The organism is Thauera carbonicopians (assembly GCF_025699485.1).
Classification (GTDB): Bacteria; Pseudomonadota; Gammaproteobacteria; order Burkholderiales; family Rhodocyclaceae; genus Thauera.
Genome location: NZ_JANUXN010000005.1, coordinates 57,672 through 115,342, shown reverse-complemented (window position 1 = coordinate 115,342; position 57,671 = coordinate 57,672). Strand labels below are relative to the sequence as shown.

43 protein-coding genes (1 of these 43 only partly in view) are annotated in these 57,671 nt (G+C 64.1%); 14 read left to right on the top strand and 29 right to left on the bottom strand.

The window, feature by feature from the left end; translation table 11 throughout:
• Window positions 1-45: 45 nt before the first annotated feature.
• Together NX068_RS09615 and NX068_RS09610 are read right to left on the bottom strand one after the other, a co-directional pair.
• Window positions 46-2,028: a DUF3857 domain-containing protein gene (locus NX068_RS09615; protein ID WP_263461054.1), complete on the bottom strand. Its 1,983-nt coding sequence runs from the start codon at window positions 2,026-2,028 to the stop codon at window positions 46-48.
• Between the two features lie 165 nt (window positions 2,029-2,193).
• Window positions 2,194-2,325: a hypothetical protein gene (locus NX068_RS09610; protein WP_263461053.1), complete on the bottom strand. Its 132-nt coding sequence runs from the start codon at window positions 2,323-2,325 to the stop codon at window positions 2,194-2,196.
• Between NX068_RS09610 and can the strand changes: the two genes are divergently transcribed.
• From can to NX068_RS09580, 6 genes are all read left to right on the top strand, one after another.
• Complete coding sequence (gene can, locus NX068_RS09605) at window positions 2,324-2,971, top strand: carbonate dehydratase (RefSeq protein ID WP_263461052.1); 648 nt, start codon at window positions 2,324-2,326, stop codon at window positions 2,969-2,971. The genes NX068_RS09610 and can overlap by 2 nt on opposite strands.
• Window positions 2,972-2,983: 12 nt before the next feature.
• Entirely contained in the window at window positions 2,984-3,877 is an 894-nt protein-coding gene (locus NX068_RS09600) for an ROK family protein (RefSeq protein WP_263461051.1), read from the top strand.
• 262 nt (window positions 3,878-4,139) lie between these two features.
• On the top strand, window positions 4,140-5,462 hold the full coding sequence (locus NX068_RS09595) for an MdtA/MuxA family multidrug efflux RND transporter periplasmic adaptor subunit (RefSeq protein ID WP_263461050.1): 1,323 nt from the start codon (window positions 4,140-4,142) through the stop codon (window positions 5,460-5,462).
• A 14-nt stretch (window positions 5,463-5,476) separates the two neighbouring features.
• Window positions 5,477-8,602: an efflux RND transporter permease subunit gene (locus NX068_RS09590; protein WP_263461049.1), complete on the top strand. Its 3,126-nt coding sequence runs from the start codon at window positions 5,477-5,479 to the stop codon at window positions 8,600-8,602.
• The gene (locus NX068_RS09585) at window positions 8,599-11,688 is read left to right on the top strand and encodes an efflux RND transporter permease subunit (protein ID WP_263461048.1); all 3,090 of its coding nucleotides are present in this window, start codon (window positions 8,599-8,601) and stop codon (window positions 11,686-11,688) included. The genes NX068_RS09590 and NX068_RS09585 overlap by 4 nt, the downstream gene beginning before the upstream one ends.
• A gap of 136 nt (window positions 11,689-11,824) precedes the next feature.
• Complete coding sequence (locus tag NX068_RS09580) at window positions 11,825-13,210, top strand: efflux transporter outer membrane subunit (protein ID WP_263461047.1); 1,386 nt, start codon at window positions 11,825-11,827, stop codon at window positions 13,208-13,210.
• A gap of 27 nt (window positions 13,211-13,237) precedes the next feature.
• Here NX068_RS09580 and NX068_RS09575 read toward each other — a convergent pair whose 3' ends face one another.
• From NX068_RS09575 to NX068_RS09525, 11 genes are all read right to left on the bottom strand, one after another.
• On the bottom strand, window positions 13,238-13,519 hold the full coding sequence (locus NX068_RS09575; protein ID WP_263461046.1) for an EF-hand domain-containing protein: 282 nt from the start codon (window positions 13,517-13,519) through the stop codon (window positions 13,238-13,240).
• 105 nt (window positions 13,520-13,624) lie between these two features.
• Window positions 13,625-15,802: a primosomal protein N' gene (locus NX068_RS09570; protein WP_263461045.1), complete on the bottom strand. Its 2,178-nt coding sequence runs from the start codon at window positions 15,800-15,802 to the stop codon at window positions 13,625-13,627.
• A gap of 407 nt (window positions 15,803-16,209) precedes the next feature.
• Entirely contained in the window at window positions 16,210-17,280 is a 1,071-nt protein-coding gene (gene hemE / locus NX068_RS09565; protein WP_263461044.1) for a uroporphyrinogen decarboxylase, read from the bottom strand.
• A 98-nt stretch (window positions 17,281-17,378) separates the two neighbouring features.
• Window positions 17,379-18,836: a TrkH family potassium uptake protein gene (locus NX068_RS09560; RefSeq protein WP_263461043.1), complete on the bottom strand. Its 1,458-nt coding sequence runs from the start codon at window positions 18,834-18,836 to the stop codon at window positions 17,379-17,381.
• A gap of 14 nt (window positions 18,837-18,850) precedes the next feature.
• The gene (gene trkA, locus NX068_RS09555) at window positions 18,851-20,254 is read right to left on the bottom strand and encodes a Trk system potassium transporter TrkA (RefSeq protein ID WP_263461042.1); all 1,404 of its coding nucleotides are present in this window, start codon (window positions 20,252-20,254) and stop codon (window positions 18,851-18,853) included.
• Between the two features lie 92 nt (window positions 20,255-20,346).
• Window positions 20,347-21,594: a sigma-54-dependent transcriptional regulator gene (locus tag NX068_RS09550; protein WP_263461041.1), complete on the bottom strand. Its 1,248-nt coding sequence runs from the start codon at window positions 21,592-21,594 to the stop codon at window positions 20,347-20,349.
• A 5-nt stretch (window positions 21,595-21,599) separates the two neighbouring features.
• Complete coding sequence (locus NX068_RS09545; RefSeq protein ID WP_263461040.1) at window positions 21,600-23,720, bottom strand: sensor histidine kinase; 2,121 nt, start codon at window positions 23,718-23,720, stop codon at window positions 21,600-21,602.
• Window positions 23,717-24,331 (bottom strand): DUF4390 domain-containing protein, encoded by a 615-nt coding sequence (locus NX068_RS09540; RefSeq protein WP_263461039.1) that lies wholly within the window; start codon window positions 24,329-24,331, stop codon window positions 23,717-23,719. Before NX068_RS09540 ends, NX068_RS09545 begins: the two co-directional genes overlap by 4 nt.
• Complete coding sequence (rsmB, locus tag NX068_RS09535) at window positions 24,282-25,532, bottom strand: 16S rRNA (cytosine(967)-C(5))-methyltransferase RsmB (protein ID WP_263461123.1); 1,251 nt, start codon at window positions 25,530-25,532, stop codon at window positions 24,282-24,284. Before rsmB ends, NX068_RS09540 begins: the two co-directional genes overlap by 50 nt.
• Before the next feature lie 186 nt (window positions 25,533-25,718).
• The gene (speE, locus tag NX068_RS09530; RefSeq protein WP_263461038.1) at window positions 25,719-26,603 is read right to left on the bottom strand and encodes a polyamine aminopropyltransferase; all 885 of its coding nucleotides are present in this window, start codon (window positions 26,601-26,603) and stop codon (window positions 25,719-25,721) included.
• Window positions 26,604-26,734: 131 nt separating this feature from the next.
• A complete protein-coding gene (locus tag NX068_RS09525) occupies window positions 26,735-27,505 on the bottom strand; it encodes a TSUP family transporter (protein ID WP_263461122.1) in 771 nt (256 codons plus the stop codon).
• A 623-nt stretch (window positions 27,506-28,128) separates the two neighbouring features.
• Here NX068_RS09525 and NX068_RS09520 point away from each other — a divergent pair.
• Window positions 28,129-29,226: a carboxynorspermidine decarboxylase gene (locus NX068_RS09520; RefSeq protein ID WP_263461037.1), complete on the top strand. Its 1,098-nt coding sequence runs from the start codon at window positions 28,129-28,131 to the stop codon at window positions 29,224-29,226.
• A gap of 36 nt (window positions 29,227-29,262) precedes the next feature.
• Entirely contained in the window at window positions 29,263-30,522 is a 1,260-nt protein-coding gene (locus NX068_RS09515; protein ID WP_263461036.1) for a saccharopine dehydrogenase family protein, read from the top strand.
• A gap of 77 nt (window positions 30,523-30,599) precedes the next feature.
• Here NX068_RS09515 and NX068_RS09510 read toward each other — a convergent pair whose 3' ends face one another.
• On the bottom strand, window positions 30,600-31,706 hold the full coding sequence (locus NX068_RS09510) for a Fic family protein (RefSeq protein ID WP_263461035.1): 1,107 nt from the start codon (window positions 31,704-31,706) through the stop codon (window positions 30,600-30,602).
• A gap of 535 nt (window positions 31,707-32,241) precedes the next feature.
• Between NX068_RS09510 and NX068_RS09505 the strand changes: the two genes are divergently transcribed.
• Together NX068_RS09505 and NX068_RS09500 are read left to right on the top strand one after the other, a co-directional pair.
• Window positions 32,242-33,441, top strand: a complete 1,200-nt coding sequence (locus tag NX068_RS09505) for an STY4528 family pathogenicity island replication protein (protein WP_263461034.1) — start codon at window positions 32,242-32,244, stop codon at window positions 33,439-33,441.
• A gap of 542 nt (window positions 33,442-33,983) precedes the next feature.
• A complete protein-coding gene (locus NX068_RS09500) occupies window positions 33,984-34,847 on the top strand; it encodes a phage integrase N-terminal domain-containing protein (protein ID WP_263461033.1) in 864 nt (287 codons plus the stop codon).
• 123 nt (window positions 34,848-34,970) lie between these two features.
• Here the strand turns inward: NX068_RS09500 and NX068_RS09495 are convergent, their stop codons facing one another.
• The 15 genes from NX068_RS09495 to rpmH form a co-directional block, all read right to left on the bottom strand.
• Window positions 34,971-36,647, bottom strand: coding sequence for an RNA-binding domain-containing protein (locus NX068_RS09495; RefSeq protein WP_263461032.1), 1,677 nt, complete (start codon window positions 36,645-36,647; stop codon window positions 34,971-34,973).
• A 23-nt stretch (window positions 36,648-36,670) separates the two neighbouring features.
• Window positions 36,671-39,823 carry a type I restriction endonuclease subunit R gene (locus NX068_RS09490; protein WP_263461031.1) on the bottom strand — a complete coding sequence of 1,051 codons (3,153 nt, stop codon included), beginning with the start codon at window positions 39,821-39,823 and terminating at the stop codon, window positions 36,671-36,673.
• Entirely contained in the window at window positions 39,820-39,942 is a 123-nt protein-coding gene (locus NX068_RS09485; RefSeq protein ID WP_263461030.1) for a hypothetical protein, read from the bottom strand. The genes NX068_RS09490 and NX068_RS09485 overlap by 4 nt, the downstream gene beginning before the upstream one ends.
• Window positions 39,942-40,904, bottom strand: a complete 963-nt coding sequence (gene kwaB / locus NX068_RS09480) for an anti-phage protein KwaB (RefSeq protein ID WP_263461029.1) — start codon at window positions 40,902-40,904, stop codon at window positions 39,942-39,944. The genes NX068_RS09485 and kwaB overlap by 1 nt, the downstream gene beginning before the upstream one ends.
• 2 nt (window positions 40,905-40,906) lie before the next feature.
• Window positions 40,907-41,488 carry an anti-phage protein KwaA gene (gene kwaA / locus NX068_RS09475; protein ID WP_263461028.1) on the bottom strand — a complete coding sequence of 194 codons (582 nt, stop codon included), beginning with the start codon at window positions 41,486-41,488 and terminating at the stop codon, window positions 40,907-40,909.
• Window positions 41,485-42,867: a restriction endonuclease subunit S gene (locus tag NX068_RS09470; protein WP_263461027.1), complete on the bottom strand. Its 1,383-nt coding sequence runs from the start codon at window positions 42,865-42,867 to the stop codon at window positions 41,485-41,487. Before NX068_RS09470 ends, kwaA begins: the two co-directional genes overlap by 4 nt.
• Window positions 42,857-44,875, bottom strand: coding sequence for a class I SAM-dependent DNA methyltransferase (locus NX068_RS09465; RefSeq protein WP_263461026.1), 2,019 nt, complete (start codon window positions 44,873-44,875; stop codon window positions 42,857-42,859). Before NX068_RS09465 ends, NX068_RS09470 begins: the two co-directional genes overlap by 11 nt.
• 17 nt (window positions 44,876-44,892) lie before the next feature.
• On the bottom strand, window positions 44,893-45,906 hold the full coding sequence (locus NX068_RS09460) for a restriction endonuclease (protein ID WP_263461025.1): 1,014 nt from the start codon (window positions 45,904-45,906) through the stop codon (window positions 44,893-44,895).
• Between the two features lie 5 nt (window positions 45,907-45,911).
• Window positions 45,912-46,229, bottom strand: a complete 318-nt coding sequence (locus NX068_RS09455; protein WP_263461024.1) for an HVO_A0114 family putative DNA-binding protein — start codon at window positions 46,227-46,229, stop codon at window positions 45,912-45,914.
• 167 nt (window positions 46,230-46,396) lie between these two features.
• The gene (locus NX068_RS09450; RefSeq protein WP_263461023.1) at window positions 46,397-47,587 is read right to left on the bottom strand and encodes a tyrosine-type recombinase/integrase; all 1,191 of its coding nucleotides are present in this window, start codon (window positions 47,585-47,587) and stop codon (window positions 46,397-46,399) included.
• A 184-nt stretch (window positions 47,588-47,771) separates the two neighbouring features.
• The gene (gene mnmE / locus NX068_RS09445) at window positions 47,772-49,133 is read right to left on the bottom strand and encodes a tRNA uridine-5-carboxymethylaminomethyl(34) synthesis GTPase MnmE (protein WP_263461022.1); all 1,362 of its coding nucleotides are present in this window, start codon (window positions 49,131-49,133) and stop codon (window positions 47,772-47,774) included.
• Window positions 49,105-50,757, bottom strand: coding sequence for a membrane protein insertase YidC (gene yidC, locus NX068_RS09440; protein WP_263461021.1), 1,653 nt, complete (start codon window positions 50,755-50,757; stop codon window positions 49,105-49,107). Before yidC ends, mnmE begins: the two co-directional genes overlap by 29 nt.
• 20 nt (window positions 50,758-50,777) lie before the next feature.
• Window positions 50,778-50,987: a membrane protein insertion efficiency factor YidD gene (gene yidD / locus NX068_RS09435; protein WP_004350463.1), complete on the bottom strand. Its 210-nt coding sequence runs from the start codon at window positions 50,985-50,987 to the stop codon at window positions 50,778-50,780.
• Window positions 50,984-51,346, bottom strand: a complete 363-nt coding sequence (rnpA, locus tag NX068_RS09430) for a ribonuclease P protein component (protein ID WP_088178839.1) — start codon at window positions 51,344-51,346, stop codon at window positions 50,984-50,986. Before rnpA ends, yidD begins: the two co-directional genes overlap by 4 nt.
• A 1-nt stretch (window position 51,347) precedes the next feature.
• Complete coding sequence (gene rpmH, locus NX068_RS09425; protein WP_002926183.1) at window positions 51,348-51,482, bottom strand: 50S ribosomal protein L34; 135 nt, start codon at window positions 51,480-51,482, stop codon at window positions 51,348-51,350.
• A gap of 292 nt (window positions 51,483-51,774) precedes the next feature.
• Between rpmH and dnaA the strand changes: the two genes are divergently transcribed.
• The 4 genes from dnaA to NX068_RS09405 form a co-directional block, all read left to right on the top strand.
• A complete protein-coding gene (dnaA, locus tag NX068_RS09420) occupies window positions 51,775-53,247 on the top strand; it encodes a chromosomal replication initiator protein DnaA (RefSeq protein ID WP_263461020.1) in 1,473 nt (490 codons plus the stop codon).
• 47 nt (window positions 53,248-53,294) lie between these two features.
• Complete coding sequence (gene dnaN / locus NX068_RS09415; protein WP_263461019.1) at window positions 53,295-54,404, top strand: DNA polymerase III subunit beta; 1,110 nt, start codon at window positions 53,295-53,297, stop codon at window positions 54,402-54,404.
• A 174-nt stretch (window positions 54,405-54,578) separates the two neighbouring features.
• Window positions 54,579-57,074 carry a DNA topoisomerase (ATP-hydrolyzing) subunit B gene (gene gyrB / locus NX068_RS09410; RefSeq protein ID WP_263461018.1) on the top strand — a complete coding sequence of 832 codons (2,496 nt, stop codon included), beginning with the start codon at window positions 54,579-54,581 and terminating at the stop codon, window positions 57,072-57,074.
• 41 nt (window positions 57,075-57,115) lie between these two features.
• Window positions 57,116-57,671: the 5' portion of an Abi family protein gene (locus NX068_RS09405; protein ID WP_263461017.1), read on the top strand. It continues 407 nt past the right edge of the window; only the first 556 of its 963 coding nucleotides appear in the window; the start codon lies at window positions 57,116-57,118; the stop codon falls past the right edge of the window.

Genomic DNA, 57,671 nt, shown 5'->3' with positions numbered 1-57,671 from the left:
GAAAAGCTGAATGCGTACCCCACGCGGCCGTGATCCGGCCGCGTCTCAACGCGGCGTATAGCTCAACAGCGTGTCGTATTCGAGTGCGATTTCACGCAGCAGAACCTGCAGGGCGGCATTGCTGGATGGCGGGCAGCTTCTGCTGGCGGGGGCCACCACCAGCTTGCGCTGGATGACGACTTCGTTGCCTTCCAGCCTGTAGTCGGACGTGAAGGTGTAAGGCAGCGCCGCATCTTCCGACACCAGGCTGCGCCCGGGCGGCAGTGCGCCAGGCCGCACCGTGTCCGGCCAGGCGATGCGCTGCTCTTCCTCCATCGTCACTGCCAGACAGTCGAATGGCGCGCGGCGGGGGATGTCCATGACCGATCTGCCGAACATCTCGATGCCGTGGAAACGCACCCCGCGCTTCACCGGCAACACTCCCGGTGTGCTCAGGTCGAGCCCGCGGGTCAGCGTGTAGCTCAGCCCGGCCTCCAGCGGCTCGCCCGGCGCTAGGTTCGTCGGCCGCCGAAGCAGTGCCTGTCCATGTTCGTCTGCACTGACGAGCATCGATCTCGCGATCTGGGCGTCGGTCAGCGGCTTCGTCCGGGCCATCGTCTCCCTGAAGGATAGCGCCATGTTCCCCCTGACCTGCACCGTGGTATCGCCCTGCAGTTGCCCTGCGCTGTCGAGCACCATTCGCTGCAGGACACGGCTGCCGGAATCCTGCGCTGATACGACCGGCGTTTGCACCACTCTGCCATCGGCAACGAGCAGTGCAGGTTTGCCGGCGAACCGCGGCGACAGGCTGCCGAAATCGACAAACGGTGAGGTCGAATCGAGATACAGATCCAGCGCCGGCACATGAAGCATCACATGATCGAACGACTGAAGCGTCGGATATCGCGGCAACCAGTAGTTGCCACCGGCATCGAGCAGCACCAGCGAACTGTCGATGCCCCTGGCCTTCAGCAACGCGGCCAGCAGCACGGCGCGGTCCTTGCTGTCGCCGTGGCGGAGTGACAGTACGCTACCCGCCGGATTCGGCACCCATGCGCCATGGCCGAGGGGAACGGCGACGTAGCGGATGTTGCCCACCACCCATTCGTACAAAGCCCGCACCTGCTCGCGCGGCGTCTTCAGGTCGGCGCTCAGTGCGTCGGCCAGCGCCTGGATTGCGGGTGTCACCTCGTCGCGGCCGACGATCATGTCGCGGTAGGCTGCGGCGAAGGCGGCATGGTCCGGGAAGGTGCTGATCGCGACGCGCGGGCTGTAATCCACTGCTCCGACACTGCCCAACTCACGCGGCCATGGCTCACGCACTTGCATATGTGCAGTCCACGTCACCATCTCGCCATCGACTTCGCGTGTCATCTCGATGCCATGTGCATCGATATGCAAGGGCATGTCGACCGGCAGTCGGTAGCGGACACGCAGATCCTCCACGCCGACATGCGGCGAACGCCATGTCAGCGCTGTGAACTGGCCGGGAAACACAGGTTTGAGCCGCTGCATGCGCACGGTCGCAATCGCACGGCTGCCGGGCTGCAGATCGGGAAACACCAGCGTCTTGCGCTGGCGATTGCTGAACAACTGCGCCGGAAGAGAAGAATAAGACGGCTTCATCTCCACCACGTCCGGCTGCAGCACGATTTCACTGCCATCGGGCTGCGCCACCCGGGCGTCGATGAATTCCGCCTCCTCGATGCCCTGCTGGAACACCAGGTGGGCCTTGCCTTCGCGCTCGATGCCCTGGGCATTCTCGAGCCGCTTGATGATCTCGGCCGTGCGAGTGAAAGAGCCGTCGCGCGCAATCTCATAGTCAACGTAAATGCGCTCGAAGACGACGCCTTCCGAATAAGGCTTGCCGTGAGAGTCCGTGCGTGCCGCTTCAGCGCCGCTGGGCTCCTGCCCGGCCATATCGGGTTTGCTCGCGCAACCGGAAAGCACCAGAACCAACAGCGCTGCAGCGGCGCCAATGACAAGGCGCCCCCGGCGCAAATGCAAGGACGGGGAAAAACTCACGAAGGTTCGTGCCTGCCGGCTCATGCAATGGTTTCCTGGCGAAAAAAGGTCTCGAAAACCTGCCAGGTAATGGGCAGGACGACAGTCATGGACAGCCTCGGACTGGAAGCGGGGCATGCCACCCAGCCATCCATAAACAATACTAATTGTTATTATCGGTTGCGATTATCATCAAGTGCTCCCGCATAGTCAATACAGATATGCCGTTTGCCTTGAGTCGCTCGATGCCGGCTTCAAGCCGGCTTCCGGCAGTTGTTCCGCCCCCGGGCTGTCCGTCACAATCACGCCTGTCGCGCGGACGCGCGTTTCCAGGATTTCCATGTCTCACTCCATCGAACACCTCTTCGCCAACAACAAGGCCTGGTCCGAGCGCATGCAGGCGGAGGACCCGGAGTTCTTCTCCCGCCTCGTCGCCCAGCAGTCGCCCGAGTACCTGTGGATCGGCTGTTCCGACAGCCGCGTGCCGGCGAACCAGATCATCGGCCTGGCGCCGGGCGAGGTCTTCGTCCATCGCAACGTCGCCAACGTCGTCGTCCACACCGATCTCAACGCACTGTCGGTGATCCACTACGCGGTCGAGATGCTGCGCGTGAAGCACATCCTGGTGGTCGGCCACTACGGCTGCGGCGGCGTCAAGGCTGCGCTCAACGACAACCGCACCGGTCTCACCGACAACTGGCTGCGCCACGTGCAGGACGTGCGCGACCGCCACACCGAGCGCCTGGCGCAGATCGACGACGCCGATGCCCGGCTCGACCGGCTGTGCGAACTCAATGCCATCCACCAGGTGGTCAATGTGTGCCAGACCTCGGTGCTGCGCGAAGCCTGGCAGCGCGGCCAGAACGTGACCGTGCACGCATGGTGCTACAGCCTGGACAACGGCCTGGTGAACAACCTCGGCCTCAGCGCCAACAGCCGCGACGAAGCGCTGGAGCTGTATCGCAGCGCGGTCGAACGGCTGGCCTGAGCGCCGCGCGCCATGCGCATCGGCATCGATCTGGGCGGCACCAAGATCGAGCTCGTCGCCCTCGACGAGCGCGGCAGCGAACGCTTTCGCCGCCGCGTGCCGACGCCGCAGGGCGACTATCCCGCCACACTGCAGACCATCGCCGATCTGGTCAGTGAAGCCGAGGCGCACGTCGGCCTGCGCGCCACGGTGGGCATCGGCACGCCGGGTTCGGCCTCGCCGCGCAGCGGCCGCATGCGCAACGCCAATTCCACCTGCCTGAACGGCCAGGCGCTGCAGCAGGACCTCGAAGCCCTGCTCGGCCGTCCGGTACGCATCGCCAACGATGCCAACTGCCTGGCGATGTCCGAGGCCGCCGATGGCGCCGGCGCTGGTGCGGAAGTGGTGTTCGCGGTGATCCTCGGTACCGGCGTGGGCGGCGGCATCGTCGTCCGCGGCGGGCTGCTGAATGGTGTGAATGGCGTCGCCGGCGAATGGGGGCACAACCCGCTGCCGCTGCCCACGACCGACGAACTGCCGCTACCCGCCTGCTATTGCGGCCGCCGCGGCTGCATCGAGACCTGGCTGTCCGGCCCCGGCATGGCCGCCGACCATGCCCGGCACCACGGCAGCAGACTCGATGCAGCCGCGATCGTGGCCGCGGCGAATCATGACCCGGACTGCGACGCCACCTTGCGGCGCTACGAACAGCGCCTGGCGCGTGCGCTGGCCGGGGTGATCAACCTGCTCGATCCGGACGTGATCGTGCTCGGCGGCGGCTTGTCACGCATCGAACGCCTGTATACGAATGTCCCCGCGCTGTGGGTCCCCTATGTCTTTTCCGACTGCATCGCCACACGGCTGGTGCCGGCCAGGCACGGCGACGCCTCGGGCGTGCGCGGCGCGGCATGGTTGTGGCCGGCCTGAAGCTGCTTCTACGGACAATCGTGCAAGCGCCGCAATCATCCAAATGAACGCTTGACCGCTCTGAACACGGAAAAAACCAAACATCTCCGGGGAATCTAAGCGGCAACATCACGTCAAAGCCCCCGTTCAGCTTGAGAGGACTCGCTGCGCCTTTTATACTTGAGAACGAATCTCACTTAAATCTCCTTTTCAATTTCATTTCAGGCAATTCCGGCGTTTCGCTCCGGGAACGCCGCCGCGCAGCACGCGCTTTCCCGAACCCATGCCTTCCACTTCGTCATCGAAGGGGCGATCACGCCTCTTGCTGCTGGCCGCAGTCGTTGCGGCGGCCGCGGCCACCTGGTACTTCCTGCGCCCCGCGGCGCAAACATCTGCACCCTCCGGGCCGCCACGACCGATGATGGGCTGGGGTGGCCCGGTGCCGGTCAAGACCGTGCCAGCCGAACGCGGAGAGCTGGATGTGCGCTTGCGTGCGATCGGCACGGTCACGCCGCTGGCCAGCGTCACGGTGCGCAGCCGCGTGGATGGCGAGTTGATCAGGCTGGCCTTCAACGAAGGCGACCGGGTGCGCAAGGGAGCATTGCTGGCCGAGATCGACCCCGCGCCCTACCGCGTCGGCCTCGCCCAGGCCGAAGGCCAGTTGCAGCAGAACCAGGCCCAGCTCAAGAACGCCGAAACCGAACTCGCCCGCTACCGCCTGCTGTTCAAGCAGGACTCGATCGCCCGCCAGCAGGTCGAAGCCCAGGAAGCGATGGTCAATCAATTGCGCGGCACGCTGAAGTCCAACCAGGCCCAGGTCGACGACGCCCGCCTGAAGCTCGGCTGGACCCGCATCGAGGCGCCGATCGAAGGCCGCGTCGGCCTGCGCCGGGTCGATGCCGGCAACCTGATTTCCAGCGGCGACAGCGAGGGCATCGTCAGCATCGTCCAGACCCGCCCGATCGCGGTGATGTTCACCGTGCCCGAGCGCGACCTGGCGACGCTGCGCGAGGAAATGGCGCGCGGCCATGCGCTGGAGGTGGAAGCCTGGGACCGCGACGACCGCAAGCCGGTCGCCAGCGGCGTGCTGCGCACTTTCGACAACCAGATCGACACCACCACCGGCACGGTGCGGCTGAAAGCCGAGTTCGCCAATACCGACGATGCCTTGTTCCCGAACCAGTTCGTCAATGTCCGCCTCGCGGTGCGCAGCATCAAGGATGCGGTGACGATCCCCGCCGATTCGGTGCAGTTCGGCTCCAGGGGCAGCTACGTCTACGTCATCAACGAGGGCAAGGCCAGCATCCGTCCGGTGACGCTGGGCGCCTCGGACGGTATCAAGGTGGTGGTGGAAGACGGCCTCGAAGGCGGCGAGCAGGTCGTGCTCGAAGGGCTGGACCGCCTGCGCGAAGGCAGCAACGTGATCCTGGCCGACAGTGACGGCAGCATGGAGGGTGGTGCACGAGCGCCCGGCGCGTCGGGAGCCGGTGGTCCGGCTGCGGGCACGAGACCAGCGAGCGCACCCGCTGCTGGCGTTGGAGTCCCCGGGACGCCGGCCGCAGGCGCACCGGCCGTTAGCTCCGGCGGCCCGCGCCCGGGCGGCTGAACGACGCTCCAGCGATGAACATCTCCCGCCCCTTCATCGAGCGGCCGGTGGCGACCACGCTGCTGATGCTCGCGCTCGTCATCTCCGGCCTGCTGTCCTGGCGGCTGCTGCCGGTGGCGGCGCTGCCCCAGGTCGATTACCCGATCATCCAGGTGTTCACCTTCCACCCGGGCGCCAGTCCCGAGGTGACGGCCCGCACCATCACCGCGCCGCTGGAACGCCGCCTGGGGCAGATCCCGGGGCTCAAGCAGATGAGTTCGACCAGCTCCGGCGGCGCCTCGGCGATCACCCTGCAGTTCGGCCTCAGCGTCGATCTGGGCGTGGCCGAGCAGGAAGTGCAGGCGGCGATCAACACCGCCGCCAACCTGCTGCCCAGCGACCTGCCGACGCCGCCGATCTACCGCAAGGTCAATCCCGCCGACGCGCCGATCGTGACGCTGGCCGTGTCCTCGGCGGCGCTGCCGCTGCCCGAAGTGTACGATATGGTCGACACCCGCATGGCGCAGAAGCTGGCGCAATTGCCGGGCGTCGGCATGGTCAGCCTGGCCGGCGGCCAGCGTCCGGCGCTGCGAGTGCAGGTCAATCCGCAGGCGCTCGCCGCCCACGGCCTGAGCATGGAGGACATCCGGACCACGCTGGTGGCGGCCAACTCCACCCAGCCCAAGGGCAGCCTGGACGGCCCGCACCGCTTCGTCATGGTCGAAGCCAACGACCAGATCAAGTCGGTCGAGGAATACCGCAACCTGATCGTCACCTGGTCGAACGGCGCACCGCTACGCCTGGGCGACATCGCCACCATCGAACAGGGTGCGGAAGACCGCTTCCTCGCCGCCTGGGCCGGATACTGCCAGGCCAGCGATGCAGACGGCGCCTGCGCCGAACCGGTCGATGCACCGGCGGTGCTGGTCAACATCCAGCGCCAGCCGGGCGCCAACGTCATCGAAGTGGCCGACCGCGTGCGCGAACTGCTGCCCCAGCTCACCGCGACGCTGCCGGCGGCGGTCGATGTGGCGATGCTGACCGACCGCACGCTGTCCATCCGCGCCTCGGTGCGCGACGTGCAGAAGGAGCTGGTGTTCGCCGTCGGCCTGGTGGTGCTGGTGACCTTCATGTTCCTGCGCCGCGGGAGCGCGACGCTGATCCCCAGCGTGGCGGTGCCGCTGTCGCTGGTGGGCACCTTCGGCGTGATGTATCTCGCCGGCTTCTCGGTGAACAACCTCAGCCTGATGGCGCTGACCATCGCCACCGGCTTCGTCGTCGACGACGCCATCGTGATGCTGGAGAACATCGCCCGCCACCGCGAGGCCGGCGCCTCGCCGATGCAGGCCGCGCTGAAGGGCGCCGCCGAAATCGGCTTCACGCTGGTGTCGCTGACGATCTCGCTGATCGCGGTGCTGATCCCGCTGCTGTTCATGGGCGACGTCGTCGGCCGGCTGTTCCACGAGTTCGCCGTGACCCTGGCGGTGGCGATCATGATCTCGCTGGTGGTGTCGCTGACGCTGACGCCGATGATGAGCGCGCGCATGCTCGGCGACACGGCAGGACATGAGGAAGGCGGCAATGGCTTCCTCGACCGCGTCATCGACCGCTACGCGGTATGGCTCGACTGGGTGCTGCACCACCAGACCGCCACCTTGCTGGTCACGCTCGGCACGCTGGCGCTGACCGCGCTGCTCTACGTCACCGTGCCCAAGGGCTTCTTCCCGGTGCAGGACAGCGGCGTGATCCAGGTCGTCACCGAGGCGCCGCAGACCGTGTCCTTCAGCGCCATGGCCGAACGCCAGCAGGCGCTGGCGCGGGTGGCGATGACCGATCCGCAGGTGCAGAGCCTGTCCTCCTTCATCGGCGTCGACGGCAGCAACACCACGCTCAACAGCGGGCGCATGCTGATCAACCTGCACCCGCACGGCGAACGCGACGGCGTGGCGGAGATCATGCAGCGGCTGGCGGAGCGCTTCGCCGCAGTCGAAGGCATCGAAGCCTGGATGCAGCCGGTGCAGGAGCTGTCGATCGAGGACCGCATCAGCCGTACCCAGTACCAGTTCACGCTATCCACGCCGGACGAGGACGAACTGGCGGCCTGGGTCGACGCCATGGTGACGGCACTGCGCCAGCGCCCGGAACTGGCCGACGTCGCTTCCGACCTGCAGCGCGGCGGCGTGCAGGCACGGGTCGAGATCGACCGCGACGCCGCGACCCGGCTGGGCGTCAGCGCCGCGCAGGTGATCGGCGCGCTGCACACCGCCTACGGCCAGCGCCAGATCGCCACGCTGTTCACCCACGCCAACCAGTACCGCATCGTGCTCGAAGTCGATCCGCGCCATGCGGTCGGCCCCGAGGCGCTGGAACGCACCTACATCCCGACCGCTGGCGGGCCGGTGCCGCTGTCGACGGTGGCGCGGATCTCGCTGCGGCCGGCGGTGCTGGCAATCTCGCACCAGGGCCAGTTCCCGGCAGCAACGCTGTCCTTCAACCTGGCGCCGGGCGCCTCGCTCGGCGAAGCGGTGGCGGCGATCGAGGCCGTACGCGACGAGATCGACCTGCCGATGGCGGTGGAAATGCGCTTCCAGGGCGCGGCCGAGGCCTTCCGCGCCTCGCTCGGCAATACCTTGTGGCTGATCCTGGCCGCGGTGGTGACGATGTACATCGTGCTCGGCGTGCTGTACGAAAGCACCATCCACCCGATCACCATCCTGTCCACGCTGCCTTCGGCGACCGTCGGCGCGCTCGCCGCGCTGCACCTGTCGGGCCGGCCGCTCGACCTGGTGGCGGTGATCGGCATCGTGCTGCTGATCGGCCTGGTGAAGAAGAACGGCATCATGATGGTGGACTTCGCCCTCGATGCGCAGCGCAAGCTCGGCATGGCGCCGCCCGATGCCATCCGCCGCGCCGCGCTGCTGCGCTTCCGCCCGATCCTGATGACCACGCTGGCAGCGCTGGTCGGCGCGCTGCCGCTGATGCTGGCCGGCGGCTCGGGTGCCGAGCTGCGCCAGCCGCTGGGCATCGTCATGGTCGGCGGCCTGCTGGTCAGCCAGGTGCTGACGCTGTTCACCACGCCGGTGGTCTATCTGTTCTTCGACCGCCTGACCGGCGGGCGCGCGGCAGAGCCGGACACGGCGGCCGCGGACGCGCGCGCATGAACCTGGCGCGCACCTTCATCCGCCGGCCGGTGGCGAGCTGCCTGCTCGCGATCGCGCTGGTGCTGTGCGGCCTGCTCGCCTACCGGCTGCTGCCGGTGGCGCCGCTGCCCGAGGTGGAATTCCCGCAGATCGAAGTCACCGCCAACCTGCCCGGCGCCAGCCCGGAAAGCATGGCGGCGAACGTGGCGACACCGCTGGAACGCGCGCTCGGCAGCATCGCCGGCGTCACCGAGCTCACCTCGTCGAGCAGCCAGGGCGCCAGCCGGGTGCGGCTGCGCTTCGACCTCGACCGCGACATCAACGCCGCCGCGCGCGACGTGCAGGCGGCGATCAACGCGGTGCGCGGCCAGCTGCCGGCCGGAATGCCGGGCAACCCCAGCTACCGCAAGGTCAACTCGACCCGCTCGCCGGTGATGGTGATCGCGCTGTCCTCGCCCAGCCTGTCGCCCGGCCGGCTGTACGACCTGGCGGCGACCATCCTGGCTCAGAAGATCGCCCAGATCGAAGGCGTCGGCGAAGTCGCCGTCGGCGGCTCGGCGCTGCCGGCGGTGCGGGTGCAGCTCAATCCCGGCATGCTCGCCCATCACGGCATCGCGCTCGACGACATCCGCACGGCGATCTCCGCCGCCAACGCGCTGGAGCCGCTCGGCGTACTCGAAGAGGGCGAGCTGCGCTGGCGCGTCGGCACCAGCGAGAGCCTGCGCACCGCCGACGACTACCGCGAACTGATCGTGCGCTACCGCGACGGCGCGGTGGTGCGGCTGGGCGACGTCGCCGCCGTCAGCGACAGCACCGAGAACCGCTACAGCAGTGGCTTCCACAACCACGACCCGGCGGTGCTGCTGCAGGTCTATCGCCAGCCCGACGCCAACATCGTCGCCACGGTGGACACCATTCGCGCACAGATGCCGATGCTGCAGGCGCTGCTGCCGGCCGACACGACGATGCGGGTGGTGGTCGATCGCAGCCCCGGCATCCGCGCCACGCTGGCCGAAGCGCAGTTCACGCTGCTGATCGCCGCCGGGCTGGTGATCGCGGTGGTGTGGACCTTCCTCGGCGACGGCCGCGCCGCGCTGATCCCGAGCCTGGCGGTGCCGGTGTCGCTGATCGGCGCCTTCGTCGTGATGTATTTCTACGGCTTCTCGCTCAACAACCTGTCGCTGATGGCGCTGATCGTCGCCGCCGGCCTGGTGGTGGACGACGCCATCGTCGTGCTGGAGAACATCGAGCGCCACATCGCCGACGGCATGCGTCCCTACCGCGCGGCGCTGAAAGGCGCGGGCGAAGTCGGTTTCACGCTGCTGGCGATGAACGTCTCGCTGGTGGTGGTGTTCCTGTCGGTGCTGTTCATGGGCGGCGTGCTCGAGCGCCTGTTCCGCGAGTTCGTCGTCACCCTCGCCGCCGCGATCCTGGTGTCGCTGGCGGTGTCACTGACGCTGACGCCCAGCCTGTGCGCCCATCTGCTGCGGCCGCGCGAGGAACGCGGCGGCGGACGCCTGGCGGCTCTCGGCAGCCGCCTGTCGGCCGCGCTGCAGCGCGGCTACGCGGCCAGCCTGGGCTGGGCGCTGCGCCACGGCGTCATCGTGCTGCTGCTGCTGGCCGCGGTGATCGCCTGCAACGTGTATCTGTACATCGCCATTCCCAAGGGCACGCTGCCGGAGCAGGACACCGGCCAACTGCGCGGCATGGTGCGCGGCGACGACGGCTTCTCCTTCCAGTTGATGCAGCCCAAGATCGACGTCTACCGCAAGCACATCCTGTCCGACCCGGCGGTCGAGGACGTCGTCGGCACCAGCGGCGGCACCGGCGGCATCAGCAACTCCTGGCTGATGGTCAAGCTCAAGCCGCGCGCCGAGCGCGACGCCAGCGCCCGCGAGGTCATCGACCGCCTGCGCGCCAGCGCGCCCAAGGTGCCGGGCGGTATGCTGTTCATGCACGTCGACCAGGACATCCAGCTCAACCCGCCCTTCAACACCAGCGACTACACCGTGCTGCTGATGTCGCCCGAGACCGAGATGCTGAAGCACTGGGCGGCGCGCCTGACGCGGGCGATGGAAGACCTGCCCGAACTGGTCGACGTCAACGGCTACCGCGACGAAGGCACGCAGCAGTTGAACATCGACGTCGACCGCGAGGCCGCCCAGCGCCTGGGCGTGGACATGCGCATGATCGGCTCGGTGCTCAACAACTCCTTCTCGCAGCGCCAGGTGGCGACGCTCTACGACAGCCTCAACCAGTACCGCGTGGTGATGGAGCTCGACCCGCGCTACACCGAGCACGCCGGCGTGCTCGACGAGCTGCAGGTGGTCACCGCCGACGGCCAGCGCGTGCCGCTGTCGGCCTTCACCCGCTACCGCCACAGCCTCAGCAACGACCGCGTGTCGCACAAGGAGCAGTACGCCGTCGAAGGCGTCGACTACGCGCTGGCGCCCGGCGTCGGCCCGGAACAGGCGATGCAGGCGATCGACGAAGCCGTCACGAAGCTGATGATGCCGTCCGCGCTGTTCGTCCGCCACGGCGGCTCGGCCCAGACCCTGGGCCAGACCAGCCAGTCGCAGCCGCTGCTGATCCTGGCGGTGCTGGTGACGGTGTATTTCGTCCTCGGCATCCTGTACGAAAGCACGCTGCATCCGCTGACGATCCTGTCCACGCTGCCCTCTGCCGGCATCGGCGCGCTGCTGGCGCTGATGCTGTCGGGCACCGAGTTCAGCCTGATCGCGCTGCTCGGCCTGTTCCTGCTGATCGGCGTGGTGATGAAGAACGCCATCCTGATGATCGACTTCGCCATCGACGGCGAACGCCGGCTCGGCCTGTCGCCGCGCGCCTCGATCGAGCGCGCCGCGCTGCTGCGCCTGCGCCCCATCCTGATGACCAACCTCGCCGCCCTGCTCGGCGCCCTGCCGCTGCTGCTCGGCGTCGGCGAAGGCTCGGAGCTGCGCCAGCCGCTCGGCATCGCCATCGTCGGCGGCCTGGCGGTCAGCCAGTTGCTGACGCTCTACACCACCCCGGTGGTCTATCTCGGCCTCGACCACCTGCGGCTGCGCGTGCTGCGCAAGCGCGGCGCGGTCGGGGCGGTAACGCCATGAAGAACAGCAGCCTTTCCCTCTCCAGCCGCCGCCTCTTCCCTGGCCGGACACCCAACCGGGGATGCCCGGCCAGGGGGAGCGGGCGTTTCGCCGTCGCTGCCCCGGACCTCTCATCCCTTCCTCCGCCTTTCCCACCATGCGCCTGACCACGCTCTGCTCCCTCGCCGCCGCCTTCGTCCTGACCGGCTGCGCAGTCGGGCCCGACTACCGTGCGCCGGAACTGCCCGCAATGCCGCAGACCTTCAAGCACGACGCCGGCTGGCAGACGGTGCGGACTCCGCTGCTCGAAGACGGCAACTGGTGGAAAGCCTACGGCGACAACACGCTGGACGCCCTGATCGCCGAGCTGGAAGCCGCCAATCCGGGAATGGCGCAGGCCGCCGCCCGCCTGCGCCAGGCCGAAGCCGCCCTGCGCGGCGCCCGCGCCGGCTTTTCGCCGACGGTGGGCGCCGAGCTCTCGGGCCGGCGCAGCGGCACGGCCGACGGCGTAGCCAACAGCTACGACGGCGGCCTATCGGTGAGCTGGATTCCCGACCTGTGGGGACGGGTGCGGCGCGCGGTCGAAGCCGGCGAAGCCGAACTGGCCGGCTCGGCCGCCGACCTGGCCGCGCTGCGGCTGTCGCTGCAGGCCAGCCTGGCGCAGTCCTACATCCGCCTGCGCGTGCTCGACCTGCAGCGCGAGCTGCTGCTGCAGACCGAGGCCGCCTACACCCGCTCGCTGCAGCTCACGCAGAACCAGTACGAGGCCGGCATGATCGCGCGTGCCGACGTGGTGCAGGCCGAAAACCAGCTCGAAGGCGTGCGCGCCCAGTTGCTCGAACTCGTCGACCAGCGCGCGATGGCCGAGAACGCCATCGCGGTGCTCGCCGGCCAGCCGCCTTCCAGCTTCGGCATCGAAGCCAATGGCAGCCTGCTGGCGCTGCCCGCCGTGCCGTCGGCACTGCCGGGCGAACTGCTCGCCCGCCGCCCCGACCTGGTGGTGGCCGAGCGCCGCGTCGCAGCGGCCAACGCCCGCATCGGCGTCGCCCAGGCGGCCTGGCTGCCCGACCTGACCCTGGGCCTGTCCGGCGGCTACCGCTCCGGCTCCTTCGCCAACTGGTTCGAGGCACCCAACCGGGTCTGGGCGCTCGGCCCCACGCTGGCCGCGACGCTGTTCGACGGCGGCGCCCGCGCGGCGACGCTGGACGACGCCCGCGCCGCCCACGAAGCCGCCGCCGAAGCCTGGCGCGAAGCGGTGCTGGCCGCGCTGCAGGAAACCGAGGACGCCTTCGCCAGCCTGCGCTCGCTCGAAGCCCGCGCTGCCCAGCAGGCCCGCGTGGTGGAACTGGCCGAGGAAAACGAGCGCCTGGTGACCAACCGCTACCGCGCCGGCCAGGTGTCCTTCCTCGAAGTCGTGGTGGCGCAGAACGGCACCCTCGCCGCCCGCCGCAACGCTCTCGACATCACCCGCGACAGGCTGCAGGCCAGCGTGCAGTTGGTCGCTGCGCTCGGTGGCGGATGGGCAGCGGACGAACCGCATTAGGCCACCCATCCCGCCGCATCGCGAAAGTCAGTCCTGCGGCCCCTGCCCGTTGCGCGGACGCATGCCGGCGCGCATCTCGTCCTCGGTCAGCTTGCCGTCCTGGTTGACGTCGAGCGTGTCGAAGCGCTCGAGCAGGCGCGGATTGTCCTTCAGTTCTTCCTTGACCAGCACGCCGTCGCCGTTGGTGTCGAAACGGGCAATGCCGCGCGGGCCGTCGCCTGGCGGGCGCTCGCCACGGGGCTCGGACTGGGCGTGGGCCAGGGAGCACAGCCCGGCAAACAACAGAGGAAGCAAGTGGACGGCTTTCATGAGGCGTTTCTCCAGAGGCATCCCGGCGGGATGAGGCGCGTATCCTAGCGTCCGCCCCGCCGGCGCATTTGTCCGGAGAGTTTTTTCCTGTATCGCCGTGTAGGACTACAGATCGAAGGGATCCACATCCAGATGCCAACGCAGCTCGCGCGCGGTGCGCTGGCGGTAGAGCAACGCCATCCAGTCGGCCAGGAAAGCTTGCAGCAGGCCACGCTGGTCAGCCTCGACCAGTAGCTGGGCACGCTCACGCCGTGCCAGCCGCGTCATGCGCATCGGCACCGGGTCGTAGATGCGCAGTCCGGCCGGGGCGCGCTCGACGGCCAGGCGGCGGGCGTGGCTGAGGAACTCGACGGCGTCGTCCAGCGCCGGCGCATCGGCGCGCAGCATGGCCTGGTGGCTGAAGGGCGGGAAACCGGCGCTGCGGCGCGCCTGCAGTTCCATGCGGGCGAAGGCGTCGAAGTCGTGGCGGGCGAGCTGCTGGTAGAGCGGATGCTCCGGGTATTCGGTCTGGATCAGTACTTCGCCGGGCAGCGCGCCCCGCCCGGCGCGGCCGCCGACCTGCATCAGCTGCTGGAACAGGCGTTCGGGGGCGCGGAAATCGGCGGCGTGCAGCGAAGCGTCGGCGCCGATGACGCCGACCAGGGTCAGGTTCGGGAAGTCGTGCCCCTTCGCCATCATCTGCGTGCCGACCAGGATGTCGGCGCCGCCTGCGGCGATGGTGTCGAGCAGCGCTTCCCATTGCTTGCGCGTGCGCGCGGCATCGCGATCGACCCGCAGCACCCGCGCCTGCGGATACAGCTCGGCCAGGCGCGCTTCGATGCGCTGCGTGCCACGGCCGAAGGGCTTGATGTCCTGGTCGCCGCAGCTCGGGCAGGCGTGCGGGATGCCGCCCTCGCAGCCGCAGTGGTGGCAGCGCAGGCGGCGGTCGGCGAGGTGGACGACGAGGTTAGCCGAGCAGTGCGGGCAGCGGCTGACCCAGCCGCAGGACGGGCAGGACAGTACCGGCGCGTAGCCGCGGCGGTTGAGGAACACCAGGCTCTGCTCGCCGCGTTCCAGCCGCTGCGCGATCGCCGCCTGCAGGCCGGGGCTGAGCCCTTCGTCCAGCTTCAGCCGGCGCACGTCGATGCAGCGCACCGCCGGCATCGTGGCCGCCACCGCGCGCTGCTTCAGCACCTGCAGCGCGTAGCGTTCGCTGCGGGCGTGGTACCAGGTTTCCAGCGATGGCGTGGCCGAACCCAGCACCACCGGCACACCGCGCTGGCGGGCGCGCCACACGGCGACGTCGCGTGCCGAATAACGCACACCTTCCTGCTGCTTGTAGGAGGCGTCGTGTTCCTCATCGACCAGGATCAGGCCCAGCCGCGGCAGCGGCGCGAACACCGCGAGCCGGGTGCCGAGCACGATGTCGGCGTGGCCGCTCAGGGCCTGGACGAAGCCGCGCGAGCGCGCGCCGTCGGCCAGGCCGGAATGCAGGCTGACGATCCGCGCCGCGGCAAAGCGCTGGGCGACGCGCTGTTCGAGCTGCGGCGTCAGCGCGATCTCGGGCACCAGCATCAGCACCTGCCGGCCCTGCGCCAGCATGTGGGCCGCCAGGCGCAGATAGACCTCGGTCTTGCCGCTGCCGGTGACGCCGTGCAGCAGCCAGCTGCGGAAGCCCTCGCCGGCGTCCAGGATGGCCTTCACCGTGCCGTGCTGTTCCGTGGTCAGCTCCGGCAGGGCGCCGGACGCGGCACGGCTCGGGGTATCGAGCGCGGCCTCGGCCAGCCAGCCGCGGCGCAGCAGGTCGCCGACCGCTTCGCCACCCTCCCGCTCGCGCACCACGCTCCGCCGCCACGGCGGCGTGTCCTGCGCCAGTGCCTGCAGCAGGGCAAGCGCCTTGCTCGGGCGTCGGCCGGCCTGCAGGGCTTCGGTGCCGGCAGGACCGATGTCGAGCAGGGGATCGTCTTCGTCGCCGCAAACGCCGTCGGCACGGCGCAGGCCGGGCGGCAGCGCGAGGGCGACGACTTCGCCGATCGGCGCATGGTAGTAGCGGGCGACGAAAGCGACCAGCTCCAGCCAGTCCGGCGGCAGCGGCGGCACGTCGCGCTGGATGTGGTGCACGGCCTTGAGCCGCGCCGGGTCGACGTCGGCCTCGGTCACCAAAGCAACGATCAGGCCGTTGCGTTCGCCACGCCCGAACGGCACCTTGACGCAGCGCCCGATGTCGGCTTCGGATGCGTCCGGGGCAAGATAATCAAACACTTGCGGCAGCGGAACCGGCAGGGCGACACGGACGATGGGCATGCGACAGCAGTGATGATCCGAAAAATCGTTGTGCTTCAGTGGCTTGAGCATGGTTCGTGAGAATGAACCACGAAAATGCCGGGCAAGCCATTGGCGGGAAAACCAGCCTTGCGCTTGTCCACAAAACCTGTGGATAAGTTTGTGGGAAAGATGGGTGAATCGGCCTCAAACCGGCGCCAGATCAGGCTTTCCGTCACATTGCCTTAACATTGTGCTTTTCAAATTTTCTTTGTTTTCAATTGCTTATGAAAACAGCAGAATAAAACCGAAATCTGATGCTCATTCGTCCGGCGGAACGAGGCGATGTGTATAAGTCAAGCCTCCGGATGCTGATTTAGTGCTTGACAGCACGCGGCGGCGGCCTTCCGGAAAGCGGCCGCCGCGGCATCGCCGGATAGGGCCTTCGATCAGCCCTGCGCGCGCAGCTTGCGGCTGTGTTCGTGCACGGTATCGACCAGCACCGTGACGTTGTCGGGCGGGGAGAACTGCGAGATGCCGTGGCCGAGGTTGAAGACGTGGCCCGGATGATTGCCGAAGGAATCCAGCACGCGGCGGGTTTCAGCGGCCACGGTCTCGGGCGGGGCGAACAGCACGTTGGGGTCGAGATTGCCCTGCAGCGCGACCTTGTCGCCCACCAGTTGGCGGGCGCGGCCGATGTCCATGGTCCAGTCCAGGCCGACCGCGTCGGAGCCGATCGCGGCGATGGACTCCAGCCACAGGCCGCCACCCTTGGTGAACACGATGCTGGGCACGCGCTGGCCGTCGCGCTCGCGGATCAGGCCGGACACCACCTGCTCCAGGTAGCGCAGCGAGAATTCGCGGTAGGCCGCTTCGGACAGCACGCCGCCCCAGGAGTCGAACACCATCACCGCCTGGGCACCCGCCTCGATCTGGGCATTCAGATACTTCACCACCGCCTGCGCGGTGACGTCGAGGATGTGGTGCATCAGGTCGGGGCGGTTGTAGGCCAGGCTCTTGACCTTGCGGTAGTCGCTCGACGAACCGCCTTCGACCATGTAGCAGGCCAGCGTCCACGGGCTGCCGGAGAAGCCGATCAGCGGCACGCTGCCGTCGAGCGCGCGGCGGATCTCGCTGACCGCGTCCATGACGTATTGCAGCTCGGCATGCGGATCGGGCGCGCTGAGGTTGCGGATCTCCCATTCGTCCTTCAGCGGGCGCTCGAAGCGCGGCCCCTCGCCTTCGGCGAAGTACAGGCCGAGGCCCATCGCGTCCGGCACGGTGAGGATGTCGGAGAACAGGATCGCGGCGTCGAGATCGTAGCGGGCCAGCGGCTGCAGCGTGACTTCGCAGGCCATCGCCGGGCTCTTGCACAGCTGCAGGAAGCTGCCGGCGCGCTTGCGCGTCTCGCAGTACTCCGGCAGGTAGCGGCCGGCCTGGCGCATCAGCCAGACGGGAGTGTATTCGGTGGGCTGGCGCAGCAGGGCGCGCAGGAAAGTGTCGTTCTTGAGACGGCTCACGTCGAGTCCTTATGGCGTTCGTTCGGGCACAAGCCGCGATTATCGCCCGTCGACCGCCCGGATGGGCTTGTTGCGCGTCAAACAGGCCCGGAATCGCCTCAGCGCCGCCAGAAAGCCGGCGTCAGTACCACCAGCACGGTGAATATCTCGAGCCGGCCGAGGATCATCGTGAACGCCAGCACCCACTTGTGGAACATCGACAGGACCTGGTAGTTGCCGCCCGGTCCGACCCCTGCCAGGCCGGGACCGGTGTTGTTCAGGCAGGCGACCACGGCCGAGAAGGCGGTCAGCAGTTCCAGCCCGGTGGCGGAGAGGATCAGCGTCAGGCAGGTGATCGACACCATGTAGGTGAAGCTGAAGCCGAGAATGGCGTGCAGGATGTTGTCGGGCACCGACTGCTTGCCGATGCGCACCGGCTGCACCGCGTTGGGATGCAGCGAGCGCACGATTTCGCGCAGCACCTGCTTGTACAGGATGATCGCCCGCATCATCTTGATGCCGCCGCCGGTCGAGCCGGAACAGGCGATGAAGCTGCCGAGGAACAGCAGCCAGATCTGGGCGAACATCGGCCAGCCGGAATAGTCCTCGATGACCAGGCCGAGCGAAGTCGAGATCGACACCACGTGGAAGGCGACGCTGCGCAGGGTGTAGAGCGGGTCCCCTTGGCTCTGCCAGACTAGCAGATAGATCGTCAGCATGACGATGCTGAAAACCAGCACGCCGAAGTAGAACGGGATCTCCGGGTCGCGCGAATAGGGCCGCAGCGAGGTGCGCACCAGGGCGAGGTAGTGGGTGGCGTAGTTGAGGCCGGCCAGCAGCGCGAACAGCATCGCCACCAGCTCGACGTTCAGATTGGCGAAATGGCCGAGCGAGGCGTCCTTGCTCGAGAAGCCGCCCAGGCCGGTGATCGAGAAGGCGTGGATCAGCGCATCCCAACCGCCCATGCCCGCCCCCCACAGGCTGAAGCCGCAGGCGACTGTCAGCAGCATGTAGGTCAGCCACAATCCCTTGGCGGTCTCGGTGATGCGCGGCGTGAGGCTGGAATCCTTCATCGGCGTCGGCACTTCGGCCTTGTAGACCTGGCGGCCGCCGATGCCGAGCAGCGGCAGGATCGCCACCACCAGCACGATGATGCCCATGCCGCCGATCCAGTGCATCTGGGTACGCCAGACGTTGATCGAGATCGGCAGGTCGTCGACGCCGGACAGCACGGTCGCGCCGGTGGCGGTGAGGCCGGACACCGCCTCGAAATAGGCGTCGGTGAAACCCAGCGCCGGCATGTGGCCCATCAGCGGCAGCGAGCCGAACAGCGGCAGGATGGCCCAGGTGGCGACGACGAGGAAGAAGCCGTCATGCACCCGCAGGTCGCGCCGCACGCCGCGGGTGGCCAGCCACAGCGCCAGCCCGGCGGCGACGGTGACCAGGACCGCCTTGTCGTAGGCCAGCGCCGCGCCGTCGTCGAGCCACAGCGAAACGCCGAGCGGGAAGCCCATCAGCAGGCCGAAGATCATGATGATCAGGCCGAGCGCGTTCAGCGCGGGACGGTAGGCGCGCATTCGGGATACCCGTATCAGAGGAAGTGGAAACCGACCTGGAAGAACTTCTCGACCTTGCGCACCAGGTTCTTGTGGGTACAGAACACGATGACGTGGTCGTTTTCCTCGATCACGGTGTCGTGGTGCGGCATGATCACCTCGCGCCGCAGCAGGCGGCCGTCGTCGCGCTTGATGTCGCGCACGATGGCGCCGATGGTCGCGCCCTTGGGGAAGGGAATCTCCTCGATCGGCCGTCCCACCACCTTGGAGTCCTTGCGATTGCCGTGGGCGATGATCTCCAGTGCCTCGGCAGCGCCGCGCCGCAGGCTATGCACCGCCACCACGTCGCCGCGGCGCACGTGCGCGAGCAGGGTGCCGATCGAGGTGTGGGCGGGCGAGATGGCGATGTCGATCGGCCCGCCCTGCACCAGGTCGACGTAGCTCCTGCGGTTGATCAGCGCCAGCGTGCGGCGCGCGCCCATGCGCTTGGCGAGCGAGGCCGACATGATGTTGTCTTCCTCGTCGTTGGTCAGGGCGACGAACAGGTCGGTCTCGTCGATGCCTTCGTTCTCGAGCAGCTTCTCGTCGGTCGAGTCGCCGCGCAGCACCAGCGCGCGCGACAACTGGCTGGCCAGCAGCTCGGCGCGCTCCTGCCGCGTCTCGATGATCTTGACGTGGTAGTTCTCCTCGATCGACTGCGCCAGGCGGAAGCCGATGTTGCCGCCGCCGGCGATGATGATCCGGCGCATCGGCTTGTCCGAACGGCGCAGCTCGCGCATCACCTGGCGCACATGCACGGTGGCGGCGAGGCAGAAGACTTCGTCGTCCCGCACGATGACGGTGTCGCCCTGGGGGATGATCGGCACGCCGTTGCGGTAGATCGCGGCGATGCGGACTTCGACGTTGGGCAGGTGGAACTTGAGCGCCTTCAGCGGGTGCCCCACCAGCGGTCCGCCTTCGAAGGCGCGCACGCAGATCAGGCTGAGCACGCCGCCGGCGAATTCCAGCACCTGCAATGCCTCAGGAAAGGCGATCAGGCGCTCGATGTAGTCGGTGACGACCTGCTCGGGGCAGATCGAGAAATCGACGGCGAAATTGTCCTCGTCGAGCAGCTCGGGGTGGTCGACGTAATCGGTCGAGCGCAGCCGTGCGATGCGCGTCGGCAGGTTGAACAGCGCCTTGGCGATGCGACAGGCGCACAGATTGGTCTGGTCGGACTGGGTGACGGCGATCAGCAGGTCGGCATCGTCGGCGCCGGCTTCGCGCAGCACCCTGGGCGATGCTGCATTGCCGCAAACGGTGCGCACTTCGAGCCGGTCGCGCAGCACCCCGAGGCTGTCGGGGCTGGTGTCGACGAGGGTGATGTCGTTGGCTTCGGAAGCCAGGTTTTCCGCCACCGAGGCGCCGACCTGGCCGGCACCGAGAATGATGATCTTCACCGCACGCTTCCGCAGGACGTATCGGCGAAGATTCTACGCTGCCCTGCACAATCGCGGAACAGGGCTGCTGCAGCGCAATATCCGCCGGCGGCTCAGTTCTCCTCGTGCCGGCGACCCGCCTGCAGGCCGAGCTGCTTGAGCTTGCGGTAGAGGTGGGTGCGTTCCAGCCCGGTCTTCTCGGCCAGGCGCGTCATGTTGCCGGCCTCCAGCCGCAGGTGGTGCTCGAAATACAGCCGCTCGAAGGCCTCGCGCGCCTCGCGCAGCGGCTGGTCGAAGGACACCCCGATCGAGCTGGCCGCGGCATCGGGCGGCAGCAGGCGGCGCACGTCGCCGGCACCGATCTCTTCTTCCAGCGTGCCGAGCGCCAGCGACTTCACCGCGGCGCGCAGCTCGGCATAGCCGCCCGGCCACTGCAGGTTGCGCATCTGGTTGAGCGCCGCCGTCGAGAAGCTGCGCAGCGGCACTTCGCCGCCTTCGACCAGGTGCAGCAGGATCTGGCTGGCGAGCTCGGGCAGGTCGTCGCGCACGTCGGCGATCGACGGCGGTGCCAGGCTGACTTCGAACAGCCGCGACACCAGCGCCTCTTCCCAGCCTTCGGCCAGCAGCGCCTCGGCACTGCGGTCGGTGGCGGCCACCAGGCGCAGGTCGTAGCGGTCGAGCCGATCGACGGCGAATGCCAGGTTCTTCTGCTGCGCGCGCGACAGCCGTGCCAGCTCGCCGACGAACAGCACGCCGCCCTGGGTCGCCTGCAACTGGCTGATGTCGAGCGGCGCCGAGATCGCGGCGAGGTCGAGCCAGGCCGCGCGGCCGTCGTTGACGCTGCGCGCGACCAGTTCGGCGAGGCTGCCCGCGCCTACCCGCAGCAGCAGCAGGCGCGAGCTGCTGGCGATCTGTTCCACGCGGCGGCGCAGTTCGCGCAGCGGCACCGAGCGGGTGAACGCGGCCAGCGTCAGCGGCGCCGGCGCGCCGGGCGCGAGCGGACGCTGCAGCCCGCGCTTGACCGCCGCCAGCAGCTTCTGCAGCGCGATCGGCTTTTCCAGGTAGTCGATCGCGCCGATGCGCGTCGCTTCGACCGCGGTGTCGATGGTGCCGTGGCCCGACATCATCACCACTGGCATGTTGAGCTGGCCGTTCGCCGCCCATTCCTTCAGCAGCGTTATGCCATCGGTATCCGGCATCCAGATGTCGAGCAGCACGATGTCGGGCCGCCCGGCATTGCGCATCGCCCGCGCCACCGTGGCATTCTCGGCGAGCAGGATATCGTAGCCCTCATCGCGCAGGATCTCCGACAGGAGCTCGCGGATGCCGATTTCGTCGTCAACGATGAGTATTTTTGCCATTGTGTTCAGTCTTCGTCATTCGTTTCGGCCGGGCGCAGCCGGATGCGGATTTCCGCCCCGCTGCCGTCGAGGTTGGCCAGTCGGACGTCGCCGCCGTGTTCATCCACGATCTTCTTGACCATCGCCAGGCCCAGCCCGGTGCCGCGCGACTTGGTGGTGAAATAAGGCTCAAAGGCATGCGCCAGCACTTCGGCCGGAAAGCCCGGGCCATTGTCGCGGAACATCAGCACCATGCGCTCGCCTTCGCGCCGGGTGATCACCCTCACCTTGCCGCCATCGACGCCGGCCAGCGCATCCTGTGCATTCTGCAGCAAGTTGTGGATGACCTGCCGCAACTGGCTGGCATCGCCGCGCACGCGCGGCAGGTCGGCGGCCAGCTCCGGCCGGATCAGCGACGCGGCGCTCTCGTACAGGTGCAGCACCTCGCGAATCAGCGCATTGAGGTCGATCACCGCCAGTTGCGGCGCCGGCAGCCGGGCATAGTCGCGGAAGGCGTTGACCAGGTTCTTCATCGCCTCGACCTGGTTGACGATCGTCGTCGTGCCACGCTCGAGCATCTCGCGGCCGCTGTCGTCGAGCTTGTCGGCAAGCTTGAAGGCCAGCCGCTCGGCCGAGAGCTGGATCGGCGTCAGCGGGTTCTTGATCTCGTGCGCCAGCCGCCGCGCCACTTCGCCCCAGGCCGCGGTGCGCTGCGCGGCGATCAGGTGCGAGATGTCGTCGAACACCGCCACCAGCCCGCCGCCACTGCCCTCGGGCAGGCGCGAGCCATGGATCAGCAGCGTCAGCGGCGTGCTGTCCTTCACCGGCAGTTCGATCTGTGCCTGCCAGTCGCTGTCGTGGGCGGCAAAACCATCGAGCAAGGCGTCGCGGAAGCGTTCCAGGCGCGGCCATTCGGCCAGCGTGATGTCCTCGAAGCCGGCCAGGGCATCACCCAGGATCTGCTCCGCGCCGTGGTTGGCCGCCCTCAGCCTGCCGTCGGGCGAAAAGGCGAGCACGCCGGTCGACAGGTTGGCGAGCACGCTTTCCAGGTAGGCACGCGCCGACTCCACCGCGGCGCGGTTGCGTTCGGCAGCCTCTCGGGCTTCTTCGAGCTGGCGCGTCATGCGGTTGAAGGACTGGGTCAGCACGCCGAGCTCGTCGCGCGCCGGCAGCGCCTGGCGCGGGCTGAAGTCGCCCTGCGCCACCGCCTGCGTGCCTTCGGCCAGGATCAGCAGCGGCGCCGCCAGGCGGCGGGCGATGATGAAGGCGGCGGCCACCGCCGTCAGCAGCGCCAGCAGCAGCGTCATCGTCAGCGTCAGGGTGTAGATGCGGTTCAGCCCCTCGCGGCCGAGCGTGAGCTGCTGGTATTCGCGATAAGCGTCCTGCACCGCCTCGGCATGCCGGCCGAAGGTCTCGGGCACGGCCTGGGTCAGCTGCAGCAGGTGGGGTTCACCCGCCAGCGTGCGCAGCGGAATCTGCGTGATCACGCGAATCACCAGGCGGCCGTCGGGTTGGCTCTCGACCGTATGGAACACGCGCACTCCGCGCGCCTGGCGCAGCTGGTTGGCGCTGGGCAGGTCCGGGATCAGGCCGGCCGAGGCATCGGCCGCCATCGCCAGGATCTGGCCGTTGGCCGTCAGCACGGTGGCACCACCGACCACCGCCCGTTCGCGCAGGCGGTTCAGCAGCGCCGGCGAAACCCGCTCCACGCCTTCCAGTTCCAGCACCATGTCGGACGCCTTGTCGCTGACCTGGCCGACGAGGTAGTCGAGCGCGTTCTGGCCGAGCGCGATGCCGCCTTCCAGCGCCGACTCCACCCGCACGTCGAACCAGCTCTGGATGCTGCGCACGACGAACTGCAGCGACACCGCATACACGACCACGCCGGGCACCACGCCCATCAGCGCGAACATCAGCACCAGGCGGTACTTGAGCCGTGAGCCGAACTGGCGCGTGCGGTACTCGCGCCACAACTGGCGCAACTGCACGCCGACCAGGCCCGCTAGGGCGACGACCAGCACGCCGTTGAGCGCGAACAGGTAGGGATAGCTGCTGACGAAGAATTCGGTGTTCGAACTGGCCGAGGTCAGCAGGAAGAGCGAGATCGCGGCCAGTGCCGCCGCGACGATGAGCAGGAAGCGTTTCATCGCTGGCCCGCCACCCCGGGCAGGAAGGTCCAGGTGGCCCAATCCGTGCCCAGGTTCCAGTCGCGGCCACCGATCGCCGTCACCTGGAAAGGCTTGGGCAACTGGCTGGTGTCGAGCCGGAAGCGCAGTGCCACCTCGTGCGACTGGCCGGCGGCAAGCTGCGAGGTGTCGGCGATCTGCCAGTTGCGCACGCGCTGCATGGTGCGCACGGCGGCGTCGAGGTCGTCGAAGCTCTGGTGGAAGCTGCCGATCGACAGCCGGTAGCTGCGGGTGATCGCATGGTAGGACAGGCGGTAGTGCAGGCTGCGATCGACGACGACTTCGTTCAGCCAGTACCAGCGCGGCCGCTCGATGCGCAGCTCGGTGATGAAATACAGCGACACACCACGCGCCACCGCATCGGCGAGGCGGGAGTTGAGCTCGATGTCGATGTCGGCATTGAGCACGTAGCCGCCGTCGCCGCGCACGATCTCCGCACTGCGGATACGAGCGTCGTCGGCATGCACGGCGGACGCGAAGGCAAACAGCACCAGCAGCGTGCAGCAGGCACGCAGCAGGCGCTCAAGCCTTCTTGCGCAGGCGGGCGAAATAGAAGCCGTCATGATCGGCATCGGGCAGCAACTGGCAATCGGGAAAACCGTCGATGGGATCGGATTCGGCATCGGCGTGGCGGCGGAGGAAAGCGGCGAGCTGTGCAGCGTTCTCCTGCCCGAACACCGAGCACGTGACGTAGAGCATTGTGCCACCCGGAGCCAGGGTCTGCCAAAGCGCATCGACGATGCGGGCCTGCTGGGCGGCAAAGCCGGCGATGTCCTCGTCGCGGCGCAGCCACTTGATGTCGGGATGGCGGCGCACCACGCCCGATGCCGAGCATGGCACATCGGCCAGGATGCGGTCGAACTGACGCCCGTCCCACCAGCTATCCAGCCTGGTGCAGTCGGCCACCTGGATGCGCGCCTCCAAGCCGAGGCGGTCGAGGTTGGCGTGGATGCGCTGGGCACGCAGCGGGTCGAGCTCGAGCGCCGTCAGCTCGATATCGGCCAGCTCCAGCAGATGGGCCGTCTTGCCGCCCGGCGCGGCGCAGGCGTCGAGCACTCGCTCACCGGCCCGCGGCGCCAGCAGTAGCGCGGCACGCTGGGCACCGGCATCCTGTACCGACACCTTGCCTTCGGCGAAGCCCGGCAAGCGCGCGACCGGCACCGGCTGGGCCAGCAGCACGGTCGGGCCGCCGACCGCCCGTACCACGATGCCTGCTGCTTCCAGCTCGGCGACGACCGCATCCACCTCCGCCCGCCGCCGGTTCACCCTCAGCGCCATCGGCGGACGCTGCCTGCCTGCTTCCAGGATGGCGCGCCAGTGCTCGGAATGATCCGCCCTCACCCGCGTGATCCACCAGCGCGGATGCGCATGGTGCGCCTCCTCGTCCGCTTCGACCCAGGACGGCCATTGCCGCCGCTGGCGCAGGGCGTTGCGCAGCACGCCGTTGACCATGCCCTTCAGCCCCGGCATGGCCACCGCTGCGGCCTGCACCGTCTGGTCCACGACGGTGTGCGCCTGCTCCGGCCGCTGTTCGAGTCGCATCAGCGCGACCAGCAGCAAACCATGGATGAGCACGGCCGGCGGACTGTGCAGGAACTGCTGCAGGACGGCATCACCCGTCCCGTAGTCCCTCAGCGTCGACCAGGCCAGATCGCGCACCGCGCCGCGGGTGGCGTCCGGCCACGCGGCCTGGTCCGCAGCCATGCGCTCGAAGGCATCGGTCAGGTTGCCGCCTTCCATCACGCCGGCAACGAGCTCGGCCGCGCGCAGCATGGCGTAGCCGAGGCTGTCTTCGGGCAGCACCGGGCGCGGCGCGGGCGCGCTACGGCGCCCGGGCGAAGAAGGACGCGCATTGGCCGTACTGCGGGGGCGGGAATGCGGGGGCGCCGCACGCGGGCGCCTGGGCGGGGAAGAACTCACTGGATGTCGAAACCTTGCGGCGCGCGCCGCCGACCTTCGTCAGGCCAGCAATGCGCGCAGATGATTGGGGAGCGCGAACTGCGCGTGATGTACCGCGCCATTGTAATGTTGAAGCCCGCCGATTCGCCGCGCCGCGATGCGGCGATCGATCTCGTCGGCATTCACGACGAGCGGATCGAGTCGATCGGAAGCGGTCGCCAGCCCCCACAGGCTGCCATACAAGGGGATGTGGACAAAATACGGCCGCACACAGGCGAACACTTGTCGCAGGCGCTGCACCAGGCTGCCGACCCGTTCGGGCTGGAAGAAAGGAGCCCCCAGGTGCAGGCTCAGCGCGCCACCGTCTGCGAGCAAGGCACGGCAGGCGCGGAAGAAGTCCTCGCCATACAGCGCCTCGGCCAGGCCTTGCGGATCGGTCAGGTCGAGCACGATCAAGTCGTATCGGCTAGTGCCCGCTGGACCGTCGACGGTGACGTAGCGCAGGCCGTCACCAATCTGAAGATCGATGCGCGGATCATCGAGCGCGCCGTGGTGCACGCCATGCAGGTAGCGGCGCGAGATGTCGACGACCTTCTCGTCCAGTTCGACGATCTTCACCTGCTCGATCGTCGGGTGCTTCAGCAACTCCTCGGCCGAACCGCCGTCACCACCACCGATGACCAGTGCCCGGCGCAGCCCGTCGTGCGCCATGCCGGGCACGTGGACCAGGTTCTCGTGGTAGAGGAACTCGTCCCACTCCGAACTCATGAAGCAGCCGTCGAGCCGGAACAGGCGGCCGAAGCGCGGCGTTTCCCAGACTTCGTAGCGCTGGAAACGGGATTTCCCTGCCTCCAGCAGGCGGCCAGCCTTGAGGAAGTATCCGGCGTCCTCGCTCAGCCATTCGGACAACAGCCCTTCCGGCAGCGAGGGTTTCGTATCAGCCATGCTGCTGGCCTCCCTTGAACAAACGGCGCTTCGCCGATTGTGCGAGCACCCTCCGGTGGCAATTCCAAGACGGGTAAGCCGAGTGTTTCCAGGCTGCCGCTTTCACTTGTTCCACGTGAAACAAAACGCCGTCAGCGAAGGAAAGTATCGTAGGCCAGCCGCGCAATCAGCACCGTCACCACCGCCAGGAACATCTTGCGCACGAAACCGGAGCCGCGCTTCAGCGCCAGGCGGGAACCGACGACCGCCCCGCAAAGATTGCACAGCGCCATCACCAGGCCCAGCTTCCACATCAGTTCGACCGTACTGGCGAAGTAGGCGATCGCCGCCAGATTGGTCGATACATTCAGGATTTTCGCCGACACCGAAGCTCGCAGGAAATCCATGCCCAGCAAGCGGATGAACAGGAAGATCAGGAAGCTGCCCGTCCCGGGGCCGAAGAAGCCGTCGTAGAAGCCGATCACCACGCCGATGCCCAGCGCCAGCGCAACCGAACGCCGGCCGTGCGCCGGCTCGGTGGAAACCGTGCCCAGGTCCTTGCGCACAAAGGTGTAGAGCGCAACGAGGATCAGCAGCACCAGTATCAGCGGCCGTAGCACAGCCGGATCGAGAAATACCACCGCCTTGGCGCCGTACCAGGAACCCAGCAGCGCCGCGATCGCACCCGGGCCGACCACCCGCCAGGGTATCTCCACCCGCCGACTGTACTGGACTGCCGCACTCGTGGTGCCGACGATACTGGCAATCTTGTTGGTGCCGAACAGATTTGCCGGTGCACTGGCAGGGAAAGCCGCGAGCAAGGCAGGAATCTGGATCAGGCCACCACCACCGACGATTGCATCCACGAAGCCGGCAAACATTGCGGCAAGGCCTAGCGCTATGAAAAGAAATTCGATATCCATCATTTGTTTCACGTGGAACACATCGGGGTGTCGACAACTCGTGGAGCCGGCACGCAACGCCAAGACGCCCGTTTTCCCTCCGGCAGCCATGCTACCCAAGCGCTTGAACGTGCGTCGCGCGCCAGCGATCTTACCCGGAATGGAAGTCTCCACGCGCCGGACATGCGCAGTCCGCGGCGCCACCTGTGGATATCCCGCAGAGAGCCAATGGAAACAATGGCTTGAGACTCCGGGATAGTTGACTTAGAATGGCGCGTCCGGCACCCCGCCGGGCCATCTGCTGGTTGGAGAGGACGCCATGTCAATAGACGCCCTGTTCCAATTGGGGATCGTCTCAGTTCGCCTGAACACCTCCCAAACGGAAAACAGCCCAAGACCGCGATTTTCGCAAGGGTCTGGGCACTGCCTGCCCGTCGTGCGCATCAGCTGTCATCGCACGCCCCTCGATCTCAGGCCATTCAGCCGCCGGCCTTGCCAGGCCCTGCACCACCGCCGAATACCCCATTGAATCTGGCCCTCCCGGCCAGTGCCTTTACGACACGCCCGCGGCATGACACAGCACGCCGCGGCCCGATTCATTTGCACCCGGCTTTTGAAAGGTGCAGTTTGGCCATTGCGACATCGTGATTCAGACACCTTACTACCTGATCGACAAATCGCGCCTGCTGAAGAATCTGCAGCGCATCGACGTCGTCCGCAAGCAGTCCGGCGCCAAGGTCCTGCTCGCACTCAAGTGCTTCGCGACCTGGTCGGTTTTCGACCTGATGCGTGAATACATGGACGGCACCACCTCGTCCTCGCTGTACGAGCTGCGGCTGGGGCACGAGAAGTTCGGCGGCGAAACCCACGCCTACAGCGTGGCCTGGGCCGACCACGAAATCGACGAAGTCGTCTCCCACGCCGACAAGATCATCTTCAACAGCCTGAGCCAGTTCGAGCGCCACGCCGGCCGCGCTGCCGGCAAGCCGGTCGGCCTGCGCCTGAATCCGGGCGTCAGCAGCTCCGGCTACGACCTCGCCGACCCCGCCCGCCCCTTCAGCCGCCTGGGCGAAGCCGATCCTGCGCGCGTCGCGCCCTTCATCGGCCAGATCAGCGGTTTCATGATCCACAACAACTGCGAGAACCGCGACTTCGCCCGTTTCGACGCCCTGCTCGGTGAAATCGAAACGCGCTTCAGCACTCTGCTCTCGCAGGTCGAATGGGTCAGCCTGGGCGGCGGCATCCACTTCACCGCCGACGACTATCCGCTGGAAGCCTTCTGCGCCCGCCTGCGCAGCTTCTCGGAACGCCATGGCGTGCAGGTCTACCTGGAACCGGGCGAAGCCGCGATCAGCGACAGCGCCAGCCTGGAAGTCAGCGTGCTCGACACCTTGTATAACGGCAAGCAACTGGCCGTGGTGGACGCCTCGATCGAGGCCCACATGCTGGACCTCCTGATCTACCGGCTGCAGGCCCGTGTCGAACCCGATGCAGGCCCGCACCGCTACCTGATCTACGGGAAGTCCTGCCTGGCCGGCGACATCTTCGGCGAATTCGATTTTCTGCAGGCACTCGAAATCGGCCAGCGGCTGTCGATCCGCGACGCCGCCGGCTACACGATGGTCAAGAAGAACTGGTTCAACGGTCTGACCATGCCCTCCATCGCCGTGCGCGAGCTCGACGGCACGGAACGGGTGGTACGCCAGTTCGGCTACCACGACTACGCAGACAGTCTGTCCTGAGCGCAAGCCAGGCATTCCATCGCAAGGAGCTGACGGATGAAACCCAATGTCCTCATCATCGGTGCCGGCGGCGTGGCCCACGTGGTCGCGCACAAATGCGCACAGAACAACAAGCAGTTCGGCGACATCCACCTCGCCTCCCGCACGCTCGGCAAATGCCAGGCAATCATCGATTCGGTGCACGCCAAGGGCAGCCTGCAACGCCCCGGCGTACTGCGCGCCCATGCGCTGGATGCGCTGGACGTGTCCGCCACCGAAGCCCTGATCCGCGACATCGATGCGCGCATCGTCATCAACGTCGGTTCGGCCTTCCTGAACATGTCGGTGCTGCAAGCCTGCCTGCAAACCGGCGCGGCCTACATCGACACCGCCATCCACGAAGACCCGGCCAAGATCTGCGAAACACCGCCCTGGTACGGCAACTACGAATGGAAACGGCGTGAAGCCTGCAAAGCCGCCGGCTTCACAGCCATCCTCGGCGCCGGCTTCGACCCCGGCGTGGTCAATGCCTACGCCCGCCTGGCCTGCGACGAATACTTCGACCGCATCGACGCCATCGACATCATCGACATCAACGCCGGCCGCCACGACCGCTACTTCGCCACCAACTTCGACCCCGAGGTCAATTTCCGCGAATTCACCGGTACCGTCTGGTCCTGGCAGGACAGGCAATGGACGCCCTCGAAGATGTTCGAGTACCGCAAGGACTGGAACCTGCCCGTGGTCGGCAAGCAGACCACCTACCTCACCGGCCACGACGAACTGCACTCGCTGTCGCAGAACCTCGACGTGCCCAACATCCGCTTCTGGATGGGCTTCAGCGAGCACTACATCAACGTGTTCAACGTGCTCAAGAACATCGGCATGCTGTCCGAAAAACCGGTACGCACCGCCGAAGGCCAGGAAGTCGTGCCCCTCAAGGTGCTCAAGGCCGTCCTCCCCGACCCCGCCTCGCTCGCCCCCGCCTACACCGGCAAGACCTGCATCGGCAACATGGTGCGCGGCGAAAAGGACGGCAAGGAACGCACGGTATTCATCTACAACATCTGCGATCACGCAGAGAACTACCGTGAAATCGGCAGTCAGGCGATCTCCTACACCGCCGGCGTCCCGGCTGTCGCCGCCGCGCTGCTGATCGCCGACGGCACCTGGGACGTGCGCCGCATGGTCAACGTCGAAGAACTGCCGCCTCGCCCCTTCCTCGCGCTGATGGCGAAGATGGGCCTGACGACCTGGGTGCGGGAAGGTGAACGCGACGTGCTGCTGGAGGAGCAGGCGGAGACGGTCGGGGTGTAGGGGCTGGAAATGGACTGCTTCGTGGATCGGGATTGTCCTTCCGCTGAACTATCCGGAAATTCCGGATAGTTCAGTCATCAATGTTCTCCCTGAGCCAGCAATTGCACTAACGGCACGTTGATGAAGTACAGATGCTTGCCTTGGCTATGCTCCTGCACCAAACCCACCTGTGCCAGTTGCCGAAGATAGCGCGCCGCCGTTTGCCGTGTGATACTCAAATCGCGCTGCACAAACTCAATGCGCGTGTAGGGATGACGAAACAAGTTGTTGAGTAAGTCCTGAGAATACAACTTTGGCAAGTTTGTGCGCATGCGGCGCTTGGTCTCGGCCATCAACTCGCGCATGCCACCCACCAGTTGCACGGCACGCTGAGCCGTCTCCGCCACCGCGTACAGCATAAATCTTACCCAGTCGTGCCACGCAGCCGCATTCGGTGTCTCATCGCGCACTGCCTGCAACAAGCGATAGTAGTCCCCCTTGTGCTGGTTGATATAGCGCGACAAATACAAAACCGGCGTATTCAATAGACCAGCTTGCACCAGATACAGCACGCACAGAATCCGGCCAATGCGGCCATTACCGTCGCTGAAAGGGTGAATACTCTCGAATTGGTGGTGAATCAAAGCCATTTTGATGATCGGGTCCAAGTCACAGACAGTTTCATCGTTGATAAAGCGTTCCAAGGCTTGCATATGTGCCAGCACGCTTTCACCATCCTGCGGTGGCACGAACACCGTGGCCCCTGTCCCTTCATTCTTCAGTACGGTACCTCCGCTGGAACGAAAGGCTTCGCTGCTATTCTTGAGCAATTGAAACAGCCCTATCAGCGTTCCGTTGCTCAAAATGCCTTGCTGCTCCCGCATGCGTTCGAACCCGTGCATCAGCGCCTCACGGTAGCGAGATACCTCCTTGGCTGCGGGTGACATCCATTCCGCGATGTGCAGATCGGCCTGAAACAGTTCGTCCTGGGTCGTCACGTAGCTCTCGACCTCCGAACTGGCTTTGGCCTCTTGCAATACCAAGGTATTGATCAGAATTCCCTGGTTCGGAATGCTTGCGGCACACCCCTTCAGCTCCGCCAGATGGCGGTGCGCCGTCACCAATGCCTTGAGGAGTTCCGGCGTATGGAAATCCATACCTGCCGGGGGCAACTCGGGGATGACGTAGTTGCCTTGCAGGGCCATGTCAGGACTCCATTCGATTCAACACGCGAATTATGTATGAGAGCATGCTTCATGTTCTAATTTCCGTCTTTTTTTAACATGAAAACCAACTCATGTTAAAAAATGCTCTCACTGCTCGCTCACTTCCCGATGCAGAAGTGGTGATTTCGCCGCATGTCGTTGATTTTCAAGGTAGTCATGGCGGTCCCGCAACGCGCTTGGACCTATTCTTGGACCCAAATACCAAGCGTGTCCCTTTGTAGCGGCGAATGGCCTGTCTTGGACGCTCCTCGCTCTGCTTGTTCCCGGTGCAACGTGTCAGCGGACAACCTGATCTGAGGCAGCGAACCCGGCCATCGACGTTCAGCAACGTCCAATGCGCTGCAGCGTGCTCTTTTTCCCACCTCCTGATCCGGAACACCAAGGATGTTGCTCCCTGCTTCAGCCCGAAAAAACGGGAGGCGCGCAGTTCGGATTGATGGCTGCGGCAGCGGTGATGTCGGGGTGAGATGGCGGCTCCTTTGGCCAGTTGGCCGATACCGACAGGAGCCTCACCATGCCACACCAAACTTCAGACATCATCACCCCGAAAGCTCTGTTGCTCGATGAGCGGCTGACGCCGCTGGAGCGCAACGCCTGGCTGACTTTCCGTGCGCTGGCCAGCAGCGACGGCACCGTGGTCCTCAGCTACGACGCGCTACGCAAATACCTGCCCAGCGCACCGGGCAGCAAGCGGGCGGCCCTTGAAACCGTGTCCAAGGCTGTGCTGTGCCTGCGGCTGTCCACGTGGATTGCGCTGGTCGAATACCGCCGCAATCCGATGACCGGCTTCTCGATGGCCAGCCGCTACGCGGTGCGGAATCAGCCCCTCGCGTTCGACGACGCCTGCATGGAGGACGAAGACTACCTGCCCCTGCTGGAACGGGCACTCGGCCATGCCAGCGCGACAATCCGCCAACTGGCGCAGTCCATTCTTGACGAAGCCATGCGCCATCCGGGCAGGTTGAAAAAGCTGCCTGCAACGATGCAAGAGAGGATCAGGCACCTACAGCACCGTGGTGGCGACCATGATCCGGGCAGTCCTGGTGGCTCAACTGCGCGCGATGCCCTCGTGCCCGAAGCCAGCGGCGGCATTCCGAAACCCGTTCCGGCATCTGCGACAGTAGTACGTACTGTACAAAAAGAAGTATTTAAAGAAGTACATACGTACCGGTCACCAACCGAAGTCCAGGCATCGCGGTCGGATGTGCCCATCCGCTTCCGGCAACTGCCGCAGGATCAGCAGCAGATTCTCACCACTCGTCTCAGGGGCTTGCCTCTGGAGCAACGCCTGGCGGTTCTGGCCGAGTGGGACGTGCGCTGCGAATCAGGTGGCGTGCACAACGCCATCGCCTACCTCTACGGGTTGATCAAGAAGGCCGTGGAAGGCGTGTTCAAGCTCTGGGCGGCGCGCACATCCACCCCGCAGCAGACACCCGTGCAGGCCGTCAGCAACAGCCAGCATGGCCCGCTGCCTGCCCCTTCTCCATCGTCCAGCAGCCAAGCTGCAAAACCTGCGTCGCGCGAGGTGGCGCAACGGCATCTGGATCAGATCAGGCGCATGCTGAAGACGCCATCGCTGCCCATCGGGCAGATCATCGGGTGCATGGCTGACAAATGCTGCCAACAGCCCCGGGAAACACGCCTGCTGCTGCAAGGCTGGGGCCACAGGGCTCGGCGTGAAACAGATGGGGGCCGTCACTGCCCGCCGCAGTGACGGCCCGCCGAACTGCAGCAGCAATGCGGGTTGGCGCAGCATCGCATTGATGGCTGCGCACATGACGATGCCCCGGCACACTGGCCCAGCAACGACCTGCCGGTGGGTATGAACACCGGAACCCTGGCGCAGGTTCCTGCAAGCGCCGACCCGGCTCGCCGGACGGAAGCATCCCAGGCACACCCCGGCTCGCTCTGTGTGCCGCCCTACCATGGGCAGAGCCTTCCTCATCCTCGGCGTGGTTCGTCCCGCCATCGTCGCCGCACACATCCGCCGTTCCAGGCACTCGCCGCGGGTCGCCCGACCTGCCGGCTTCTTTCCACCACTGCACAACAGGAGGCACCCATCCCAGCACATCGCGTTGTCGTCCCTTGCAACTCTTCCGCCCGGCCTTCCCACAGGAAGCAAGGCGGACGCCTCATTCGAGGCCACAGGTGAACTGAGCACCTGGCCCTTGCCCCTCGGGGATCTCGCCTTGGCGAGTTGGCAAAAACACTGACCGCTTGCTTCTCAGCCCCGACAACCGATGAAACAACACCGCGATGGACGACCTGACCTATACCCTACGCCAGCTCTGCCTGCGCAATCGCGACGGCAGCCGCGCCACCCAGGCCGACCGGCAGCGATCACTGAGTCTGGTCGCCCGCCAACTGCGCGAGGCGGGCTTCCGCCAGATGCGAGCCACCTCACTCAAGGGCAAGCATGTCGAAGCCCTGTTGCAGCGCTGGCAAGCCGAAGGCCTGTCGGCTGGCACGATCAAGAACCGCATGGCACACCTGCGCTGGTGGGCCGAGAAGGTCAGCAAGGCAGGCATCCTGCCAGCGGACAACACCAAGCTGGGCATCCCTGAACGCCGCTATGTGACTAACGAGAGCAAGGCCAAGGAACTGGGCGATGGGCTGAACAAAATCACCGATCCACACGTCCGTATGAGCCTACGTCTGCAAGCGGCCTTTGGCCTGCGGCGGGAGGAGTCCATCAAGTTCCAACCCCTCTATGCCGACCGCGGCGACCACATCGCCATCAAAGGCTCATGGGCCAAGGGCGGACGTGACCGGACAGTACCGATCACTACGCCGGAGCAGCGTGTAGTACTGGACGAAGCACAGCAGCTGACTGGCTTGGGCTCGCTTATCTCGGCGCACAAGACCTACATCCAGCAACGGCACGTCTATGACGGCCAGTGCAAGGCGGCGGGTCTGAGCAACATGCACGGACTGCGGCATCGGTACGCGCAAATGCGGTATGAGGCGCTCACAGGCTGGAAAGCTCCGGCGGCGGGTGGGCCAACTAAAGCCCTGTTCAGCGCAAGCCAACGAACGATTGACCAGCACGCCAGACAGCAGATCAGCCGCGAACTTGGACATGAAAGACTGAAAGTGACGTCGATCTATCTGGGTACCTGAGATTGGGCACCAACATCCCCAAGCCTCTCATGCCTCTCTGCAAAGATTCGGACTTCCGAGCGCCGAGTAATCGTATAACCTATTGATTTTTAATTGGTTTAATCGGATTCTCTTTGCGGTTCTCTAATTTCTCTCTGCAATTCTCTCTGTCAGCCGCCAGCAAGGAGCCGTGTCTGAGCCGGTGTTCACAATCACCCCATGGCGGCGCAGCCTGGTCAGCAGGCTGCTGATCTTGTTGTACTTCTGCTTGTCATCCAGGGCATCGCTCAATTTGACCATGAGCAACTTGTTGATCTCGGCACGGTTCGCTTGACCAAACTTCTCTAGATAGTCGGTCAGCAGTTTGGCGTAGAACTCGTCATCTTGCGCCCGGGTGCGGATGTAATCGGCCTTGTTTGCAGTTGCCTCGGCTACGGCGGCTGATACGTGGAAGTTGGGTTTGCGCCCTTCGATCAGCCTGTTGCGTCGCAAACGTGCGGCGGCATCGTCCGGAATAGGCAACTTTTTCTGCACACGATCCAGTGCCAGCACATCCGCCAGTGGTAAATCAGTGTTCTGGATCAGTAGACGACTATAGGCCGGATCCACGACGCCACCATAGATCGTCAGCTTGACGGCACCGGGCTCACTCAGGTCGTAGTCCGGCAATGGGAAGTAGCGTCTTGCCTGCCCCGTATAAATGGAGTGAATGCCATAGCCCATCGTGTCGATCATGTTTAGTTCGACCATTGCCTGGGCCAAAGCTGGATTACGGTATCGGCGTGGTGTCTTGTCGCCCTGGATGTATTCGTCGGGCTGTCCCTCGAAGAAGCTGCCTTCATTTTCGAACACCAGCCTGTCCGGCAACTCTGTCACCACCACGCGCCCATTGCGGGTGTAGTCCTGATGGGCAAGGCAATTGTGCAGGGCCTCCAGCACGATTTTCTGGTCGTATTTCGAGACCTCGATAGGCAACAGCTCGTCTTGCGGCAGCAACCGAAGCTGAATGTTGCGAATGCGTTGGTAGAGTCGTGTCGTACTCAGCAGAAATGGCGGGCCGAAGTGTTCGTAGGCCCGCTCCTGGCCTTCCAGCTTCCAGGTCAGTTGCGCCGGATAGGGAGACAGGCGAAAAGACGATTCCGCCTTGCCAAGCAACAGCAGTGCGGCACGTGTTATTTGGCCATTCTGCGTGACGCGGGCACGGTCAAGAAAGGTTGCCAGCGACCAGCCTTCTACTTCACCAAGCTGGAAGCGGTTGGCATATTTCTGTGCAAAAGACTCACGCGCTTTTTGTACTGCGGCGTCATCCAGATCATCCAGCGTGGCGCCAGGAACCACCTGGGCCGTCCAATCTTGAGCGAGCGTTTGGCGGCGGATGTCATCTAGTTTGTCCAAGCCCAGCGATGTCAGGCTTTCACCAGCGCGGGCATAGTAGTGGCCCTTCCAGGCAATCGGAATACCCTGCGGCGCAGCGGGGATTTCAAATATCAGCACGCGACCATCGGCGTGGGCCAGTTCATGGATTTCGCGGAAGGTGATGCGAGGCTCCGCATTTTCGGCAATCTGCATCTTCAGCGAATGCAGGCGCTCGGATTGTGGGCGATAGTCCGTGCCGACCACGCGACGGGTCTTGTTGTTCACGCCGAACACCAGCCAACCGCCATCGGTGCCGCGCAGGTTGGATTCGTTAGCTAGCGCAGAGAAGTATTTGCCGATGTCGTCGGTGCTGTAGTCGTTGCAGGCCTGCTTAAATTCCACCACCTCGTTTTCCCAGGTGGCTATCAGGTTGTCCAGTCGCTGGCTCAAGTCTGATTGGGTCATCGTTTCTCCTCCGCCTACGCCGATCACTTCGACCAAGCGTTCGACAGCGATTCCGCCTGCTTCAGCACCAGTTCGATGGCGGCGTCCTCACCCACCGGCGGGTACTTCCACTTCTTCAGCGTGCGTCGCACCAGAATCCGCAGCTTCGCCCGCACGCTCTCGCGCACTTGCCAATCCACCGTAGTGCTGTTGCGCAGCTTCTCAGTGATCTCGACGGCGATCTTCTTCAAGGTATCGTCGCCCAACTCCCGCACGGCGCTTTCGTTGTTGGCCAGCGCATCGTAGAAGGCGATCTCGTCCGGATTCAGCCCCAGCGCCGCTTCGCGCTCCAGCGCCGCCTGGAAGTCCTTGGCCATCTGGATCAGTTCCTCGATGACCTGCGCCGTCTCCACTGCCCGGTTGTGGTACTTTCGCAAGGTTTCCAGCAGGCGGTCGCCGTACTTCTTCTCCTGCACCACGTTGTTGCGTGAGCGCGCCTTGATCTCGTCGCGCAGCAGCTTTTCCAGCAGTTCCACCGCCAGGTTGCGGCTCTTCATCTGCCGCACGTCTTCCAGGAACTCGTTCGACAGCAAGCCGATGTTGGGCTTGTCCAGGCCCGCCAGGGCGAAGATGTCCGCCACCCCGTCTGCCACGATGGCATTGTCCAGGATCTGCTTGAGCGCGCTATTCTTGTCCGCGTCGGAACGCTTGCGATCCACCGTGGTGAACTTGACGATGGCGGCCTTGACGGCGGCGAAGAAGGCGATCTCCGTGCGCAGGGCGGCGGCCTCGTCCAGCGTGCTGCATAGGGAAAACGCCTTGCTCACCGCCAGTATGGCATCGAGGAAACGCTGCTTGCCGTCCTTCAGCCCCAGGATATGGTTGGCCACCGGCACCAGCAACTTCATCGCGTTGGTCTCGAACCCGCTGTAATCGAAGCCGTGCATTAGCCCGCGCACGATGTCCAGCCTCTCCAGCAGCACCGCCAGGGCTTCGGCCGCGTTGTGCGCCGGGTCGCCCTTGCCCTTGGATTCGGTGTAGGTCTTGAGCGCCGCTTTCAGTTCGTTGGCAATGCCGATGTAGTCCACCACCAATCCACCGGGCTTGTTGCGGAACACCCGGTTGACGCGGGCGATAGCCTGCATCAGGTTGTGGCCCTTCATGGGCTTATCTACATACATGGTGTGGCAGCAGGGCGCGTCGAAGCCCGTCAGCCACATGTCGCGCACTATCACCAGCTTCAACGGGTCTGCCGGGTCTTTGAAGCGCTTTTCCAGGCGTTTCTTCACCTGCTGGCTGTATAGATGCGGCTGCAGCAAGGGCTTGTCCGCTGCCGAGCCAGTCATCACCACCTTGATCGCACCCTTTTCGGGGTCGGCGTCGTGCCAATCGGGGCGCAGAGCGACGATGGCGTTGTACAGCTCGGCGCAAATATCACGGCTCATGCAGACGATCATCGCCTTGCCTTCCAGCGTGGCCGTTCGTATCTCGAAATGCTGCACCAGATCTGATGCCACCTGCTCCAGGCGCGGCTGCGCGCCCACCAACTTGGTCAGCGCAGCCCAATCACTCTTGGTCTTTTCGCGGGCAGTGATGTCTTCCTCGTCCTCAATGACCTCATCCACCTGGGCATTGAGTGCGTCGATCTCGGCTTGGTTCACGTCCAGCTTGGCCAAGCGGCTTTCGTAGAAGATCGGCACCGTGGCGCCATCGTCCACCGCATCCTGGATGTCGTAGATGCTGACGTAGTCGCCAAAAACCGCCCGCGTGTCCTTGTCTTCCAGCGCGATGGGCGTGCCGGTGAAACCGATGAAGGTGGCATTAGCCAGTGCGTCGCGCATGTGCTTGGCATAGCCGAATACGTACTTGCCGGTCTTGGTATCCAGCCGCCCCTTCATGCCGTACTGGCTACGGTGCGCCTCGTCGGAGATCACCACGATATTGTTGCGATCCGATAGCAACGGGTGTTGCTCCTCATCGTCCAGCAGGGCGAACTTCTGCACCGTGGTGAAGATGATGCCGCCCGCCTCACGCGAGGCCAGCATCTCGCGAAGTTCCTCGCGGCTGCCGGCTTGCACCGGTGTCTGCCGCAGCAGGTCTTCGGCGGCGCAGAAGGTGCCGTACAATTGCCCGTCTAGATCGTTGCGGTCGGTCACCACTACCAGCGTGGGGTTCTTCATCTCCGGCTGCTGCAACAGCTTGCCCGCGTAGCAGGCCATGGTGATGCTCTTGCCCGAGCCTTGCGTATGCCACACCACGCCGGCCTTGCGGCTGCCGGGCTGCACTTCCTTACCATAGGTGGCGCGCGGCTCCTGTACCTCTAGCATGTCTTTGTTCGGACTGTTGGCGGCGATCACCGTGGCTTTTACCGCTTCGCGCACCGCATGGAACTGGTGGTAGCCCGCGATCTTCTTGATGATCTGGTCGGCGTCTTGCTCGAACAGCACGAAGTGGCGCACATAGTCGAGAAACAGCGCAGGCGCGAAGAAACCGCGCACCAGCGTTTCCAACTCGAACTCCAGGAGCGGCCGGTCGTCCTCATTCACGATCGCCCGCCAGGGCTGCATACGCTCCTGGTTCGCCGTCAGCGAGCTCAGCCGCGCCGTGAAGCCGTCGCTGACCACCACCGCCACATTGGTGTTGAACAGGTCGCCGATTTCTTCCTTGTAGGTCTGTATCTGGTTGAAGGCATCCCAGATATCGGTTTGCTCATTGGCTGGGTTCTTTAGCTCGATCACGGCCAGCGGCAGACCGTTGACGAAGGCCACCAAGTCGGGGCGGCGCGGCTGCTTGGTGCCGGCCACGGTGAATTGGCTAACCAGCAGGAAGTCATTGTTGCGTGGGTTGGCGAAGTCGATGAGATTGACCAGATCGCTGCGTTTCTCGTCGCCCACTGAAAACTCAACCGGAATGCCGACCAGCAGTAAGCGATGCACGCGGCGGTTGCGGGCGATCAGTAGCGGATCGCTGACGGTCAGCAGTTCGTGCGCAGCCTGTTCCAATGCACTGGCAGGCATCTGCGGGTTGATGCGGACCAGCGCAGCTAACAGGCGTTCTCGTAGTACGGTCTGGCGATAGTCGGTACGGGCTGGGCTGTCGCCATCCGGCGCAATGTCCGGGCCATTGACGTACTGCCAGCCCAGTTCGCCAAACCAGCCGATAGCGGCGTCTTCGAGTTGCTGTTCGGTAATGCTCATGTCGTCCGTTCTTCCGTATCGCCTCTTAGCAGCATGAAGTACTCGATCAGCCGCACCATCCGTTCCTTCTGTGCGGGCAGCAGCGCTTTCTTGGCAGCGGTTTCCGACAGAAAGGCCATTAGTCGGCTTCCTCCACTCTTGGCTCTACAGCGTCTTTTGCGACACTGGCGTAATGAAATTTTGTGAGTTCAGAAGTTAGGAAATCGTCCATTAACACCTTGATGAACAAGTCCTTGGATACCTTGGTATCAAGTATCACTTTATTGCTTTCTTCATTAAATCGAATGCGGCCAACAAGTTCGGGAAATGTCTTGCAAAAATTGACAATGCTTTTCCCTGAAATACCAGCTTTAAGTACAGGAGAAGCTTTGGCAATTTTGGTGAGGCGACGTGCATATTTGACATCATCGACAAGCTCTCGCAAGACATCCGGATTGGTCACCAACGCAGCCGAGACAATGGCATTAATACCCAATGCAGCCTCCTTTTTGATCACATCGTGGAACCCGAAATTATGCTCTAATGCCTCAAGATTCAGCACCAGCAAGGCATCATTAATCCGCAACATCTGAAACCCGGCACTGACGCGCAGAAATTCGTCATTCATCCGTTCAAGTCGACTTTCATGCTTACGCAGAAAAAAACTCGATCGACCAAAGATATTGACGGGAGCCATAGTCTTGTACAAAACCAACTGGCCGATGTCGTTGCCCATTTCGATGAGCAGCGCCTTGATCGAAGACAGGCTTTTTTCATTCAAATCCAGCATGGGCAGATCATCTTGAGCAATGACAGCCTCAAGTGATGTCAGCTCCTCGGGGATATCGAGATCGTAAACATAGATAGCATTGACTCGCTCATCCGCACTCGATAAGGCAAGTGCCGACAGTTCCTCTTTGCTAGAAATTTCGTCACGCAGGCTTTGTAGAAACAAGTCCTTAAGGCCAGCCTGTGCATCGGCCTCAATGTCCAGCTTGAAAGGACCGGGATTATTGGCATCCTTCATCAGCGCATACACGCAAACGCCGATATTAGCCTGATCGTTATAGTAGGCCTGCAAGGCAGCTTTCAATTCATCCACGGTCACTTTGTTCCCCTGACGTAGTAAATTCTGTCATCCAGTTTTATGTAGGAAAGCTTTTGGTTCTCCACCAATCGTTCACGACAAATCAACGTGATGCCTTCTCGCTCGCCATTCTTGAAATGACCGCTGGCACGGTAGATGTGGAACCCAAGAAGCGCCAAAGACGGGTTGGCGTAAAACAGATCCGTCTTGATGTAGATGACCCCCATCACTATCAGTAGCAACGCCAGTACAATCATTTGTCGGCCACTGCCAAAATCGAAGCTGATGAGTGGTACCACATAGGTAGCAAGAAATGTCAGGTGCTCATAGTTTATGTTTTCCAGCTTCTTGACTTCAAAAGGTATCTCGTTAGCGCCTTTCAAATCGAAGTCAAAGCGAATGTATGCAAACAGGCAATAAAGCAGCCCCAATGTCGAAACCACGGGCAAAGGATTGTTCACCACAAGGGCTTTCCAGCTCCCGGCATCCTTGAAAGAAAAGGAAGAAGCTGGAGGCTCCGCCGCAATAATGACAAAGAAGACGAATAACAGTCCGAGAGATAGGATGTAAAGGTCCACTTTCCGGCGTACGTTTGTCATGGCCACACCTCCTCCAAAATACGTTCAGTATCGGGAATGCGCAGTTCGCCGGAAAGGAGTTTGGGAAGGAGGCTGTCGCGAATCTCAGCCAAATTATCAGCCTGCTTTTGATTGGCAAGGATTTGAGAAAAAACGGGCGAAATGAGTTCGCTGAATTTTATGATAACTCCATCTTCAGGTAGCAGCGTTTCTACTTTTGAAAAAATAGAAGTATTCATATTCAGGGTCGCGCTTCCCCCACTTGCTAGATCAAAAAACACTTGCTGTTTTTCTAGCATCTGGAAATATAGATAAAAGCTATATTCAAGCCGACGGGGGATGATGCTATTAATTTGCTGATTAGTCTGAGATGGTTGATGAACCAAAATCACCTTACCAACCGTCGCTATACAGCTAACGCAAATTGAACCCGGCGGGATCGTTTTTTTGGGTTGCGATGCAACTCCCTGTACAGTGAGTTGCTCAGATGGCTGAGTGACATACACATTATTGTGCATGTCCGGAATTTTTATAAATGGCGTGCCTAACCCGAAGTAACCTGGATTGCTTTTTGCGGGTGTCTTGCCACACACCACCTCACCAAATTGAGCTATTTGACGAAAGCTCCATCCCTTCGGAATACTTCCTAGCTCCGACTCTTCCATGGCATCGGGAAATAGCGCGGCAGAGGCGGCAAGTTGGTTGTGGTGCTCGCGGGGCATCTGGTCGAGTTCGGCGTCGGTCTTGCCGCTGATGGCGCACATGGCGGCGCGCAGCGGATCTTCGCCTTGTTCGATGGCGGCGATCTTGGCCTTGACCGGGTCGAAATCGACAAACCAGGATTTGAAGATGGCTTGCGCCATGGCTTCGAGGGTTTGGTTGATGCGGTGGTTGAGGGCAATTTTGTCGTCTAGCCTTGCCAGCATTTCTGCTATAGACCTCTGCTCCTTCAGCGGGGGGAGCCTGATTTCAATCGCTTCAAACCTGGATTTGGAGACATTTGTATATACCGAACCGCCACCACCAGCAGCTTCTAATGCTTTTCCAAGTTGAGTAAAGCTGTAGTACACGAATCGTGGATCAATGCCATCTTTGCAGATAAGGCTATTGATCTGCTGATTGGTGAAACTCTCTTTCGTTGTTATTCCGCATTTTCCAACAGTGGCAATGCACGACATCATCACTGCGTCACTGGGCAGCCGACAAGATCGCATTGCGTGAGCGCCGAGTTCCGAAAGTGTTCGAGCCGACGTTGTTATTTCTCTACGGTCATCTAAGTCTGGAATGGTGATAAACGGATAGGGTCCACCGAAATTCTCTGAAATGGCGGTGGATGGCGTTTTCCCCGTAATCACTTTTCCGAGGTCGCCAATCCTCACTGTTTGCCAGTCAGTACTCATATCCCAACCCCGCCAAATTCTTCTTGATCTCTTCTTCCAGCTTCGCACTCTCCGCAAACTGCCCCGCCAGTTGTGCCGTCAATCGCCGCATCTTCTCGGCAAAGGGCTCACCGTCATCTTCCTGCTCCACCGCGCCCACATAGCGCCCGGGTGTGAGTACATGCTCATGCTTGCGGATTTCGTCCAACTTGGCAGAATGGCAGAAGCCAGCCACATCCTCATACCCTTCACCCTGCTGCCAGGCATGGAAGGTATCGGTGATTTTCTGGATGTCGTCGGCGGTGAAGTCGCGCAGCACGCGGTCCCTCATATAGCCCAACTGGCGAGCGTCAATGAACAGGAACTTGCCGCGTCGGTCGCGCTTTTTCTTGTCCAGCGCGAAGCCGTTCTGCTTGTCGCGGGTCAGAAACCAGATGCAGGCTGGAATCTGGGTATTGGTGAACAACTGACCGGGCAGCGCGACCATACATTCCACGTAGTCGTCTTCGATTAGCCGCTTGCGGATTTCGCCTTCGTTGTTGGTGTTGGAACTCATGGAACCATTGGCCAGTAGCAACGCCATGCTGCCGGTGGGTGCCAGGTGCCAGAGCATGTGCTGCAACCAAGCGAAGTTGGCGTTGCCCTGCGGCGGCGTGCCGGCGATCCAACGCGGATCGTTGGCCAGCTTTTCGTTCCACCATTCCTTCATGTTGAAGGGCGGGTTGGCCATGACGAAATCGGCGCGTAGGTCCGGGTGCAGGTCGTTCAGCAAGGTGTCGGCCGGGCCGCTTCCGAAGTTGAAGTCGATACCGCGAATGGCCATATTCATCGCAGCCAGCCGCCAGGTAGTGGGGTTGCTTTCCTGCCCGTAGACGCTGATCTGCCCGCTTTTGCCATTGGCGGCTTTACCGCCGTGCTGTTCGATGAACTCCTCACTTTGCACGAAGAAGCCACCGGAGCCCATGGCCGGGTCGTACACGCGGCCCTTGAACGGCTGGAGCATTTCCACGATCAGGGTGACGATGCTCTTTGGAGTGTAGTACTGGCCGCCCTTCTTGCCTTCGGCCAGGGCGAACTGGCCGAGGAAGTATTCGTAGACGTGGCCGAGGATATCCTTGGATTTCAGGTCCAGCGGCTGGCCCTTGTACTCCTTGGCGCTGAAGTCGGTATCCGAGAAGTGGCTGATCAGCCCGGCCAGCTTGCTGGAGTCGAGCTGCACGCGGGCGAAGTCCTTGTTGAGCACGTTCTTCAGGCGGGCGTTCTCACGCTCGACGGCTTCCATGGCGTTGTCGATCAGCCAGCCGACCGAGCGCATTTCCTCGGGCTCGTCCTTGCCGGGTTTGTTCCAGGGCAGCGCCGCCTTGGGCGGCAGTTGCGCGCAGTCGCGCAGGGTTTGCCAGCGCGCTTCTACAGGCACCCAGAACACGTTCTTCTCGGTGTAGTAGTCGCGGACTTCAAGCTCGGCGGCGATGTTGTCTTCGTACTCCTGGGTGCCTGCGCCGCCGTATTCGTCCGGGTCCATGTAGTAGTCATGATCCGGATTGGTGAACTGTTCGCGCAGTTCCCGTTGCCGCTCTTCGAAGGCATCTGAAACGTACTTGAGGAAGATCAGCCCGAGCACGACGTGTTTGTACACTGCAGCGTCGAGGTTGGAGCGCAGCTTGTCGGCAGCGATCCAGAGCTTCTTTTCCAGGTCGTTGAAGAACTGTTGTTCGATGGGTCTCATGTCTTTGTCCCGTATTGCGTCATGCTTGTCTTCCTTGCGGGTCTCGTTGGCTTGCCGCTTGATGGCCGCTGATGGTTCGGTGACAGGTTTGGGCAAGGATGAGGCGTTCTCGACAATGGCAACTGAGCCGCCGCGCCCGCGCCCAGGGCGGATGCGGCCGTCGTCGATCAGTTGCTGCTTGACGCGTTGGTAGATACTGTCCTGCCAGCCCAGCGCTTCAAGCAAGCGCTGATTGCCCGCGCTGCCGCCAAGGGAAACCAATATGCCGATGAATTGTTCGATCTGTTGTTCTGTGGACGTCACTTGCTATTCCTCTGGCGTCAGGCAGGCCAGTACAGCCGCTTCAGCGGCACGATTCGTTTGGTTTCGGCATCGGTGGCGTCGTAGTGCTCGATCAGCGCGCGCACCACATGATCCAGCGTCCACATTGCCAGCGGGATGGATGCTCGATCTGCTTCGTACTGGGCGTCCTTGGTGAAGCCGCCAGTACTGACGTATAGCCCGCGATCATCCTTGTGACGGCCGCCGAGGAAGCTGCGGATTTCCTGACTGCCCATCTGTCCTTTGCGGTGCTTGACCTCCACGACAATGCGCGGGTGTTCGAAGCCGAAGCCGTCGGGCGATGCGACGATGTCCTTGCCCCGGTCTGAGCCAGGTGGTGAAACTTGAGTCTTGTAGCTCATGGCGCGCAGGATGCCGGCGACCAGTTGCTGCATGTCGTCCCAGTCGAGTTCGTTGACCCGATCCTTGATGCGCTCCAGCGCCTGGGACTCGATGTCAGCCAGTGGATCGGCGATGACTTCCTCGGCTTCATCTTCCACAACCGGCACCGGTTTGCCCTTCAGCGTTGCCAAAACCTCGGTTGTTGCGCTGGATGGCACTTCGAACAGGGTCAGGGTCGAGCCCAGACTGTTCTTTGTGCTGGTGCCCAAACTATCACGCGGCAATTCCTGCGTTTGCCACTGCACCTTGCGCGCCAGTGGCATGCCTTGCTCGGCCCACTCAGGGTGATGCTCGGCTGGTCCTGTGATCTTGCCGATCGAGTACAGGCGATTGGCTGGCGAATAGGTGATGACCCAGTCGCCATCCTGGATGTCGTTAACGAAACGCCAGACCTGGGATGCACCCGATACCACTGTGCCTTGCTTTGCCTGTGGTTCGGCAGACTGGTACAGGGCGATTAGCTGCTTGCGTCCGACGCCGGGTTTGGCATGGGCTGCCAATTGATTCCAGCCCACGGCAGCTACGCCGCGTTCTCGAAAGGCGTCATACAGGCTGCCACCTTCACCGCGCACCATCCACATCCGTGCCATTGCATTCCCTCTCGTATTCATAGCCATCAATCCAGCACCACCAGAAACTTAGTCGCCAGCGCTGTCGGCTGAACATCCCGAACATTGCGCTGCAGCGATACCAGGCCGTAATCCGACATCATCCGCAGGGTGCGCGACAGGTTCGGCACCTTGCGGCCACTGAGTTCGGCCAGCTCGGTCAGAGACTTGGGTTGTTTGTTATGGATCAGGCGCAGCAGGCGGCGGTTGTCGTCCGACAGCACTGCTGCTAGTGATGCCAGGGACGGAAACCAAATGCTGGGCGTTTCGCTTCCCTTCGGTAGCGAGCCTTCTGGCTGTCGGATACCCACAATGCAGCGTTTCATGATCGCAAATCCAATGACACGTTGATTTAGTATTGTATCATTGTCTGATAATCATCGTCGATCACAAATACCTGCCACAAAGGAAAAGGCAGGGGGTAAGGGAATGGCAATCAAGGGGCAACGGCCCTACCCCAAAAAGGGAAAGGCCACCAGCGCCCCGGACGGACTCACACCACCAAATTGGCCGACGGTGCCAACCCGTCGATGTAGTCCGCCCACGCCTGCAACATCTCCCGCCGCTGCTCGGCGTATTCCGCCCGGTTGTAGACTCCCCGCACGCCGCCGATGGTATGGTTCAGCGCCTTTTCCACCACGTCCGAAGGCCAGCCCTGTTCGTGCAGCAGCGTCGATGCGGTGCGCCGCAGGTCGTGAATGGTGAATGCCGGGATTTCCTGCCCCTGCAATGACACCTTCAGCGCCTGGTTCAGCGCGTTGTTGGCAAAGGGCTTGGCCAGGGTTCCGCGCCCCGGCAACACCCAGACGCTGCTGCTGGCGAGCGGCTTGAGTTCCTTGAACAACGTCTGCGCCTGCGTGGACAGGTAGACGATGTGCGGCTTGCCGGTCTTGGAGTTCTCGACCGGGATGTGCCATTCGCCTTCGTCCAGATGCACGTCCTTCCACTGCGCCAGCATCAGCTCGGACTTGCGCACCAGGGTCATCAGGATCAACTGGAAGGCGATCTTGAACTGGCGACGGATGTTGGAGGTCTGCATGGCGCGCAGGAACTGCCGGATTTCGTCCGGCGTTAGCGCCCGGTCGCGGGCGGCGGCGCGGTAGACGTGCCGCATGGGCAGGGCCATGACCGGGTTGGCCTGGATCAGGCCGCAGGTCAGCGCGTAATCGAACATGCGCTTGAGCAGGCCGCGCACTTGGCCGGCGGCGGCATCGAAGCCTTGTTCCTTCTTGCGCCAGATGATGCTGCGCACGTCCTCGGCGGTGATGTCCCGGATCGGCTTGCTGCCGATGTGCGGCAGGATGTCCTTTTCCAGGTAGCGGCGCGGCATGGTCACGTTCTTGCGGTCGCGTGACTGGATGTCCTTGAAGAAGCGTGCGGCGAATTCGGCCACGGTGGCGTCTTCTGCGCCGGCCACCTTTTCCTGCTGCTTCTTCTTTGCTGGCGACTCTCCCATCGCCACCTGGTGGGCCGCCTCGTCCCGCTTCAGGCGGGCGTTCTTCAGCGTCAGTGCGGGGTACTTGCCGAGTGTCAGCTTCTCGTACTTGCCATTCAGCCGGTAGCGGTAGCGCCAGACGACGCCTCCGGTCGGGAAGACCTCCACATACAGCCCCCGGTCGTCGGTGACCGTATAGGTCTTGTCCCTGGGCTTGAGTGCCTTGAGCGCAGTGTCGGTCAGTGCCATCTCATCCTCCGTATGTCCAAGCAGAGGGATAAGAGACAAGAATCCAGCTACTTGGAACCAAACTTGGACATAAAAACAAGTGGCTTTGACTGTATCACCGAATTACTCAGTAGACAAAAATCCCTTTATTTACGCGGCTTATCGCTACATCAGCAGACATCAGTGGATGCCCCTGGACGCCACATCACTTCCCGATGCAAAACCTCGAAAAGATCACCCCCAGCAGATCGTCCGCACTGAACTCCCCGGTGATCTCGCCGAGGCTTTCCTGCGCCAGGCGCAGTTCTTCGGCGAAGAGTTCGAGGGCGGCGGACTGGGTGGCGGCGGATTCGACGTGGGCGAGGGCGGCGCGCAGGGCGTGGAGGTGGCGTTCGCGGGCGAGGATGACGTCTTCGCCGTGGGCGTGCCAGCCGGCGATGCGCAGCAGTTCGGCGCGGACGAGATCGATGCCGGTGCCGTGGCGGGCGGCGACCTGAAGGCGGACGCGGCCGCTTTCGTCTTCGCTACGGCCGGCTTCGAGGCCGGCGAGGTCGATCTTGTTGACGACGGTGATTCGTTCGGCGTCGCGCGGCAGGCGGGCGTCGATGGTTTCAGGAGCGCTGTCCGGCGTGGTCGCGCTGGCGTCGATAAGGCGCAGGATGACGTCGGCGCGTTCGATTTCGCGCCAGGTGCGTTCGATGCCGATGCGTTCGACGGTGTCGGCGGTTTCCCGCAGGCCGGCAGTGTCGATGATGTGCAGCGGAATGCCTTCGATCTGGATCGTCTCGCGCAGCGCGTCGCGGGTGGTGCCGGCGATGTCGGTGACGATGGCGCGGTCTTCGCCGGCGAGCTGGTTGAGCAGGCTGGATTTGCCGACGTTGGGTTCGCCGACCAGCACGACGTTGAGGCCGCTGCGCAGCAGCGCGCCCTGGCGGGCACGGTCGAGCACGCTTTCGAGCTTGTCGCGGATTTCTTCGAGGCGCGGCATTGCGCGCGCGCGTTCGAGGAATTCGATTTCTTCCTCGGGGAAGTCCAGCGTGGCTTCGACCAGCATGCGCAGGTCGATCAGCGCATCGACGATGCGGTGGATTTCTTCCGAGAAGCGGCCGGACAGCGAGCGCACCGCGGAACGGGCGGCGGCGGCAGTCGAGGCTTCGATGAGGTCGGCGACGCTTTCGGCCTGAGCGAGGTCGAGCTTGCCGTTGAGGAAGGCGCGGCGGGTGAATTCGCCGGGTTCGGCGAGGCGGGCGCCGAGTTCGAGGCAGCGTGCCAGCAACATCTGCATGACCACCGGACCGCCGTGGCCTTGCAGTTCGAGCACGTCCTCACCGGTGAAGGAGGCGGGGCCGGGGAAATGGAGCAGGATGCCCTGGTCGATGGCCTCGCCGGCAGCATCGGTGAAGGTCGCCAGCATGGCCTTGCGCGGCTGCGGCGCGCGGCCGCAGAGCGCGGCGGCAAATTCACTCAGACTGGCGCCCGAGACGCGAACGACACCGATGCCTCCCCGGCCCGGTGCCGTCGCGATGGCGGCAATGGTGTCAGGCGTCCTTGCTGCCGGGTTTTGCACTTTCGATCATCCGCGTGATCTGCCATTGCTGGGCGATCGACAGGATGTTGTTGACCACCCAGTACAGCACCAGGCCGGACGGGAACCACAGGAACATGAAGGTGAACACGATCGGCATCGCCATCATGACCTTGGCCTGGATCGGGTCCGGCGGCGTCGGGTTCAGCTTCATCTGGATCAGCATGGAAGCGCCCATGATGATCGGCAGGATGAAGTAGGGGTCCTTCGCCGACAGATCCTGGATCCAGCCCAGCCACGGCGCGTGGCGCATCTCGACGCTGCCCAGCAGCACCCAGTACAGCGCGATGAACACCGGGATCTGCACCAGGATGGGCAGGCAGCCGCCGAGCGGGTTGATCTTCTCGGTGCGGTAGAGATTCATCATCTCCTGCTGCATCTTGGCCTTGTCGTTGCCGTACAGCTCCTTCATGCGCTGCAGGCGCGGGCCGAGCACGCGCATCTTGGCCATCGACTTGTAGCTGGCGGCCGACAGCGGGAAGAACAGCAGCTTGAGCGCGACGGTCACCAGGATGATGGCCCAGCCCCAGTTGCCGGTCAGCTTGTGGAACCACGACAGCACCCAGAACAGCGGCGCGGCGATCACCGTCAGCCAGCCGTAGTCGACCACCAGGTCGAGGCCCGGGGCGATGCCTTCGAGCTTGTCCTGCTCCTGCGGGCCGGCGTACAGGCGGGTGCCGACCGTGGCCTGCGCACCCGGTTCGATCGCGGCTACCGGCATGATCAGGCCGGCCGAGAACATGTTGTTGCCCAGCGGACGGGCGAAGTATTCGCGCTGCGCGCCCTGCTCCGGCAGCCAGGCGCTGACGAAGTAGTGCTGCACCATCGCCACCCAGCCGTCGCTGGCGTTCTTGACGAACTTGGCCTTGCCTTCGGTGATGTCGTCGAAATGCACCTTCTGGAACTTCTCGGCGTCGGTGAAGAAGGCCGGGCCGGTGAAGGTATTCACGCCGAAAGCTTCGACCTGCTCGGCGGCATTGCCGTCGCGGGTGAGCTGGAAGTAGGCGTGCGGAGCGATGGCCTGGCCGCTGCCGTTGTTGATCTCGTAGCTGACGTCGATCAGGTAGCTGCCGCGCTGGAAGCGCATCACCTTGGTGACCTGCAGGCCGTTCTGCTCGGGCGCCTGCAGGCGCAGTTCGACCTGGTCCTCGCCGTCCTTCAGCGCCAGTTCGGAGGCCGGTAGCGCGAACAGCGTCTTGTGCGTCGGCAGGCCTTCGCCGATCAGGCCGGACTGGGCGAAATACTGGTGGCGGACCGAGCCGTCGTCCAGCAGCACGAAGTTGGCGTCGCTCTCGCCGCTGGCCTGGTGCTGCTTGAGTTCGAGGCGGACGATGTCGCCGCCCTCGGCGGACACTTCGGCACGCAGCAGGTCGGTCTCGACCACGGTGCGCGGCGCCGTGGCGGTGGCGGCCTGCCCGCCGGGCACGGCGTTCTGGCTTGCAGCCAGGCCGGCCGACGGCGTCGGCACCGAACCGTCGGCCGCTGCGCCGGCGGTAGCCGTCGTCTGGGCTGCCGGCGCAGGGTTGTTATGCTTGATCCAGCCTTCCCACAGCATCACCAGCGAGAAGGAGAAAACCAGGAAGAGGATGAGGCGGCGTTGATCCATCGGATTCGTTCTGTCTCAGGTCAGGGAACGGGATCATACCCGCCCGGATTGAAAGGGTGACAACGCCCCACCCGTCTTGCCGCGAGCCAGCCGCCACGCAGTGCGCCGTGGCGCTGGACGGCTTCGATCGCGTACTCGGAGCAGGTCGGATGAAAACGGCAGTTGCGCCCCAGCATGGGGCTGATCGCATAGCGGTAGAAGCGCAGCAGGGCGATCAACAGGGTTTTCATGGCCGGGGCAGCTTTTGCAGCAAAGCGAGCAGGTCCTGGTTCATCTCGGCCCGTGTCGCCTTGGCGACCGGTGCATGCAGGCGGACGACCATGTCGACCGCGGGCAAGGATTCACGATTGCGGCGAAAGATCTCGCGCGCGATGCGCTTCACCAGGTTGCGGGTGTTGGCGCGCTTGGCGAGCTTCTTGGCCACCACCACGCCCAGCCGGGCCGTGTCGAGACCGTTGGGGCGATAGTGCAGCATGTAGAAGCGCCCGCGCAGTGCCCGCCGAAAAGCAAAAACGGATGAATACTCATCCGTTTTGTGCAATCTGTGAGCGCTGCGGAAACCCTGGTCAGCGCCCGGGGGCAACGTCACCTCAGACGGCGAGGCGATGACGGCCCTTGGCACGACGTGCGCGGATGACCGCACGGCCGCCACGGGTCTTCATGCGGACCAGGAAACCATGGGTGCGCTTGCGACGGACGACGGAGGGCTGGTAGGTGCGTTTCATGATCGACTGCCAATGTTAGGTCAAACGCGAGAGTTAAATGGATAATCCCATGTTTGTCAATCATAATTTTTGGCCGAGCCTGTGGATAAGTCCTGCTCGCAGGGTTAGAATAGCCGGTCCATGAGCTTCGCCGGCAACGGCAGGCGCCGACCTAAGGTCCGGCCGCCAAGAAGCCGCCCATGCAGCATCTCCCTGCCCGTGCCCGCCGATGCGCCGCCTGAGCGCGCATGCCGCACGACTTGCTGTAGATAGCGCCTACAAACAACACGAACCGAACGCCCACGAACCCGCCGTGACCGAAGAATTCTGGCCTTTCTGCCTGTCGCGCCTTGAACAGGAGTTGCCGCAGCAGCAGTTCAACACCTGGATCAAGACCCTGCGGGCCGAGTCCGGCGAGGACGGCGTATTCAAGCTGATTGCGCCCAACCGCTTCGTGCTGCAATGGGTGCGCGAGCGCTACCTGCGCCGCATCCACGAACTGGGCGAGGAGCTCGGCGGCAGCCCGCTGCAGGTCGAACTCCAGTTGCCGCCGGTCGGCGCCACGCGCGCCAGCCGCCCGGCCGCCGCCGCTGCGGCCGCACCAGCCCGTCCCGCCGCGGTTGAACCGGCCACCGATGCCAGCCCGGCACCGGCTGCGGTGGAAGCCGCGCCCGCCCGTGCCCCGCGCGCACCGGCCGCCGCCAGCCGCGACAAGGACACCGCCGCTGCGCCGGCTGCATCGTCCGGCCTCGAGCTGGCCTACGAGAAAACCCGCCTGAACCCGGACTTCACCTTCGACACCCTGGTCACCGGCCGCGCCAACGACCTGGCCCGCGCCGCGGCGATGCAGGTGTCGCAGAACCCCGGCACCTCGTACAACCCGCTGTTCGTTTACGGCGGCGTCGGCCTCGGCAAGACCCACCTGGTGCACGCCATCGGCAACGCGGTGTTCAGGCACAACCCGCGCGCGGTGATCCGCTACGTGCACGTCGAGGACTACTACGCCGACGTCGTGCGCGCCTACCAGCAGAAGAGCTTCGACGCCTTCAAGCGCTACTACCGCTCGCTGGACATGCTGATCATCGACGACATCCAGTTCTTCAACAACAAGAACCGGACCCAGGAAGAGTTCTTCCACGCCTTCAACGCCCTGACCGAAGCGCGCAAGCAGATCGTCATCACCTGCGACACCTATCCCAAGGACATCCAGGGCCTGGAAGACCGCCTGATCTCCCGCTTCGACTGGGGCCTGACGGTGCAGATCGAGCCGCCTGAGCTGGAAATGCGCGTCGCCATCCTGAAGAAGAAGGCCGAGGCGCTGCGGGTGGCGGTGGACGACGACGTCGCCTTCCTGATCGCCAAGAACCTGCGCTCGAACGTGCGCGAGCTCGAAGGCGCGCTCAACAAGGTCGTCGCCTACGCCCGCTTCCACGGCCGCCAGATCGGCCTCGAAGTGGCCAAGGAAGCACTCAAGGACCTGCTGCACGCACACAACCGCCAGCTTTCGATCGAGCACATCCAGAAGACCGTCGCCGACTACTACAAGATCAAGGTCGCCGACATGCATTCCAAGAAGCGCACCCGCGTCATCGCCCGGCCGCGCCAGGTGGCGATGTGGCTGGCCAAGGAGCTGACGCCGATGAGCCTGCCGGCGATCGGCGAAGCCTTCGGCGGCCGCGACCACACGACGGTGCTGCACGCCTGCCGTACCATTACCGAGCTGCGCCTCGGCGATCACCAGCTCAACCACGACGTCCACGTGCTCACCCAGGTGCTGCGCGGCTGACCCGAACCTGTTTCCTTCCGATCAACTCAACGACCCGATCTGACGCCATGCTCCTGCTCACCACCACCCGCGATGCGCTCCTGGCCCCGCTGCAGTCGGTTGCCGGCATCGTCGAAAAGCGCCACACGCTCCCGATCCTGTCCAACGTGCTGATCGAGAAGCGCGGCGACCAGCTCACGATGCTCGCCACCGACATCGAGATCCAGATCCGCACCATCACCGCCGGCCACATCGGCGGCGAAGACGCCTCGATCACCGTCGGCGCACGCAAGCTGCAGGACATCCTGCGCGCCCTGCCCGACGGCATCGACATCAACCTGACGCTCGACGACAAGCGCCTCACCGTCAAGGCCGGCCGCAGCCGCTTCCAGCTGCAGACCCTGCCCGCTGCCGACTACCCGCGCCTGTCGCCGCCGGACGAAGCCGCCGCGCGCATCACCATCAGCCAGCGCAGCTTCAAGCGCCTGCTCGCCCAGGTGTCGTACTCGATGGCGCAGCAGGACATCCGCTACTACCTCAACGGCCTGCTCATCATCGCCGACGGCGGCGAACTGCGCATGGTCGCCACCGACGGCCACCGCCTGGCCTATGCCGCCGCCGACCTCGACGCGCCGGTGGAACAGCGCACCGAAGCCATCCTGCCGCGCAAGACCGTGCTCGAACTCGCCCGCCAGCTCGCCGACAGCGAAGACCCGCTGGAAATCGTCCTCGCCGGCAACCAGGCGGTGTTCCGCTTCGGCCCGATCGAGCTCGTCACCAAGCTCATCGACGGCAAGTTCCCCGACTACGAGCGCGTCATCCCGCAAGCCCACCCCAAGCTGATCAACTTCGCCCGCCAGCCGCTGCTGGCCGCGCTGCAGCGCGCCGCGATCCTGACCAACGAGAAGTTCCGCGGCGTGCGCATGGTGCTCGAGGACGGCCTGCTCAAGATCGTGTCGACCAACGCCGAGCAGGAAGAGGCGATGGAAGAGCTCGAAATCGACTACCACGACGACAAGCTCGACATCGGCTTCAACGTCACCTACCTGCTCGACGTGCTCAACAACCTCTCGTCCGAGACGGTCGACTGGCGCTTCAACGACGGCAACTCCAGCGCCCTGATCACCCTGCCCGGCAACGACAAATTCAAATATGTCGTGATGCCGATGCGCATCTAGTGGAGCGCGAATAAACCTGTTGCGCGGTCCGACGTCGCCGCTGTGATGCTCGCCATACGGCAGTATGGCTGCGCTTCTCGCGCCGACGTCGACCCGCTCGCTACGGTTTCTTCACGCTCCACTGTGGCAATTTTGTTTCTTAGCAGCAGCGTTCTTTGAATCACCGAGATGACCATGTCCGAACCGCAAAACACGCCGGCCCCGCAAGGGAGCAACGACTACGACGAATCCAGCATCCAGCAGCTCGAAGGGCTGGAGGCGGTGCGCAAGCGCCCCGGCATGTACATCGGCGACACCTCCGACGGCACCGGCCTGCACCACATGGTGTTCGAAGTCGTGGACAACTCCATCGACGAAGCCCTGGCCGGCCACTGTGACGACATCGTCATCACCATCCACGCCGACAACTCGATCTCGGTGACCGACAACGGCCGCGGCATCCCGGTCGGCGTCAAGATGGACGACAAGCACGAGCCCAAGCGCTCGGCGGCCGAAATCGTCATGTGCGTGCTGCACGCCGGCGGCAAGTTCAACCAGAACAGCTACAAGGTCTCCGGCGGCCTGCACGGCGTCGGCGTGTCCTGCGTCAACGCGCTGTCGAAGTGGATGCAGGTCATCGTCTCGCGCGACGGCAAGAAGCACCAGCTCGAATTCGAGCGCGGCAAACCGCAGAACCGCGTCATCGAAGTCGTCGATGGCGTCGAGGTCAGCCCGGCGCGCATCGTCGGCGAAACCAGCAAGCGCGGCACCAAGGTGCACTATCTGGCCGACCACGAAATCTTCGGCACCGTCGAATACCACTACGACATCCTCGCCAAGCGCCTGCGCGAACTCTCCTTCCTCAACAACGGCGTCAAGATCCGCCTCGTCGACCAGCGCACCGGCAAGGAAGAAGACTTCGCCTTCGCCGGCGGCGTCAAGGGCTTCGTCGAGTACATCAACCGCGCCAAGACGGTGCTGCACCCCAACGTCTTCTACGCCACCGGCAACACCCGCATCCCCACCGGCCAGGGCCACGACGCCGAACTCACCGTCGAAGTCGCCATGCAGTGGAACGACAGCTACCAGGAACAGGTGCTGTGCTACACCAACAACATCCCGCAGGCCGACGGCGGCACCCACCTCACCGGCCTGCGCGCGGCGATGACGCGCGTCATCAACAAGTACATCGAAGAAAACGAGATCGCCAAGAAGGCCAAGGTCGACATCACCGGTGACGACATGCGCGAAGGCCTCGCCTGCGTGCTGTCGGTCAAGATGCCCGACCCCAAGTTCGCCAGCCAGACCAAGATGAAGCTGGTGTCCTCCGAAGCCCGCCCGGCGGTGGAAGAGGTCGTCGCCAGCAAGCTCGCCGACTTCCTGCTCGAAAACCCGATCGACGCCAAGACCATCTGCAACAAGATCGTCGAAGCCGCCCGCGCCCGCGACGCCGCCCGCAAGGCCCGCGAAATGACCCGCCGCAAGGGCGTGCTCGACGGCGTCGGCCTGCCCGGCAAGCTCGCCGACTGCCAGGAAAAAGACCCCGCGCTGTGCGAGCTCTACCTGGTCGAGGGCGACTCCGCAGGCGGCTCGGCCAAGCAGGGCCGCGATCGCAAGTTCCAGGCCATCCTGCCGCTCAAGGGCAAGATCCTCAACGTCGAGAAGGCCCGCTTCGACAAGCTGCTGCAGAGCCAGGAAATCGCCACCCTGATCACCGCGCTCGGCACCAGCATCGGCAAGGACGACTACAAGCCCGAAAAGCTGCGCTACCACCGCATCATCCTGATGACCGACGCCGACGTCGACGGCGCCCACATCCGCACCCTGCTGCTCACCTTCTTCTACCGCCAGATGCCGGAACTGGTCGAGCGCGGCCACATCTACATCGCCCAGCCGCCGCTGTACAAGATCAAGCACGGCAAGACCGAGATCTACATCAAGGACGACCACGAGCTCAACGGCCACCTGCTCAAGCTCGCCCTCGACGGCGCCAGCCTGAGCCCGCGCGAAGGCGCCACGCCCATCGTCGACGAAGCCCTCGGCGGCCTCGCCCGCAGCTACCTGCTGGCCGAAGCCGTCATCAGGCGCCTGGCCAACTACATCGACCCCGAAGTCCTGCAAGTCATGCTCGCGCACGACCTGCAGGTCAGCCTCGACGACGAAGCCGCCGCCCGCGCCTCGGCCGCAAGCATCCAGCCCCACCTGCCCGATGGCCTCGGCATCTACCCCGAGTACCACGAGGAAACCGAAGCCTGGCGCCTCGTCATCGAGCGCCTGCACCACGGCAACCTCAAGTACGGCTGGATCGAACAGGACTTCCTCGTCTCCGGCGACTACCGCAGCATCCGCAATGCCGCCGAAGCCATCGCCGGCCTGATCGGCCCCGGCGCCGAAATCCGCCGCGGCGAAAAGCGCCAGCCCATCACCCGCTTCGCCGACGCCATCACCTGGCTGCTGCGCGAAGTCGAACGCGGCCTCACCAAACAGCGCTACAAGGGCCTGGGCGAGATGAATCCCGAGCAGTTGTGGGAAACGACCATGGATCCTGCGGTTCGCCGGTTGTTGCGCGTACAGATCGATGACGCGATTGCCGCAGACGAGATCTTCACGACGCTGATGGGGGACAACGTGGAGCCGCGACGGGCGTTCATCGAGGGGAATGCGCTGTATGCGCAGAATATTGATGTGTGAGATTTCTCGGCAGTAACCAGAACGACGCCCGAATCAAGCGCATGGGCAAACCACTCAAACCTTGGCTCTCGTTTGCTGACCAGCTTCAGCAACTGCAGGTCCGTGGTCTACAGGTAGACAATTCCACTGCCGCTCTCGACTACCTGGAACGTCTGGGCTACTACCGCCTGAGTGGCTACTGGTACCCGCTACGGGCTGTCGACCTGGTCGCATCAGCAGCACAAGGCAAAGCTGTTCGGCAGGACACATTCGTACCCAACAGCCGCTTCGAAGATGTGGTACGGCTCTATGTGTTCGACAAGAAGCTGCGCCTGCTCGCTCTGGATGCGCTGGAGCGCATCGAAATGGCGGTGAGGGTGGATGTAGCACATCTGTTAGGGCAACGCGATCCGCGGGCCCACGAAAACCCAGCCTGTCTGCACGGTAACTTCAGCAAGAAACCGCTCACCAAGGGCCCTGACGCTGGCAAGACCCAGCACCAAGTCTGGCTTGCCAAATACCGGGCTCTGCTGCACCGGGCCCGTAAGGAGCCTTTCGTACTGCATCACATACAACAGTATGGCACCTTGCCCATCTGGGCCGCTATCGAGGTATGGG

Coding starts and splice junctions, on each gene's coding strand:
- NX068_RS09615 (WP_263461054.1), bottom strand. CDS start 2,028: ATGAGCCGGCAGGCACGAACCTTCGTGAGTTTTTCCCCGTCCTTGCAT.
- can (WP_263461052.1), top strand. CDS start 2,324: ATGTCTCACTCCATCGAACACCTCTTCGCCAACAACAAGGCCTGGTCC.
- NX068_RS09610 (WP_263461053.1), bottom strand. CDS start 2,325: ATGGAAATCCTGGAAACGCGCGTCCGCGCGACAGGCGTGATTGTGACG.
- NX068_RS09600 (WP_263461051.1), top strand. CDS start 2,984: ATGCGCATCGGCATCGATCTGGGCGGCACCAAGATCGAGCTCGTCGCC.
- NX068_RS09595 (WP_263461050.1), top strand. CDS start 4,140: ATGCCTTCCACTTCGTCATCGAAGGGGCGATCACGCCTCTTGCTGCTG.
- NX068_RS09590 (WP_263461049.1), top strand. CDS start 5,477: ATGAACATCTCCCGCCCCTTCATCGAGCGGCCGGTGGCGACCACGCTG.
- NX068_RS09585 (WP_263461048.1), top strand. CDS start 8,599: ATGAACCTGGCGCGCACCTTCATCCGCCGGCCGGTGGCGAGCTGCCTG.
- NX068_RS09580 (WP_263461047.1), top strand. CDS start 11,825: ATGCGCCTGACCACGCTCTGCTCCCTCGCCGCCGCCTTCGTCCTGACC.
- NX068_RS09575 (WP_263461046.1), bottom strand. CDS start 13,519: ATGAAAGCCGTCCACTTGCTTCCTCTGTTGTTTGCCGGGCTGTGCTCC.
- NX068_RS09570 (WP_263461045.1), bottom strand. CDS start 15,802: ATGCCCATCGTCCGTGTCGCCCTGCCGGTTCCGCTGCCGCAAGTGTTT.
- NX068_RS09560 (WP_263461043.1), bottom strand. CDS start 18,836: ATGCGCGCCTACCGTCCCGCGCTGAACGCGCTCGGCCTGATCATCATG.
- NX068_RS09550 (WP_263461041.1), bottom strand. CDS start 21,594: ATGGCAAAAATACTCATCGTTGACGACGAAATCGGCATCCGCGAGCTC.
- NX068_RS09545 (WP_263461040.1), bottom strand. CDS start 23,720: ATGAAACGCTTCCTGCTCATCGTCGCGGCGGCACTGGCCGCGATCTCG.
- NX068_RS09540 (WP_263461039.1), bottom strand. CDS start 24,331: ATGCCGATCATGACGGCTTCTATTTCGCCCGCCTGCGCAAGAAGGCTT.
- rsmB (WP_263461123.1), bottom strand. CDS start 25,532: ATGCTGCGCGCGGCCGAGCTCGTTGCCGGCGTGATGGAAGGCGGCAAC.
- speE (WP_263461038.1), bottom strand. CDS start 26,603: ATGGCTGATACGAAACCCTCGCTGCCGGAAGGGCTGTTGTCCGAATGG.
- NX068_RS09525 (WP_263461122.1), bottom strand. CDS start 27,505: ATGGATATCGAATTTCTTTTCATAGCGCTAGGCCTTGCCGCAATGTTT.
- NX068_RS09515 (WP_263461036.1), top strand. CDS start 29,263: ATGAAACCCAATGTCCTCATCATCGGTGCCGGCGGCGTGGCCCACGTG.
- NX068_RS09510 (WP_263461035.1), bottom strand. CDS start 31,706: ATGGCCCTGCAAGGCAACTACGTCATCCCCGAGTTGCCCCCGGCAGGT.
- NX068_RS09505 (WP_263461034.1), top strand. CDS start 32,242: ATGCCACACCAAACTTCAGACATCATCACCCCGAAAGCTCTGTTGCTC.
- NX068_RS09500 (WP_263461033.1), top strand. CDS start 33,984: ATGGACGACCTGACCTATACCCTACGCCAGCTCTGCCTGCGCAATCGC.
- NX068_RS09495 (WP_263461032.1), bottom strand. CDS start 36,647: ATGACCCAATCAGACTTGAGCCAGCGACTGGACAACCTGATAGCCACC.
- NX068_RS09490 (WP_263461031.1), bottom strand. CDS start 39,823: ATGAGCATTACCGAACAGCAACTCGAAGACGCCGCTATCGGCTGGTTT.
- NX068_RS09485 (WP_263461030.1), bottom strand. CDS start 39,942: ATGGCCTTTCTGTCGGAAACCGCTGCCAAGAAAGCGCTGCTGCCCGCA.
- kwaA (WP_263461028.1), bottom strand. CDS start 41,488: ATGACAAACGTACGCCGGAAAGTGGACCTTTACATCCTATCTCTCGGA.
- NX068_RS09470 (WP_263461027.1), bottom strand. CDS start 42,867: ATGAGTACTGACTGGCAAACAGTGAGGATTGGCGACCTCGGAAAAGTG.
- NX068_RS09460 (WP_263461025.1), bottom strand. CDS start 45,906: ATGAATACGAGAGGGAATGCAATGGCACGGATGTGGATGGTGCGCGGT.
- NX068_RS09455 (WP_263461024.1), bottom strand. CDS start 46,229: ATGAAACGCTGCATTGTGGGTATCCGACAGCCAGAAGGCTCGCTACCG.
- NX068_RS09450 (WP_263461023.1), bottom strand. CDS start 47,587: ATGGCACTGACCGACACTGCGCTCAAGGCACTCAAGCCCAGGGACAAG.
- yidC (WP_263461021.1), bottom strand. CDS start 50,757: ATGGATCAACGCCGCCTCATCCTCTTCCTGGTTTTCTCCTTCTCGCTG.
- yidD (WP_004350463.1), bottom strand. CDS start 50,987: ATGAAAACCCTGTTGATCGCCCTGCTGCGCTTCTACCGCTATGCGATC.
- rpmH (WP_002926183.1), bottom strand. CDS start 51,482: ATGAAACGCACCTACCAGCCCTCCGTCGTCCGTCGCAAGCGCACCCAT.
- dnaN (WP_263461019.1), top strand. CDS start 53,295: ATGCTCCTGCTCACCACCACCCGCGATGCGCTCCTGGCCCCGCTGCAG.
- gyrB (WP_263461018.1), top strand. CDS start 54,579: ATGTCCGAACCGCAAAACACGCCGGCCCCGCAAGGGAGCAACGACTAC.